At 63.8% G+C, this 57,671-nt stretch carries 45 protein-coding genes and 1 pseudogene (1 of these 46 running past the window's edge); 34 read left to right on the plus strand and 12 right to left on the minus strand.

Annotation, left to right across the window (positions count from 1 at the left end):
- Together H7A19_17910 and H7A19_17915 are read right to left on the minus strand one after the other, a co-directional pair.
- Positions 1–717 (minus strand): RNA polymerase sigma factor RpoD (locus H7A19_17910; protein MCP5476708.1); only part of this gene is annotated, 717 nt, incomplete at its 3' end.
- Between the two features lie 355 nt (positions 718–1,072).
- Positions 1,073–1,513 carry a D-tyrosyl-tRNA(Tyr) deacylase gene (locus tag H7A19_17915; GenBank protein ID MCP5476709.1) on the minus strand — a complete coding sequence of 147 codons (441 nt, stop codon included), beginning with the start codon at positions 1,511–1,513 and terminating at the stop codon, positions 1,073–1,075.
- A gap of 316 nt (positions 1,514–1,829) precedes the next feature.
- Here H7A19_17915 and H7A19_17920 point away from each other — a divergent pair, with 316 nt between their 5' ends.
- Positions 1,830–2,696 (plus strand): lipid A biosynthesis acyltransferase, encoded by an 867-nt coding sequence (locus tag H7A19_17920; GenBank protein MCP5476710.1) that lies wholly within the window; start codon positions 1,830–1,832, stop codon positions 2,694–2,696.
- Positions 2,697–2,986: 290 nt separating this feature from the next.
- A complete protein-coding gene (locus tag H7A19_17925) occupies positions 2,987–4,783 on the plus strand; it encodes a cation:proton antiporter (protein MCP5476711.1) in 1,797 nt (598 codons plus the stop codon).
- Positions 4,784–5,206: 423 nt separating this feature from the next.
- Here H7A19_17925 and H7A19_17930 read toward each other — a convergent pair whose 3' ends face one another.
- Positions 5,207–5,821 carry a 2OG-Fe(II) oxygenase gene (locus H7A19_17930; protein ID MCP5476712.1) on the minus strand — a complete coding sequence of 205 codons (615 nt, stop codon included), beginning with the start codon at positions 5,819–5,821 and terminating at the stop codon, positions 5,207–5,209.
- 127 nt (positions 5,822–5,948) lie between these two features.
- Between H7A19_17930 and H7A19_17935 the strand changes: the two genes are divergently transcribed.
- From H7A19_17935 to H7A19_17945, 3 genes are all read left to right on the plus strand, one after another.
- A complete protein-coding gene (locus H7A19_17935) occupies positions 5,949–6,485 on the plus strand; it encodes a TRAP transporter small permease subunit (GenBank protein ID MCP5476713.1) in 537 nt (178 codons plus the stop codon).
- A 2-nt stretch (positions 6,486–6,487) separates the two neighbouring features.
- Positions 6,488–7,855, plus strand: coding sequence for a TRAP transporter large permease subunit (locus H7A19_17940; protein MCP5476714.1), 1,368 nt, complete (start codon positions 6,488–6,490; stop codon positions 7,853–7,855).
- Positions 7,856–8,153: 298 nt separating this feature from the next.
- Complete coding sequence (locus H7A19_17945) at positions 8,154–8,909, plus strand: class I SAM-dependent methyltransferase (GenBank protein MCP5476715.1); 756 nt, start codon at positions 8,154–8,156, stop codon at positions 8,907–8,909.
- Between the two features lie 290 nt (positions 8,910–9,199).
- Here the strand turns inward: H7A19_17945 and H7A19_17950 are convergent, their stop codons facing one another.
- Positions 9,200–9,841, minus strand: coding sequence for a dienelactone hydrolase family protein (locus tag H7A19_17950; protein ID MCP5476716.1), 642 nt, complete (start codon positions 9,839–9,841; stop codon positions 9,200–9,202).
- A gap of 300 nt (positions 9,842–10,141) precedes the next feature.
- On the opposite strand from H7A19_17950, the gene dapF reads away from it, so the two are divergent.
- Genes dapF through H7A19_17965 form a run of 3 tightly spaced genes read left to right on the plus strand, consistent with a single transcriptional unit; the run spans position 10,142 to position 12,561 of the window.
- Positions 10,142–10,948 (plus strand): diaminopimelate epimerase, encoded by an 807-nt coding sequence (gene dapF, locus H7A19_17955; GenBank protein ID MCP5476717.1) that lies wholly within the window; start codon positions 10,142–10,144, stop codon positions 10,946–10,948.
- A gap of 14 nt (positions 10,949–10,962) precedes the next feature.
- A complete protein-coding gene (locus H7A19_17960; GenBank protein ID MCP5476718.1) occupies positions 10,963–11,619 on the plus strand; it encodes a DUF484 family protein in 657 nt (218 codons plus the stop codon).
- A 48-nt stretch (positions 11,620–11,667) separates the two neighbouring features.
- On the plus strand, positions 11,668–12,561 hold the full coding sequence (locus H7A19_17965) for a tyrosine recombinase XerC (protein ID MCP5476719.1): 894 nt from the start codon (positions 11,668–11,670) through the stop codon (positions 12,559–12,561).
- A gap of 257 nt (positions 12,562–12,818) precedes the next feature.
- On the opposite strand, the gene speE is transcribed toward H7A19_17965, so the two are convergent.
- Complete coding sequence (gene speE, locus H7A19_17970; GenBank protein ID MCP5476720.1) at positions 12,819–13,679, minus strand: polyamine aminopropyltransferase; 861 nt, start codon at positions 13,677–13,679, stop codon at positions 12,819–12,821.
- A gap of 291 nt (positions 13,680–13,970) precedes the next feature.
- Between speE and H7A19_17975 the strand changes: the two genes are divergently transcribed.
- Positions 13,971–17,390, plus strand: a complete 3,420-nt coding sequence (locus H7A19_17975) for a PD40 domain-containing protein (GenBank protein ID MCP5476721.1) — start codon at positions 13,971–13,973, stop codon at positions 17,388–17,390.
- A 150-nt stretch (positions 17,391–17,540) separates the two neighbouring features.
- On the plus strand, positions 17,541–17,969 hold the full coding sequence (locus H7A19_17980; GenBank protein ID MCP5476722.1) for a CZB domain-containing protein: 429 nt from the start codon (positions 17,541–17,543) through the stop codon (positions 17,967–17,969).
- Positions 17,970–18,226: 257 nt separating this feature from the next.
- Here H7A19_17980 and H7A19_17985 read toward each other — a convergent pair whose 3' ends face one another.
- The gene (locus H7A19_17985; GenBank protein ID MCP5476723.1) at positions 18,227–20,311 is read right to left on the minus strand and encodes a hypothetical protein; all 2,085 of its coding nucleotides are present in this window, start codon (positions 20,309–20,311) and stop codon (positions 18,227–18,229) included.
- A 262-nt stretch (positions 20,312–20,573) separates the two neighbouring features.
- Entirely contained in the window at positions 20,574–20,972 is a 399-nt protein-coding gene (locus H7A19_17990; protein ID MCP5476724.1) for a DotU family type IV/VI secretion system protein, read from the minus strand.
- Positions 20,973–21,329: 357 nt separating this feature from the next.
- Between H7A19_17990 and ltrA (H7A19_17995) the strand changes: the two genes are divergently transcribed.
- The 5 genes from ltrA (H7A19_17995) (at position 21,330) to H7A19_18015 (ending at position 28,838) form a co-directional block, all read left to right on the plus strand.
- Positions 21,330–22,655, plus strand: a complete 1,326-nt coding sequence (ltrA, locus tag H7A19_17995; protein MCP5476725.1) for a group II intron reverse transcriptase/maturase — start codon at positions 21,330–21,332, stop codon at positions 22,653–22,655.
- A 554-nt stretch (positions 22,656–23,209) separates the two neighbouring features.
- Positions 23,210–24,535 (plus strand): group II intron reverse transcriptase/maturase, encoded by a 1,326-nt coding sequence (gene ltrA / locus H7A19_18000; protein ID MCP5476726.1) that lies wholly within the window; start codon positions 23,210–23,212, stop codon positions 24,533–24,535.
- A gap of 508 nt (positions 24,536–25,043) precedes the next feature.
- Positions 25,044–26,060 (plus strand): 3-oxoacyl-ACP synthase III, encoded by a 1,017-nt coding sequence (locus H7A19_18005; GenBank protein ID MCP5476727.1) that lies wholly within the window; start codon positions 25,044–25,046, stop codon positions 26,058–26,060.
- Between the two features lie 401 nt (positions 26,061–26,461).
- Complete coding sequence (locus H7A19_18010; protein ID MCP5476728.1) at positions 26,462–27,643, plus strand: TMEM43 family protein; 1,182 nt, start codon at positions 26,462–26,464, stop codon at positions 27,641–27,643.
- Positions 27,644–28,022: 379 nt separating this feature from the next.
- Complete coding sequence (locus H7A19_18015) at positions 28,023–28,838, plus strand: alpha/beta fold hydrolase (GenBank protein ID MCP5476729.1); 816 nt, start codon at positions 28,023–28,025, stop codon at positions 28,836–28,838.
- Positions 28,839–28,928: 90 nt separating this feature from the next.
- On the opposite strand, the gene mnmG is transcribed toward H7A19_18015, so the two are convergent.
- Positions 28,929–30,821 (minus strand): tRNA uridine-5-carboxymethylaminomethyl(34) synthesis enzyme MnmG, encoded by a 1,893-nt coding sequence (gene mnmG / locus H7A19_18020; GenBank protein MCP5476730.1) that lies wholly within the window; start codon positions 30,819–30,821, stop codon positions 28,929–28,931.
- A 421-nt stretch (positions 30,822–31,242) separates the two neighbouring features.
- The gene (locus H7A19_18025; GenBank protein ID MCP5476731.1) at positions 31,243–31,917 is read right to left on the minus strand and encodes a hypothetical protein; all 675 of its coding nucleotides are present in this window, start codon (positions 31,915–31,917) and stop codon (positions 31,243–31,245) included.
- Between the two features lie 205 nt (positions 31,918–32,122).
- On the opposite strand from H7A19_18025, the gene H7A19_18030 reads away from it, so the two are divergent.
- From H7A19_18030 to H7A19_18065, 8 genes are all read left to right on the plus strand, one after another.
- Positions 32,123–32,899, plus strand: coding sequence for a ParA family protein (locus tag H7A19_18030; protein MCP5476732.1), 777 nt, complete (start codon positions 32,123–32,125; stop codon positions 32,897–32,899).
- A gap of 56 nt (positions 32,900–32,955) precedes the next feature.
- Positions 32,956–33,693 (plus strand): PspA/IM30 family protein, encoded by a 738-nt coding sequence (locus H7A19_18035; protein ID MCP5476733.1) that lies wholly within the window; start codon positions 32,956–32,958, stop codon positions 33,691–33,693.
- A gap of 64 nt (positions 33,694–33,757) precedes the next feature.
- Positions 33,758–35,503, plus strand: coding sequence for an OmpA family protein (locus tag H7A19_18040; protein ID MCP5476734.1), 1,746 nt, complete (start codon positions 33,758–33,760; stop codon positions 35,501–35,503).
- Positions 35,504–35,729: 226 nt separating this feature from the next.
- Positions 35,730–36,476 carry an electron transfer flavoprotein subunit beta/FixA family protein gene (locus H7A19_18045; GenBank protein ID MCP5476735.1) on the plus strand — a complete coding sequence of 249 codons (747 nt, stop codon included), beginning with the start codon at positions 35,730–35,732 and terminating at the stop codon, positions 36,474–36,476.
- Positions 36,477–36,704: 228 nt separating this feature from the next.
- The gene (locus H7A19_18050) at positions 36,705–37,646 is read left to right on the plus strand and encodes an electron transfer flavoprotein subunit alpha/FixB family protein (protein ID MCP5476736.1); all 942 of its coding nucleotides are present in this window, start codon (positions 36,705–36,707) and stop codon (positions 37,644–37,646) included.
- Between the two features lie 216 nt (positions 37,647–37,862).
- Positions 37,863–38,636 (plus strand): DUF2189 domain-containing protein, encoded by a 774-nt coding sequence (locus H7A19_18055; GenBank protein ID MCP5476737.1) that lies wholly within the window; start codon positions 37,863–37,865, stop codon positions 38,634–38,636.
- A gap of 367 nt (positions 38,637–39,003) precedes the next feature.
- Positions 39,004–40,728 (plus strand): proline--tRNA ligase, encoded by a 1,725-nt coding sequence (locus H7A19_18060; GenBank protein MCP5476738.1) that lies wholly within the window; start codon positions 39,004–39,006, stop codon positions 40,726–40,728.
- A 150-nt stretch (positions 40,729–40,878) separates the two neighbouring features.
- Positions 40,879–42,231: a peptide MFS transporter gene (locus H7A19_18065; GenBank protein ID MCP5476739.1), complete on the plus strand. Its 1,353-nt coding sequence runs from the start codon at positions 40,879–40,881 to the stop codon at positions 42,229–42,231.
- 321 nt (positions 42,232–42,552) lie between these two features.
- Here H7A19_18065 and H7A19_18070 read toward each other — a convergent pair whose 3' ends face one another.
- Positions 42,553–43,077, minus strand: coding sequence for a winged helix-turn-helix transcriptional regulator (locus H7A19_18070; GenBank protein ID MCP5476740.1), 525 nt, complete (start codon positions 43,075–43,077; stop codon positions 42,553–42,555).
- A 200-nt stretch (positions 43,078–43,277) separates the two neighbouring features.
- Between H7A19_18070 and hppD the strand changes: the two genes are divergently transcribed.
- The 3 genes from hppD (at position 43,278) to H7A19_18085 (ending at position 46,164) form a co-directional block, all read left to right on the plus strand.
- Positions 43,278–44,354 carry a 4-hydroxyphenylpyruvate dioxygenase gene (gene hppD / locus H7A19_18075; protein MCP5476741.1) on the plus strand — a complete coding sequence of 359 codons (1,077 nt, stop codon included), beginning with the start codon at positions 43,278–43,280 and terminating at the stop codon, positions 44,352–44,354.
- 230 nt (positions 44,355–44,584) lie between these two features.
- On the plus strand, positions 44,585–45,616 hold the full coding sequence (locus tag H7A19_18080; protein MCP5476742.1) for a homogentisate 1,2-dioxygenase: 1,032 nt from the start codon (positions 44,585–44,587) through the stop codon (positions 45,614–45,616).
- A 131-nt stretch (positions 45,617–45,747) separates the two neighbouring features.
- Positions 45,748–46,164, plus strand: coding sequence for a hypothetical protein (locus tag H7A19_18085; protein MCP5476743.1), 417 nt, complete (start codon positions 45,748–45,750; stop codon positions 46,162–46,164).
- Between the two features lie 227 nt (positions 46,165–46,391).
- Here the strand turns inward: H7A19_18085 and H7A19_18090 are convergent.
- A pseudogene (locus tag H7A19_18090) lies at positions 46,392–47,752 on the minus strand (IS1380 family transposase).
- Positions 47,753–48,812: 1,060 nt separating this feature from the next.
- Here H7A19_18090 and H7A19_18095 point away from each other — a divergent pair.
- From H7A19_18095 to H7A19_18110, 4 genes are all read left to right on the plus strand, one after another.
- Positions 48,813–49,007 carry a hypothetical protein gene (locus tag H7A19_18095; GenBank protein ID MCP5476744.1) on the plus strand — a complete coding sequence of 65 codons (195 nt, stop codon included), beginning with the start codon at positions 48,813–48,815 and terminating at the stop codon, positions 49,005–49,007.
- A gap of 166 nt (positions 49,008–49,173) precedes the next feature.
- Positions 49,174–49,389, plus strand: coding sequence for a hypothetical protein (locus tag H7A19_18100; protein MCP5476745.1), 216 nt, complete (start codon positions 49,174–49,176; stop codon positions 49,387–49,389).
- 13 nt (positions 49,390–49,402) lie between these two features.
- Complete coding sequence (locus H7A19_18105) at positions 49,403–49,666, plus strand: hypothetical protein (protein ID MCP5476746.1); 264 nt, start codon at positions 49,403–49,405, stop codon at positions 49,664–49,666.
- Positions 49,667–49,873: 207 nt separating this feature from the next.
- The gene (locus tag H7A19_18110) at positions 49,874–52,207 is read left to right on the plus strand and encodes a hypothetical protein (protein ID MCP5476747.1); all 2,334 of its coding nucleotides are present in this window, start codon (positions 49,874–49,876) and stop codon (positions 52,205–52,207) included.
- A gap of 68 nt (positions 52,208–52,275) precedes the next feature.
- Here H7A19_18110 and H7A19_18115 read toward each other — a convergent pair whose 3' ends face one another.
- Positions 52,276–53,793, minus strand: coding sequence for a hypothetical protein (locus H7A19_18115; GenBank protein ID MCP5476748.1), 1,518 nt, complete (start codon positions 53,791–53,793; stop codon positions 52,276–52,278).
- A gap of 551 nt (positions 53,794–54,344) precedes the next feature.
- Between H7A19_18115 and mraZ the strand changes: the two genes are divergently transcribed.
- The 4 genes in view from mraZ to H7A19_18135 are tightly spaced (at most 12 nt apart) and all read left to right on the plus strand, a layout consistent with a single transcriptional unit that may run on beyond the window.
- Positions 54,345–54,791: a division/cell wall cluster transcriptional repressor MraZ gene (gene mraZ / locus H7A19_18120; protein ID MCP5476749.1), complete on the plus strand. Its 447-nt coding sequence runs from the start codon at positions 54,345–54,347 to the stop codon at positions 54,789–54,791.
- A 12-nt stretch (positions 54,792–54,803) separates the two neighbouring features.
- Positions 54,804–55,748, plus strand: a complete 945-nt coding sequence (gene rsmH / locus H7A19_18125) for a 16S rRNA (cytosine(1402)-N(4))-methyltransferase RsmH (GenBank protein MCP5476750.1) — start codon at positions 54,804–54,806, stop codon at positions 55,746–55,748.
- The gene (gene ftsL, locus H7A19_18130; protein MCP5476751.1) at positions 55,745–56,014 is read left to right on the plus strand and encodes a cell division protein FtsL; all 270 of its coding nucleotides are present in this window, start codon (positions 55,745–55,747) and stop codon (positions 56,012–56,014) included. Before rsmH ends, ftsL begins: the two co-directional genes overlap by 4 nt.
- Positions 56,011–57,671, plus strand: the 5' portion of a protein-coding gene (locus H7A19_18135) for a penicillin-binding protein 2 (protein ID MCP5476752.1). Its footprint extends 88 nt past the window's final position; only the first 1,661 of its 1,749 coding nucleotides appear in the window; it begins with the start codon at positions 56,011–56,013; its stop codon lies off the right edge, out of view. Before ftsL ends, H7A19_18135 begins: the two co-directional genes overlap by 4 nt.

Below are 57,671 nucleotides of genomic sequence, written 5' to 3' on the forward strand. Positions count from 1 at the left end.
CTTGGCGTACAGCTCGCGCAGCAGGTTCATGCGCCGCGCCACTTCCTCCGGATCAGGGCCGGTATCGACCGTGGTGGTCTCCTCGTCCTCGGTGGCGGTGACGTCGGCATCGTCGTCGTCATCGGCGTCCTCGGCGTCGTCGAGCACTTCTTCAGCGGCTTCTTCGAGGTTGGCCTGTTCCAGATCGGCAAAGCCGATGACGATTTCGGCCAGGCGCTTGCCGCCTTCCAGATGCACATCGTAGTCGTCGAGCAGGATCTGCACCGACCACGGGAAACTGGCAAGCGCATGCTGGACCTGAACCAGGCCTTCTTCGATGCGCTTGGCGATGGCGATTTCGCCCTCGCGGGTGAGCAGCTCCACGGTACCCATCTCGCGCATGTACATGCGCACGGGGTCGGTGGTGCGGCCGACATCGCCATCCAGCGCCGACAGCGCGGCCACGGCTTCTTCGGTGGTGTCTTCTTCCGGCGCAGGCGCCGGGGTTTCAGGCACGATCGTACTTTCGGTATCCGGTGCAACTTCATGCACCTCGATACCCATGTCGTTGATCATGCTGATGATGTCTTCGATCTGCTCGGGATCGACGATGTCGTCCGGCAGAATGTCGTTGACTTCAGCGTAGGTCAGATAGCCCTGTTCCTTGCCTTTGACGATCAGCAATTTCAGTTCGGACTTCTGATCCTGGGGCGGAGCAAGCTGATCAGGATTTTCCATGCGCAATGGGCCCGGAGGAATGAGGGTGGGAAGAGGAACCCGGCAGTCTAACAGAAGACCGTAATGGCGCCTAGCAAGTTTCACCTTCAGGTGCAATAGAGTTGAGGCGTTCAGCGGAGCCTTAGAAAGGTGGGGCGTGCCGCGATGCCCAACGATCTCGCAAGCAAGGTGAAACGCAAAACGTGAAACGTCAATCAGGGGCGGGGTGGCCTGCAACCAACGTGCCCGGTCGTGAGCAAGGTGAAACGTCAGACGGAAAACGTCAATTCAAGGCCGGCTAACGCTCTGCCCATGTCCCGTGTCCCGCTTCCGCCGCTCCTCTCCCTCCACGCGCTTTCGGCACATCAAGGGACGCTCAGCGCGCCGTTAACCAGAAAGTGACCGGGCCATCGTTGACCAGGTGCACTTGCATATGGGCACCAAAGCGCCCGGTTGCAAGCGTGGACACCCGTGATCGAGCGGAATCGACCAGATAATCGAACCAGCGCCGACCATCTTCCGGGCTGGCAGCCGGCGTAAAGCTGGCGCGCATGCCCTTCTGGGTATCGGCCGCCAGCGTGAACTGCGATACCAGCAACAACTGGCCATCGATATCGCTGAGCGAGCGGTTCATCCGGCCTTCGGCGTCTTCGAAGATGCGGTAACCGAGGATGCGTTCGAGCAGGCGATCAGCCTGCGCCTGGCCATCGGCCTTCTCCACCGCCACCAGCGCCAGAATGCCGCGACCGATGGCACCGACGGTTTCGCCGGCGACCTCGACATGGGCAGAGGAGACACGTTGGATCAGGGAGATCATGGGCTGCGTGCGACGACGGGTTGCGGGAGCCGCGCATGTTAGGCGGGAAGGCAGGGGCGTGAAAGGTGAACGGTGAAAGAGCGGCCAATCTTGAGGCACGCATCGGAGTCCTGTGGGAGCGGACTTTGTCCGCGATCGGGTTGGCCGTTCGATCGAGCTGGCCCGATCGCGGCTGAAACCGCTCCCACAGGGGCTGTCGACACTCCTTGGTGTTTCCTCGGCGTTCTTCGTGTCCGGCGTCTGACCAGACCCTGCCTTTGGACAGGATCGTCGCTATGCTGATCGGATGACCGACCGATTGCCCCCCCGGACGCCGATGGCCGCCCGACTGACTTTCGCGCTGATGTGGCTGCTGGGGCGCCTGCCATTGGCTGCCCTGCATGGGCTGGGTGCGGGGCTGGGTCGCGTGTGGCTGGCCATCGGTGCCCGCGAGGCGCGGGTGGCTGCGACCAACCTGGCACTGTGTTTTCCCGAGCAGCGGGACGACCAGCGCCACCGTCTGTGCGCTCGGTGCATGGGTGAAACCGGCAAGACCGCCGCCGAACTGTGCTGGCTCTGGACCCGTGACGCGACGGCGGTCAATGCCCGCATTCGCGTAGTGGAAGGCGAATCACTGTTTCTGGACGCGCTGGCATCCCGGCGGGGCGTGTTGATCGCGGCGCCGCATCTGGGTGCCTGGGAGGCGCTGAATCTCTATCTCAGCCGGACCGCACCGGTGGCCATCCTCTATCGTCCGCCGCGACAGGCCTGGGTGGAGACACTGATCAATCGCTGCCGCGGACGCTTTGGTGCCGAGCCGGTGCGTGCCGAAGCGGCCGGCGTGCGCATCTTGTTGAAACGGCTGAAGGACGGTGGCGTGGTCGGCATTCTTCCCGACCAACAACCCAAAGTGGGCGAGGGCGAGTTCGCGCCGTTTTTCGGCCAAAGCGCACTGACCATGAGCCTGTTCACCAAGCTGGCCACGCGCACCGGGGCCAAGGTGTTGTTTGCCTGGGCCGAGCGCTTGCCGGCCGGCGCCGGATTTGCGGTCCGGTTTCTTGATCGCGGCCCGGTAGCGGACGCGGCGGCCATGAACACGATCATTGAGGAACTGGCGCGTGGCGCACCGGCGCAGTACCAATGGACCTACAAACGTTTCGGGATTCAACCCGACGGTGGCGAATCACCCTATCGTCAGCGCTGAAGCATCGGCATCGCCGAGTTGTACTCGGCGCCTTTCAGCCACCCCGCCAGATGCTGCAAGAGCGCCGAGTGCAACTCGGCGATCCAGATAGCGCGCGGCAGGGCCAAGCCACGTCGTTGTTCAGGAGCGCCTTTTGCGTTCCTGGCGGACACATGCATCTCTATCAGTCACGTGAAGAATCCTCGTTGAAATCGCCCCGGTTGAAGTGTGGGCGTACCGTCACCACAACGGATCCACCGATGTCATCAGCGGGCCACTAGACTTGGCTCATTCATCAGGCTGGGCTGCCCATGCACGACGACCACACTTTCCTGCTCTATGCGGTGATCTTTCTCGCCGCGACGGTGTTCATGGTGCCCTTGAGCAAGCGGGCGCGCCTGGGTGCGGTGCTGGGCTATCTGATTGCCGGCGTGATCATCGGCCCGCAGGCATTGGGGCTGGTCGCGGATCCGGAACTGGTGCTGACCTTCTCCGAGATCGGTGTAGTCATGCTGCTGTTCCTGCTCGGTCTGGAGCTGTCGCCACAGCGGCTGTGGATCATGCGCCGGCTGCTGTTCGGCCTGGGCGCCTCGCAGATGGGGTTGGTCACGGCCTTGCTGGCAGGTGCCGGATTGATGATGGGGCTGCCGCTGGCGGCTGCGGTCATCGCCGGCTTCGGACTGGCGCTATCGTCCACCGCCTTCGGCGTGCAGATCCTGTCCGAGCGCTCGGAGCTCACGGCCGACCATGGCCGCGCCTCCTTCGGCGTGTTCCTGTTCCAGGATCTGGTGGCGGTGCCGGTGCTGGCGCTGATTCCGCTGCTGGCGGCGGGAGAAGTGGTGCAAGCCAGCCGACCGGCCTGGCAATCCATCGGTATCGTCATCGGCAGCATCCTGGCGGTGGTCGTCGCCGGCCGCTATCTGCTGCGTCCGGTATTCCGGGTGGTGGCGGCGACCAAACTGGTCGAGGTGTTCACGGCGACCTCGCTGCTGGTGGTGCTCGGCACCGCGCTGCTGATGCAGAAGGCGGGTCTTTCGATGGGACTCGGTGCCTTCCTCGCCGGCGTGCTGCTGGCCGATTCCGAGTACCGGCACGAGCTGGAATCGCATATCGAACCCTTCAAGGGCCTGCTGCTGGGCCTGTTCTTCATGGGCGTGGGCATGAATCTGGATCTGGCCCTGCTCGCCGCCAAGCCGCTGCTGGTGATGGGTCTGGTGCTGGGCGTGCTGTCGCTGCAGGTCAGCGTCATGTGGGCGGTGGGTCGCGCTTTTCGCTACAGCAACCGCGCCAGTCTGCTGCTGGCGGCGCTGCTGGCATCGGGCGGCGAGTTTGCCTTCGTGGTCTTCGCCACCGCCGAGAAATCGCGACTGCTGAATCCTGAGCTCGCAGGTCTGCTGAATCTGGTGGTGGCGCTGGCGATGGCATTGACGCCGATGTTGGTCCTGGGACTGGCGGCGATGACTGATCGTCACGCCCGCAAGGCCGAGCCGGAACGTCCTTTCGACGAGATGCCCGATGAAAAGGTCGAGGTGGTGATCGCCGGATTCGGTCGCTTCGGGCAGATTCCAGGCCGCGTGCTGGCGGCGCAGAAGATTCCGTACACGGTGATCGAGCCGTCCTCGGAACAGGTCGATTTCAGCCGCCGCTTTGGTTCCAAGCTCTATTACGGCGACCCGGCGCGCCCGGAGATTCTCCGGGCCGCGCGCGTCGGCGAGGCCAAGGTGTTCATCCTCGCACTGGACGATCCGGAACACTCGGTGCGCGTGGCCCGGGTCGTACGTCGGCTGTATCCCCAGGTGCGAATCCTGGCGCGCGCCCGCAACCGCCAGCACGCCTTCAAGCTGATGGATCTGGGCATTGAATCAATTGTCCGCGAGACCCTGCATTCCAGCCTGGCGGTCACCCGGCAACTGCTGGAAGAACTCGGGCTGGACGCCACCACCGCCGCCGATCGCGTCGAGCGCTTCGTGGCTTTCGACGAGCAGCTGATGCAGGAGCAGCATCTGGTCTACGACGACGAATCGGCGATCATTCAGGGCGCCGAACAGTCGCGCAAGGACCTGGAAGCCCTGTTCGAGGCCGGCAGCAGCAGCTACCGGGAGCGCTGAGCAGACGCGCGGCAGCGCCGACCTGTGGGAGCGGATTCATCCGCGACAGGTCTGACTGGAACCCCGGGGAAAAGAAGGACGCGAAGGGCGCGAAGGAAAAGCAGAAAGGTCGCGAAGGAGATCCACCTGGGGGATGGTCTGATATACCTGTGGCAGCAACCGACAAGAGGATGGAGCAGACTGGGCTGGCCTGAGGTTGATGGCCAAGCGGACCTTCCAACAACACTGCTTTTCTTGCTCGCTCTTCTTTCTGCTTTTCCTTTGCGTCCTTCGCGTCCTGCTCTTTCGGGGGAACTCAGCCGGGCCGATCGCGGATGAATCCGCTCCCACAGCAGGGCGTGCTCCCACAGTAGAGCGGGCTCCCACAGCAGGGCGGGCTCTCACAGCTGAGCGGGCTCCTACGGGGCTGGGCAATCTGCTGGCTCAGCGCTCGCGCCGGTACATGATGTCGGTGCGCAGCACGTATTGGTTGCCACGCAGGACTGGCGCGCCTTCGTGGGCGCGGTCGTGCATGAACACCAGGGCCATGCCGGTTTGCGGTCTGATGGTCAGGGGCTCGGCATTCAGCGGGTAAAAGCGCGTCTCGCCACCGTCGAAGTCTTCGTTCAGGTAGACCATCAGCGTCATCCAGCTCATCTCGTCGGCTGAGCGGCGATAGCTGCCGTCGCGGTGAATGGCAAACTGCTGGCCCTGCCGGTAGCGATAGAAGCGAAAGCGTTCGTTCAGGCCAACTGCCCGCCAACGCCCGAAGCTCTGCAGTTGCAGGTTGCGGCAGCGAGTCCACCACAGTCTGGCCAGTTCGGGATCGTCGCGGATCAGGCGCTCGTTGTTGCGCACTTCCGCTACCCGCTGCGGCCCGGAAGGCGTGTGGATCGGAGCGGGTCGGAAGCCGCTGGCCTCGCTCAAGGCGATCCACGAGGCGCACTCGCTGGGGCTCAGGAACTGGCGGGCGACAAAGATGTCCGGGCGATTGCGTACGTCCTGCCGGATCGGCGCTGCCACGTCCACGGTGATCTCCTGCTTGATGACGATGACCACTACAACGCCGGGTGCCCGGAGCGCGTGCCAGGGCGAATGCAGAAGTTGCCAATCGCGTCACACCTGGCCGCCGACTTGCTGCGCTCCGGCTATCCTTCGGCTCCTGCAACCACGGAAGACGCCCTACATGGCACTGGCTGACCGATTGCTCGATCTCGCCCGCGCGCTGGACGCCCCGGTGCGCTGGCTGGGAGGCCTGCTGGCCCTGTTGGTATTGCTGCTGGTACTCGCCGGCTTCGCCGTGGTGCTGCTGCGCTATGGCTGGGACTGGTCGCAGCCGTGGTTGCGCGAGACCGTGCTGGCCTTGAACGCAGCGATCTTCCTGCTGGGCGCAGCCTATGCCCTGCAGCGCGACGAGCACGTGCGCGTGGATGTGCTCTCCCGGCACTGGTCGCCGCGCACACGCGCCTGGGTGGAGTTGCTGGGCATGCTCGGCGTGGTCCTGCCCTTTGCGATCTTTATCGGGGTGTACAGCCTCGACTACGTCTTGCACAGCTGGCGCATCGGCGAAAGCTCCAGTGAGCCCGGCGGTCTGCCGGCACTGTGGTTGCAGAAATCGCTGATCCTGGGGATGGCGATCACCCTCGGGCTGCAGGCGCTGGCCCGGGCTGCGCGCTTCGGCGCCCGGATCGCCGCTGCTGACGACGCGGAGCACAGCGCATGACCTTGGCTGCCGGTCTGGCCATTGCCCTGTTCGTGTGCCTGGCGCTGAGCCTGTTGCTGGGCTTGCCGGTCGCATTCACCCTGGCCGGGGTGTCCTTGATCTTCGCTGGCATCGGCATCCTCACGGGCAGTTTCGATGCCAGTTTCCTCGAAGCATTTCCGAACCGCGTGTTCGGCATCATGGGCAACGAGACCCTGCTGGCGGTGCCCTTGTTCGTGTTCATGGGCGTGATGCTGGAACGCTCGAAGATCGCCGAACGCCTGCTGACGGCGATGGCCGGCTTGTTCGGTTCGCTGCGCGGCGGCCTGGCCATTTCGGTGCTGCTGGTCGGCGCCGTACTGGCCGCCAGCACCGGCATCGTCGGCGCCACCGTGGTGACGATGGGCCTGATCGCGCTGCCGACCATGCTGCGCGCCGGCTATGACCCGCGCATTGCTGCCGGCACGATCTGTTCGTCTGGCACGCTGGGTCAGATCATTCCGCCCTCGATCATTCTGGTGCTGCTTGGCGATGTGCTCGGCAATGCCTACCAGAAGGCCCAGCTCGGCATGGGTGTGTATGCGCCCAAGACCGTGTCGGTGGGCGATCTCTTCGCCGGGGCGATGCTGCCCGGACTGGTGATGGTCGGCGGCTATCTGGTTTACCTGATCGCGGTCGCCTGGCTGCAACCGCAACGGGCACCGGCGCTGCCGCCGCAGATGCGCCAGAAGCCCGGATGGCGCACGTTGCTCGGCGCGCTGCTGCCGCCGCTGCTGCTGATCGTGGCCGTGCTCGGGTCGATCATCGGCGGTCTGGCCACGCCCACTGAAGCGGCGGCGATCGGCGCCGTCGGCGCGCTGCTGCTGGCGGCGAGCGCGCGCGAGCTGAGTCTTGCGGCATTGCGAGAGACCGCCGAGCGCACCGCGCTGATCACCAGCATGGTCTACATGATCCTGATCGCCGCGGCGCTGTTCTCGCTGGTCTTCCGCGGTTTCGGCGGCGACGATCTGGTGCACGAGATGCTCACCGGCATGCCGGGCGGCGTACTCGGCGCCCTGATCATCGTCAATCTCACGGTCTTCCTGCTGGGCTTCCTGATCGACTTCATCGAGATCATCTTCATCGTGGTGCCGCTGGTGGCACCGCCCTTGCTGGCGCTGGGCGTGGATCCGGTCTGGCTGGGCGTGGTGCTGGCCATCAACCTGCAAACCTCCTTCCTGACCCCGCCCTTCGGTTTTGCCCTGTTCTACCTGCGCGGCGCGGCACCCAGGGAGTTGGACACGGGTGCGATCTATCGCGGTGTGCTGCCCTTCATCGCCATCCAGTTGTTGATGCTGCTGGTGCTGGCGCTCTTTCCCGGATTGGCGACCTGGCTGCCGGCGCAGATGTAGCTTGGCAGGAGGGGCACGGGAAACGGGGCAAGGGGCACGGGAAAAGCGAGGGTGGCCGGTGCTCTTGTAGGTCCAGACTTGTCTGGACCTACAAGAGCCGAGTCCCGAGTCCCGACAACCGACAACCGAGAACCGACAACCGACAACCGACAACCCCGTGCCCTCGTGCCCTCGTGCCCAGCGTGGCATGCTTCGCCCGACCCAGGGAACCAATACGCACCCCAGCCATCCAATCGCCGCACGGCTGCATCGCGCTCTTCCCTTTTCCTTTTTCCCTTTCCCCTTTTCCCGCCCCCAAATGACTGAACAAGAACTGCTGGCCAAGACCTGGTTTTACCGCTTCCCCTTGCCTTCGGGCGCGGTCACGTCGAGTTATCACGAGGGCTCACTCGATGAGGTGCACACCACCCGCGTGGACATGATGGGGCGGGCGCTGCGGGAGCATTTCGGCGATCAGCCGATTGCCAGTGCGGTCGATCTGGCCTGCCACCAAGGCTGGTTCTCGTGGCAACTGACCGAGCATGGGGTTGGGCGCGTCACTGGCATCGAGCCGCGCGATGAACATGTGGCCGACGCGCGTGCGGTGACCGCAGCGATGGGGCTGTCTGAGCGCATCACCATCGAGCAGTGCGATGTGCACGACACCACGCCGGAGCGCTTCGGTACGCATCCGCTGGTGCTGTGTTTCGGGCTGATCTACCACCTGGAAAACCCGATCGGCGCGCTGCGTCGGGCTCGCGCGCTGACCGCGCCCGGCGGGCTATGCCTGGTCGAAACCCAGGTGGTGCCGGGCATGCGCGGCTTTGTCGACTGGGGCAATTACCGCTTCGTGCGCCCGCTCAAGGGCAGCTTCGGCATCATCGATGAAATGGAGGAAACCCACGCCGCCGAGGCCTCGACCACCGGCATCTGCCTGGCGCCCGATACTGATGGCCTGCTATGGATCCTGCGCAATATCGGCTTCAGGGATGTCGCCCTGGTACCGCCACCGGCGAATGGCTACGAGCAGCACCTGTACGGCAAGCGCGTCATGGTCCGGGCGATCGCGGCGTAGGGCGGATCCTTCGCCGCTCTTGTAGGTCCAGACTTGTCTGGACGCTTCTGATGTCTGTGGGAGTGGGCTCTGCCCGCGATACGCTCTTCGCATCAACGATGCCGATCGCGGGCAGAGCCCGCTCCCACAGCGCTGCCAATCTGGCGGAATACGCGTCTGTTCTCGTGGGTCCAGACTTGTCTGGACGCACTTCGCGAATCGGCCAATGGCGGCATCCGCCGATGCTGGCCGGCGGAATCCGCCTTCGAATGCTATCGCTCTTGCCGGCAGGGTCGCGGGCGGGTTCCGCCCTACGTCAGCTTCGGCTCCATCCAGGCGCGCAGATCGCGGATCTCCTCGGCACACACCGAATGCGGCATCGGGTAGCTGTGCCAATCCACCGGGCAGCCGGCGGCCTTGAGCCAGTCGCGGCTCATCGCGCCCAGGGATTCAGGCACCACCGGATCATGCTTGCCGTGGCCCATGAAGATCGGCACCGACAAACTCGGCTTGGCGGCTTCGGCCGGGAAGGTCTCGTGCAGCGGCAGATAGGTCGACAGCGCGATCATGGCCAGCAAGGGCTCGTTGCGACGCAATCCCGCCGCCAGGGTGATCGCGCCGCCCTGCGAGAATCCGGCCAGGATGATGCGTTCGGCCGGGATGCCGCGGGCATTCTCGCGGGCGATCAGCTGCTCAATGGCGGCGATCGAGGCGCGAATGCCAGGGCCATCCTGTTTATGGGCAATGTCCACACCGCCGATGTCATACCAGCCGCGCATGCGCATGCCGCCGTTGACGGTGATCGGCCGCACCGGGGCGTGCGGAAAGATGAAGCGCAGCGGTGGCCATTGGCGCCCGACCAGCTCCGGCACGATCGGCTCGAAGTCGTGGCCATCCGCTCCCAGGCCGTGCAGCCAGATCACGGCATGACGCGGCAGCGAGCCGGTTTCCATCTCCAGGGTTTCCAGCAGATCCGACACAGGCAGTTCCAGCAGCAGGGAAAGCGGCGATTCTGCCGCATCTGCGGCGATGGCATCACCCCGGGAACGCCTGCACCGCGTACTCGCACCTATACTGCCCACCATCCCGAACCGGATGGCCCGCATGCACTCATCGCTTTCTCGTCTGCTGATTCTCGGTTTGCTGCTGCTCGGCCTCGCCGCCTGCGGCAGCAAGGGTCCGCTGGTGCCCGCTGATCAGGCCCCGGCCAAGACGGAGCCGCCGGCCCAGTGAGCCGCCTTCGCTTTACCAAGATGCACGGCGCCGGCAATGATTTCGTGATTCTGGACCGCCTGGCCGGCGCGCCCTTCCCCGACGCGGCGCTGGCGCGGCGGCTCGCGGACCGTCACGCCGGTGTGGGCTGCGACCAGATCATGGTGATCGAGCCTGCGCTCGATGCTGGGCATGCCTTTCGCTACCGCATCCTCAACGCCGATGGCTCGGCCGCCGGCCAGTGCGGCAATGGCGCTCGCTGCGTCGCCGCCTACCTGCGTCAGCATCACGGTCTGGCCGAGGGCGCCCTGCTGGACAGCCCGGGCGGCTCGGTGGCCGTGCACTTTCTCGCTGGCGGAGAAATCGAACTGGCGCTCGGTGTGCCGCGCCTGAATCCGGAAGAGGTTCCCTTCGTTGCCGAGCAGCCGTCGACTCGCCATGAACTGGAGGTGCTGGGTCGGCGTGTCAGCATTGCCGCCCTGTCGATGGGGAATCCGCATGCGGTGCTGCAGGTCAGCGAGGTGGCCTCGGCGCCGGTGGCTGAACTCGGCGCGGCCATCGAGCGCCATCCGCGCTTTCCGGATCGCGCCAACGTCGGTTTTGTGGAGATCGTCGATCGCAAACACGTGCGCCTGCGGGTCTGGGAACGGGGCGTCGGCGAGACCCTGGCCTGCGGCTCGGGTGCCTGCGCCGCGGTGGTCGCCTTGCGTCTGACCGGGGCCGTGGATGAGCAGGTGGCGGTCGATCTGCCCGGCGGACGATTGCAGGTGCGCTGGTCAGGCCCCGGCACACCGGTGTATCTCAGTGGTCCGGCCATTACCGTTTTCGAGGGAGAATTTTGCCTGTGAGCGACTATCTGGATATGAACCCGGATCATGTGGCCGGATTTCTGCGCCGCCACGCCAACTTTCTCGCCGACTACCCGGATCTGGCCCTGGCGCTGGTGATGCCGCGTGCCGCCGGTGCCGCCACGTCTCTGACCAACTATCAATTGGAAGTGCTGCGCGAGAAGAACCGTTCACTCAGCCACCGTCTGCGCGATCTGGTCACGGTGGCGGAAGAGAATCAGGCGCTGGTCGGCCGAGTGCATCAACTGGCATTGCGCCTGCTGCGGGCGGGCAGTTTCCGCGACACCGTGCTGGCGGTGGCGGCCAGCCTGCGCGAGGATTTCCATACCGATCTGGTGCGGGTGTGCCTGACCGGGCTGCCGCGACTGCAGATCGACGAACCCTGGCTGATCGAAACCGATCCGAATGCAACGGCCCTCACGCCCTTTGCTGATCTGCGTGCGCAAGGCGAGCCAGTCTGCGGTCGATTGCGGGCGGAGAAGCTGGAATTCCTGTTTGGCGAGCTGTCCGACGAGGTGGCATCAGCGGTGGTCCTGCCCTTTGGCGCGGCAGGGTTTCTGGGTATCGGCAGCGCCGACGCCAATCGCTTTCACCCTGGCATGGGCACGGTGTTTCTGCGTCAGATCGCGGAACTCATCGAAACCGCGCTGGTGGCGGCGGCGGCGCGTTAGCGCCACCATCTGCCAGTGACCGACAGCGCCTCCTCGCCTGAGCCGAGTCTGCCGACCCACTGGTCGCAGACCATCGACGATTTTCTGGCGCATCTGGCGGTCGAGCGCCGGCTGTCGCCGCGGACCATCGGCACCTATCGCCAGCAGCTCAGCGACGTGGCGCGGGCATTGGTGCAGGCCGAGGCCAGTGACTGGCCGAGTGTGCGCAAGGATCAGATCCGCGGGGTAATCACGCTGGCCCACCGCCGCGGACTGGCGCCGCGCAGTCTGGCGCTGATGCTGGCCGCGGTGCGCAGCCTGTATCGCTGGTTGCGAGAGACTCGGCATCCGGATCTGATCAATCCGGCGCAGAGCATCAAGCCGCCCAAGCTGGGCAAGCGCCTGCCGGCAGTGCTTGATGCCGATGCGGTCACCCGTCTGGTCGAAATCCCGGAAGATGAGCAGCTGTCGACCCGCGATCGTGCCCTGCTGGAGCTGTTCTACTCCAGCGGATTGCGCTTGTCGGAAGTCGCCGGCTTGCGCTGGGGCGAACTGGATCTGGATGACGGCAGCGTGCGCGTGCTGGGAAAAGGCGCCAAGACCCGCATTGTGCCGGTGGGCTCAAAAGCACTCGAAGCGCTGCGCGCCCTGGCCTCCGAGCACGGATCTGCGGCCGCGCAGCCGGTCTTCGGCAATGGCCGCGGCGGCGCCCTCAGTCCGCGCGGCATCCAGGCCCGGGTGAAGCATTGGGCCCAGAAGCAGGGCATCTGGCAGCGCGTGCACCCGCATCTGCTTCGGCATTCCTTCGCCAGCCATCTGCTCGAATCCAGCGGCGATCTGCGCGCCGTGCAGGAACTGCTGGGCCACGCCGACATTGGTACCACCCAGGTCTATACCCACCTCAACTTCCAGCACCTCGCCGAGGTCTACGACCGCGCCCATCCGCGGGCGAAGCGGCGCTGAGAGCGGGTTGTCGGTTGCTGGTTGCGGGTGCCAGCCAGAGCCGGTTCTGGTGGTTCGTGTCGGTGCCGGCAAGAGCCGACTGCAGCCTGTGGTGGGTCCTGACTTGTCTGGACGCTTCTGACTGTGGGAGCGGACTCTGTCCGCGACGGTCCAGCCAATACCCCGCGGCCCCGGATCGCGGCTGAAGCCGCTCCCACAGAAGGCGAGAACCGACCGCCAACACCCGCTCTTTCTGACAACCAGCAACCAGCAACCACTCACGCTTCCGGAAACGCGCTCTTCATGAATTCCGGCATCGCCAGCGCGCCGCGGTGGATATCGACGTTGTAGTAGCGGGTCTCGAACTTCTTGGTGGCCGCTCCGCGCTCGCGGAAGCTGTTCAGGTCGATGCCCTTGCGCGCCATGGTGCAGCTCCACCAGCCCGAGGGATAGCAGGGCTGCGGGAAGCACAGCGTGCGCAGGAAGCCGAAGCCGGCGCCCTTCATCTGGGTGCGCATCGCGGTGATCAGCGGCAGATGCACCAGCGGTGACTCGCTTTGCTGCACCAGAATGCCACCCGGGCGCAGGGCCTTCAGGCAGGACTGGTAGAAGGCGCGATTGAACAGGCCTTCGGCCGGGCCGACCGGATCGGTGGAATCGACGATGATCACGTCCAGCGTGTCAGCCTCGTGTTCGGCCATGTACTTGATGCCGTCGCCGAACATCAGCTTGGCGCGCGGATCGCCATTGGATTCGCACAGTTCCGGGAAATACTGCTCGGCGAGCCGGGTCACGCGCTCGTCGATATCGCACTGGACGGCCTCTTCGACCTCCTCGTGCTTGAGCACTTCGCGCAGCGTGCCGCAGTCGCCGCCACCGATGATGACCACGCGCTTGGCCCGCGGATGGGTGAACAGCGCCGGGTGCGACATCATCTCGTGATAGAGGAAGTTATCGCGGGTGGTCAGCATCACACAGCCGTCGATCACCATCAGGTTGCCCCAATCGGTGGTTTCGTAGATGTCGATGGTCTGAAAGGGCGTCTTCTCGGAGTGAAGCAAGCGCTTGATCTTGAAAGAGATGGCGGAATTCGAGCCGGCGTGGGCCTCGGAGTACCAGTTGTCATCCAGAATGTGCATCGGCGGCGCTGCCTCGACGGGCTGTGGTCATGTCAGACCGGCGATTCTAGCCGGGATTCGTGCCGGGCTGGTTGTCGGGCTTCGATTGCGCTGTCGGTGGGGCGATACGGGGCATGGGGCAGGGGGCACGGGGCAGGGGAAGAGCGGGGGCTCGCGGCTGCTTTTGTGGGTCCAGACAAGTCTGGACCCACAAGAGCCGGCGTCATTGCTTCCCCCGGATTTGATCCGGGCGAAGCAATCCAGACGCACGGTCGCAAGCTTCTGGATTGCTTCGTCACTCCGTTCCTCGCAATGACGCCAGCCTTTCCCCTTTCCCCTGCCCCCCAGCCCCCTGTCCCCGGGTCCCCCGCGCCCCCCGCGCCGCGTGCCCCCGGACTTTCGTCACACGCGCGCGGCGCGGCTTGCGCCTATCCTCCAAGCCCCGCGCGTACACCGGAGACCCCCTTGAACTCTCGCATCGTCCTGGGCCTGGCCCTTGTCGCGGCGCTTGCACCGCTCTCGGCCTCGGCCGAATCGCGCCTGCTGCGCTATCCCGATGTGTCTGCCAGCCAGATTGCCTTTGTGCATGCCGGAGACATCTATACCGTGTCGCGCAGTGGCGGTGCGGCCACTCGCCTGACTTCACATCCGGGCCTGGATCTGTTTCCCAAGTTCTCGCCGGATGGCCGCTGGATCGCCTATTCAGCCGAGTATTCGGGCACGCGCCAGGTCTGGGTGATAGCGGCCGACGGCTCGGCCCCGCCGCGGCAGCTGACCTTCTATTCCGACATCGGGCCGCAGCCGCCGCGAGGTGGATTCGACTACCGCGTACTCGACTGGACCCCGGATGGCCAGAACATCGTCGTTCGCATGAACCGGCTGGCTTTCGATGATCGCGCCGGTCGGCCCTATCTGGTGCCCTTTGCGGGGGGCATGGAACAGCCGATGCCGGTGCCGGAAACCGGCGGCGGCATGCTCTCGCCGGATGGCAACAGCTATGTCTACACGCCGATAGACCGCGAGTTCCGTACCTGGAAGCGCACCCGCGGCGGCCGCGCTCAGGATGTCTGGGTATACGACCTCAAGAACAATGATTCACGCCGCCTGACCGATCATCGCGCCACCGACAATCAACCCACCTGGGTGGGCGACAGCGTCTATTTCACCTCCGATCGCGAGTACACGCTGAACCTGTGGAAGGTGTCGCCGCAGGGAGGCGAAGCCACCAAGGTGACCGATTTCCGGGATTTCGACGTGCTCTGGCCGAGCGCGGGCAGCGATGCCATCGTCTTCGAGCAGGCTGGTGGCCTGTGGCTGTACACGCCGGCCGACAATCAGACTCGCCAGGTCTCGGTGACCATCAGCGGCGACTCGCCGGCGATGCTGCCGGCGATCAAGAATGTCGCCGGACAGATCGACAGCGTCGATCTCTCCCCCAAGGGCGAGCGCGCGCTGATTGCCGCCCGCGGCGAGCTCTACACCGTGCCGGCCAAGGACGGTGAGATCCGCAATATCAGCTACACACCCGCGGCGCGCGAAATCAGCGCCAGTTTCTCGCCCGATGGCCAGCAGGTGGCCTATCTGTCGGATGCCAGCGGCGAGTACGAGATCTATGTGCGGCCCTCGGATGGCAGCGGTGCGGCCCGGCGCGTGACCCAGGACGGCAGCATCTGGCGCTTCCCGCCGGTGTGGTCGCCGGATGGCAAGCGCATGGCCTACGGCGACAAGCTCAATCGGCTGCGGGTGGTCGACATGGCCAGCGGCCGCACGGTGGATGCCGATACCGCCACCATCGGCAATGAGATCACCGACTACGTGTGGTCACCCGACAGCCGCCATCTGGTCTACGTGAAGACCGATGCCACCGGTCTGCAGCGGCTCTGGCACTACGCCGTCGATGGCCGTGCCACGCAGCTGACCCAGGGCCAGTTCGACGCCGCCAATCCGGCCTTCGATCCCAAGGGGCGCTATCTGTATTTCCTGTCCAACCGCGATCACAACCTGAGTTTCTCCAGCTACGAATTCAACTATCTCTACACCAACGCCACCCGCATCTACGCCGCCACGCTGGCGGCGGATGGCCCGGCGCTGGGGCTGCCCAAGAGCGATGAGATTGCCAAGTCAGACGCTGGCGCGTCGCCCAAGGAGGAAAAGCCGGAAAAGAAGGCCGACAAGCCGCTGCGCTTTGACCTGGCAGGCTTTGATGACCGGGTCACGGCGCTGGAAGTGCCGGCTGGCAGTTACGCTGGCCTCGGCGCCAACGGCCGCGGCGTGTTTTTCGTGGCGGTGGACAACCCTCAGGGTGGTCCCGGTGAGCTGCGCTTCTATGATCTTGATGCGGCGAAGGTCTCGACCATCCTCAAGGGCATCGTCGGCTACACCCTGTCAGCCGACGGCGAGAAAGTGTTGTTCCGGGCGCCACCGAACAAGATCGGCATCGCCGAGGCCAAGCCCGATCAGGACAGCAGCAAGACGCTGGATCTCAGCCACCTCGAACAGCGCATCGATCCGCGGGTGGAATGGGCGCAGATCCTGCGCGATGCCTGGCGCATCTGGCGCGACTGGTTCTATGACCCGGGCATGCACGGTAATGACTGGGAAGCGGTTTACCAGAAGTACGCGGCTCTGCTCCCGGGCGTCACCCACCGCAACGATCTCGACTTCCTGATCAACGAGATGGCTGGCGAACTCAATGCCGGACACATCTACGTGGATCGGGGTGATGAACCGCAGGTGGAGCGCAAGGCCGGCGGTTTCCTGGGCGCCGAGATCGCGGCCGACGCCTCTGGTTATTTCCGCATCACCAAGATCTATCGCGGTCAGAACTGGTCCGAGGGCTTCCGCTCGCCGCTGACCCAGCCGGGCGTCCAGGTCAATGAGGGCGAGTACATCGTTGCGGTCGACGGGCGCCCCAGCAACTCGGTGCAGAACTTCTACCAGCTGCTGGAGAACAAGGCCGGACGACTGGTGGAACTGACGGTCAATGACAAGGCTGACAGCGCTGGCGCCCGCAAGGTGCTGATCAAGGCCCAGAGCAGCGAGGAGGGCTTGCGCTATCTGGATTGGGTGGCGGCCCGCCGCGCCCTGGTTGACAAGCTCTCGGGCGGGCGCATCGGCTACATCCATCTGCCGAACACCTTGTTCGAAGGCAATCGCGAGCTGTTCAAGCAGTTCCCCAGCCAGATCGACAAGGACGCGCTGATCATCGATGACCGCTACAACGGCGGCGGATTCATCCCCGATCGCATGATCGAAATACTGGCGCGCAAGCCGTTGAATTACTGGAAGCGTCGCGGTCTGGAGCCGCAGGCGCAGCCGCTGCTCTCCCATCGCGGTCCCAAGGCCATGCTGATCAACGGCCAGTCCTCGTCCGGTGGTGATGCGCTGCCCTTCTACTTCCGTGAGCTCAAGCTCGGCACCCTGATCGGCACACGCACCTGGGGCGGCCTGATCGGCGTCTCCGGCAATCCCGGACTGGTCGATGGCGGCACCATCACCGCCGCCACCTTCAGGTTCATGGACAAGAACGGCAACTGGGCGGTCGAGAACGAAGGCGTCAGCCCCGACATCGAGGTCATCGACGCACCGCATCTGCTCTCGCAGGGGCGCGATCCCAGCATCGAGAAGGCGGTGGAAGTGCTGCTGGCCGAGCTTGAGAAGAACCCGTTGCCCGAGATCAAGGCGCCGCCGGCGCCGAGTGATTTCGGCCAGCCCGGGCAGCCGCTGGAATGATTCGCGCTGGTGCCGCCGCAGGGACAAGTATCGGCCTGCGGCGGCGGGCCCGGCGCCACCGCGGAAAGACAATGAATTACCAGATGCGCGGCAGCGGCCGAACTCCAACTGTTCTAAGCTGGTGGTCGGTCGTACAACACAGGGCGGGCAATGGGATTCTTTGATTTCTTCAAGTCCGGTAACAAGCAGGAGCAAGATCGCGCTCGCGATGCCTTGGTCGGCCTGGATATCGACACGGCCATTGCTGCGCATGAGAACTGGAAGGTACGACTGCGCACTTTTCTCGACGGAAATTCGACGGAAGATCTGCGGGCCGATGTGATTTGCCGTGATGACCGGTGTGATCTCGGGAAATGGATACACGGTCCTGGTGGTGAGAAGTTGCGGCATTACGCGGCCTTCGGCGAACTAAAGGCAACCCACCGTCTGTTTCACATGCAGGCGTCGTCCGTGATCATGCAAGCCAAGTCAGGTAGTCGTGATGCGGCAGAAAAGTTGCTGCAAGAGGACTACAGCAGGACCTCGGCTTCCATTATTCGGGGTCTGAATGATCTCAAGCTGCTGTCGACGCCCCGCTAACTGCAAGGGATGGCGCCCGGGAGATTGTCACGTAGGCCGGATCCGCGCGCCAGCTATTCCCGGTCTTTGCCGTAGCCAGCAAGCGCGCGGCGTCCGGCAGGCTCGGCCGCGGCCGCCGGCGCGAACAAGCCTTGCGCAAGATGCGATCCGCGGCGCGCCGGAGCCGCGCTACGCCAGGAACACAGTGTTCGCCATGAGCCTACAGGCAGGTCCAAACCCACTAAAGCTCTCGAGGCTCGGCCCTGGCGCCCTCGGCTTCAGGGACATCCCGCCCCCAGCGGCGTGGTCAGCCGGGTCAGATTGATCCGGCCTTGGCCGTAGCCCGGCTGGATCGATTGGTAATCGATAGCCAGGCTGGTGCAGCCGCTGCCCGACAAACGCGCCGTGCCCCAGGGCTCCAGACGCACCGCAGCAGGGTCGAAAGCGCTACCGTAGAAAGTACCAACGGGTCGGCTCAGGTTGGCGAAGACCAGGTCGCCGCCGTCGCTGCTGCCCTCGCCGATGATCCAGGCTGGCTCGCCATCGGGGCGGAAGCTGAACCAGACCAGGAAGGCGCGGCCGTCATCCTGCACCTGCAGGAACAGTCCTCGACCAGGCTTGTCTGGCTCGAACCAGGCCCCGCTCCAGCGCGCGAAGGGCGACACGCCGAGCGCCGGCAACTGGCCGGGGCAAACGGCGGCGCCGACGCGGGTCAGCCGTTGCAGGGGGCGTCGGGAATCAGCGAAAGGCGCGGGCGCCTGCACCCGTTGCTCGCCGACCCCGCAGGCGGTGAGCGCGGCATCGAAGCGGCCTAGCGGCAGTGCCTGCAGCGTGCCCGGGTCAAAGTCGGCGCCAAAGCGGCCACCCTTGCGCCCTTCCATCGCATCGACCACCAGATTGTTGTCGATGACCCGCCCCAGCCCGGTAAACCAGGCCTGATCAGCGCTGCTGCCTGGGGAGGGGAAGGTGAAAGCCGTCACCGTGACCCGAACGGCGTCCAGCGCCTCGATCAGATAGCCCTCGCCTGATCGCGCCGGGTCATACCAGAGACCGCTGACGCTGGCATCGATGGGCGCCGCCGGATCATTGCGTGGTCGCAGCGTGGCGCTGAGCGGCCCCGGTTGGTAATTCGGATCAAAGCGGCAGGCGCCAAGCTGGGCGTTGGCACTGCGCTCGCGATTGCAGCTGGCCTGGATCGCCAGCGCATCCGGTTGCGGGCCGCCGTCGATCCAGTCGGTCAGCGCCTCGAATCCGCCCAGTACCTCGGCATCGCTGTAGTCGCAATGGCTGGGATTGGATTCGACCACGAAGGCACGGCTCCACTGGTTGGCGGGCAGCTTGCCTTCCAGTGCATGGGCGTGTGCCGCCACCACCAGGCCATCGCCCGAGGTGTGGGTGGTCAGCACCTTGGCGGTACCAACCTGACCCAAGGGCTGAAAGAAGCGCTTCAGGTCCAGGCTGGCAAAGACATCGGCATCGAGCCGGCGGATATCGCGGTCGATGATCGGATCGGGATAGACCACCCGGCGCGTGGAGATCGCCGCGCGTTCGCCGATCTTGGCCGGGTCACGGTAGAGATCGCCGAGGCCGTAGGTGGCGTAGAACATGTTCTCGAGGAAAAACTCCGGATCCACCCCGGTGGCGCGCTTGATCCGGTCGAAGCGCTCGTTCATGCCGTTGGTCACCAGCCAGTTCGGCAAACCGTAACCAGTGCACTTGGCGATACGCAGCGCCAGCTCACCGCCGCCGCTGAGGGTGTTGTAGTCGTCCAGATCGCTGGCCTTGAGGATGTACGGGAAGGCGTCGTCGCCGCGAGGCAATTCGCCGGCGGTGACGTTGTTGCAGGCGGCGTCGTAGGTCAGGCGCAGATCCAGCGCCTGCTCCCAGACTCGGCTGCCCGCCAAAGGGGCGCAGATCGCATACACGCCCGCCACTGGCACGCCGAGATCGCCCTGCTCGGCCTGCTGCATGGCCACCAGCCCACCGAGCGAACCGCCGCTGGCAATGATCGAGCCGGGCCGGCCAAAGCGAGCCGTGAAGGCTTCGACCAGCTCCCGGTGATCGCGGCGCGTCTGGAACAAGGCCCAGCCGCGCTGGCTGTAGCTGGACGCAGCGATGGCATAGCCCTTGGCCAGAATGCGCTGGCGCAAGGGCAGGGGCCCCAGGCTGGGCTCGGTGTCGATGGGCTCGATGTCATAGCCGTGATTGATCAACACCAGTCGACCGCCCGGCAGCCAGCCATCCGGAATCTGGGCGATGAAGTAGGCCCCGCTGGCCGTCTGTCCGCGCTGTTCGACCACCGCCTGAGCAGCGCCGGCGCAGAGCAGAAGGGTACAGAGCAACAAGCGAACAGTCGTATTCACGCCAGTACCTGCAGAAAAGACCGATCGAGCATAACCCCGGCATCGTGAAGCCAGCCCGGATGCCCTGCGCAGGGTTTGCGGTGCGATCGGCAGCGCGACGACCCATCATTGAGGGAGATCGCGGCCAGAAGCTGGACGCAGAGAACGCGAAGGAAAAGCAGAGAGAGCGCGAAGAAGAGCATCCATCTCTTGCAGATGCCGTGAGGAGGGGTGTGCAGCGCTACCTGGATAGCTTCGTCGCTGCGCTCCTAGCCCGCATTTCTCACACCTGTTGCGGAAGATCGCGCAGGGCTTTGCGACTAGCGCAAGGCGCGACGACGAGGAATGGTGATTCCATTGCGAGGAGGAGCAACGCAGCGATAGTCGCAAAGAACCAGCGAGGTCCGCAAAGCGGGCAGATGCAGCCAAACACTCTGTGACTGGCGCGTGTCTCGGAATCGCCTTGTACCACTAGAAGATTGGGGGCATCTGCTCGCGCAGGTGTGAGAAATGCGGGCGTGCGCTCTGCAAGCTGCACGCGATCCGAGTTGGCATGAAGCCGACCCACGAAGCCAATGGCATGGCAGTGGTAACCGAGTCTTGCGTGCGCGACCGGTAACGGCGGGTACGAAGCGTAGACAGGAATACACAGAGGTATGAGGTTGAACCCCGAAAATTTCATCGTCGAAGGTGCCGAGGGCTACGCCCGAGTTCCGCAGGCCACACGATCTGGCGAAATGCCTGACCCAGATCGACCTTCCGGGGGCATGGGCTCGTATCGAGGTGTACAGGATTGGTGTGGAACAGAGGAGATCCCGGTGTCACCACAGGGAAGTGGGCACCCGGCACAAGGCAAGAACCGAGTGCAGGGGGGTCAATGGCATGGGGAAGTCGGATGTCGTCGTAGTAGTGATGAAGCCTGCGAAGTCGCAGTTTGGCGAGTGGGTGGAGCGAAGGGCGGCACCGAGCAGGGATCCTGCGGGAGGGAACGATGGGCCGCACGCTGAGGTGGGAACCCATCTGCCCAAGACTTCGGCGGGTGCAGGAGAGGGCGCGAGCCCATCCGGAGGAACAGTTCACGTCGCTGGCCCACTTGCTCGATGAGGGCTCGTTGTTGCGTGCTTACCGCGGTTTGCGGGCGGACGCGGCAAAGGGCATCGATGGCGAGAGCAAGGCCAGCTATGGAAAAGGATTGGCGGCACGGCTGCAGCAACTGCATGAGCGACTGCGCACGGGTCAGTACCGAGCGCAGCCGGCGAAGCGCGCGACGATCAAGAAAGCGGATGGCAGCGACCGGCCGTTATCGATCTGGTGCGTGGAGGACAAGGTCGTACAAGGCGCGGTGACCGAGGTGCTGAACAGCATTTTCGAAGCCGACTTCCGAGGGCTGAGCTATGGCTTCAGGCCGCAGCGCAGTGCGCATATGGCCTTGCAGGCGGTGCAGACGGTGCTGCAGAAAGGACGCGTGAACTGGGTATTGGACCTGGATCTGAAGCAGTGTTTCGATCGCATCGAGCACGAGGCATTGCGACAGGCAATCAGGCGCAGGGTGACCGATCGCAGTCTGTTGCGACTGATCGACAAATGGCTGACGGTCGGGGTGGTGGAGCAGGATGGCAAGCGGACACGGCAAACGTGCGGCACGCCGCAAGGGGCGCCGATTTCCCCGCTACTGGCGAACATCGTGCTGCATGAGGCGATGGACGAGGTGGTGGTGGAATGGCGTCGGACAGCGGCGCGCGGCGAGGTGTACATGGTGCGCTATGCCGATGACGCAGTCCTGATGTTCGAGCATGAGGAGGATGCGGTAGCGCTGCGAGCGGTACTGGAGACGAGTCTGGCGCGCTACGGGCTGGAGATGAATGTGGCCAAGACCCGCTTGCTGGGTTTCGGCCGCACACCGCCGGGCGGGGGCAAATCCGGGAGTTTCGACTTTCTCGGGTTCACGCACATCGCCGGCCAGGATCGCCAGGGCCGCTATCTGGTGCGACGTCAAACGATGGCGAAGCGCTTCCGGCGCAGCCTGACGCTCGCCCGTGAGTGGTGCCGCGCGCACCTGCACGATCCCTTGCGCACACAGTGGGCTGAACTGAGTGCCAAATTGAAAGGCCACTACGCGTACTACGGCGTGCGCGGCAACATGGATGCGCTCAAGCGTTTCCGAGCCGCGGTGCGAGCGATCTGGATCAGTGTGCTGATGAAGCGCAGTCAGACGTCTCGTCTCCCCGTCGTAGTGGCGCTGGTCGACACTCACTTCGCGCTGCCGACTCCCCGCATCACCCACCCGGATGATTGGCTCCCGGTCTCGCCGGGTTACCTGCTTGGAAGAGCCGGATGCGGGAAATCCGCCCGTCCGGATCTGTGAGGGCGAAAGCCTGTAAAGGTTTAGCTACTCGACGTGCGCTCTGCAAGCTGCACGCGATCCGAGTTGGCATGAAGCCGACCCACGAAGCCAATGGCATGGCAGTGGTAACCGAGTCTTGCGTGCGCGACCGGTAACGGCGGGTACGAAGCGTAGACAGGAATACACAGAGGTATGAGGTTGAACCCCGAAAATTTCATCGTCGAAGGTGCCGAGGGCTACGCCCGAGTTCCGCAGGCCACACGATCTGGCGAAATGCCTGACCCAGATCGACCTTCCGGGGGCATGGGCTCGTATCGAGGTGTACAGGATTGGTGTGGAACAGAGGAGATCCCGGTGTCACCACAGGGAAGTGGGCACCCGGCACAAGGCAAGAACCGAGTGCAGGGGGGTCAATGGCATGGGGAAGTCGGATGTCGTCGTAGTAGTGATGAAGCCTGCGAAGTCGCAGTTTGGCGAGTGGGTGGAGCGAAGGGCGGCACCGAGCAGGGATCCTGCGGGAGGGAACGATGGGCCGCACGCTGAGGTGGGAACCCATCTGCCCAAGACTTCGGCGGGTGCAGGAGAGGGCGCGAGCCCATCCGGAGGAACAGTTCACGTCGCTGGCCCACTTGCTCGATGAGGGCTCGTTGTTGCGTGCTTACCGCGGCTTGCGGGCGGACGCGGCAAAGGGCATCGACGGCGAGAGCAAGGCCAGCTATGGAAAAGGATTGGCGGCACGGCTGCAGCAACTGCATGAGCGACTGCGCACGGGTCAGTACCGAGCGCAGCCGGCGAAGCGCGCGACGATCAAGAAAGCGGATGGCAGCGACCGGCCGTTATCGATCTGGTGCGTGGAGGACAAGGTCGTACAAGGCGCGGTGACCGAGGTGCTGAACAGCATTTTCGAAGCCGACTTCCGAGGGCTGAGCTATGGCTTCAGGCCGCAGCGCAGTGCGCATATGGCCTTGCAGGCGGTGCAGACGGTGCTGCAGAAAGGACGCGTGAACTGGGTATTGGACCTGGATCTGAAGCAGTGTTTCGATCGCATCGAGCACGAGGCATTGCGACAGGCAATCAGGCGCAGGGTGACCGATCGCAGTCTGTTGCGACTGATCGACAAATGGCTGACGGTCGGGGTGGTGGAGCAGGATGGCAAGCGGACACGGCAAACGTGCGGCACGCCGCAAGGGGCGCCGATTTCCCCGCTACTGGCGAACATCGTGCTGCATGAGGCGATGGACGAGGTGGTGGTGGAATGGCGTCGGACAGCGGCGCGCGGCGAGGTGTACATGGTGCGCTATGCCGATGACGCAGTCCTGATGTTCGAGCATGAGGAGGATGCGGTAGCGCTGCGAGCGGTACTGGAGACGAGTCTGGCGCGCTACGGGCTGGAGATGAATGTGGCCAAGACCCGCTTGCTGGGTTTCGGCCGCACACCGCCGGGCGGGGGCAAATCCGGGAGTTTCGACTTTCTCGGGTTCACGCACATCGCCGGCCAGGATCGCCAGGGCCGCTATCTGGTGCGACGTCAAACGATGGCGAAGCGCTTCCGGCGCAGCCTGACGCTCGCCCGTGAGTGGTGCCGCGCGCACCTGCACGATCCCTTGCGCACACAGTGGGCTGAACTGAGTGCCAAATTGAAAGGCCACTACGCGTACTACGGCGTGCGCGGCAACATGGATGCGCTCAAGCGTTTCCGAGCCGCGGTGCGAGCGATCTGGATCAGTGTGCTGATGAAGCGCAGTCAGACGTCTCGTCTCCCCGTCGTGGTGGCGCTGGTCGACACTCACTTCGCGCTGCCGACTCCCCGCATCACCCACCCGGATGATTGGCTCCCGGTCTCGCCGGGTTACCTGCTTGGAAGAGCCGGATGCGGGAAATCCGCCCGTCCGGATCTGTGAGGGCGAAAGCCTGTAAAGGCTTAGCTACTCGACTAGCAATGACGCATCAACAACCTACGATATGGACTCTCCATGAACCCATGTCGTAAGTCGTTGATTTGCTTCGTTCACCTGTAGGAGCGCCCTTGCGGCGCGACCGCTGCTTCGGACGTGCGGCTTGCCGGTCGCGACGCGAGGTCGCTCCCACAGGCGGGTTTGTGGTTCATGGCCGGTGGGCAGTTTCGGGCCGAAACAGGTGGCTCGCAATGACCAAGGTCCAATAGATCCGAACTGCTCTGGACGCACTCGCTCCGGTGTGCTGAGCGCCTCCAGACAAGTCTGGACCCACTACAGCCCTCACCCATTAGCCTTTCCCGTGCCCCGTGCCCCGTGCCCCGTGCCCCGTGCCCCGTGCCTCGTGCCTCGTGCCCCGTGCCGTGCCCCGTTGCCCCTTTTCACAGCCGCACGCTTGCACTGCAAGGGCCTCTGGCCTTAACTTCGCGCCTCTCAGTGTCAGGTTCCCTTCTGCATGCGCTTTCAGCACGTCGCCATCGCCTCCGTCGCCCATGTCGACGCTCCCAACCGTTTGTCTTCGGCAGAGATCGTCTCGCGCCTGCTGCCGTCGATCGAGCGGCTGGGCTTGCGCACCGATCTGCTCGAAGGCGTTGCCGGTATTGATGCGCGCCGGGTCTGGGATGAGGGCACCGTACCTTCGGATGCGGCCGCGCTGGCGGCCGAGAAGGTGCTGGCGGAGACCGGCATCGAACGCGACAAGGTGGGCATTCTGGTCAACACCTCGGTCTGCCGCGACTTTCTGGAGCCGTCGACGGCCAGCATCGTTGCCGGCAAGCTCGGTCTGCCGGAGCAGTGCCGCAACTTCGACGTGGGCAATGCCTGTCTGGCCTTCCTCAATGGCATGGATATCGCCGCGCACATGATCGAGCGTGGTGATATCGAATACGCCCTGATCGTCGATGGCGAATGCAGCCGCTACATCACCGAGAAAACCATCGAGCGCCTGAGTCATCCCAGCGTCACGCCGGAACAGTTCCGCGACGAGTTTGCCTCGCTGACCCTGGGCTCGGGTGGCGTCGCCATGTTGCTGGCGAACGCCGATCTCTATCCCGACGGTCACCGCTACCTCGGCAGCGTGTCGCGCTCGGCCACGCAGTTCTCCAAGCTCTGTGCCGGCAACATCGACCGCATGGTCACCGATACCAAGACCCTGTTGATCGAGGGCCTGAAACTCGCCGGCAAGACCTTCGGCGCCGCGCGCCAGATGTTCGGCTGGGCGGTGGGTGAGATCGACGAGTTCGTGATCCATCAGGTCAGTCGGGTGCACACCGAAGAGCTGGTCAAGCTGCTCGGCATCGATCCGCGCAAGGTACTGACCATCTTCCCGGAATTCGGCAACATCGGCCCGGCCTCGCTGCCCACCGCGCTGAGCAAGCTCAAGGACACCGGCCGCCTGGTCAAGGGCAAGCGCGTGGCGCTGCTGGGCATCGGCTCCGGGCTGAACTGCTCGATGGCGGAAGTGGTTTGGTAGAGCAGCAAAACGTAAAATGTAAAACGTCAATGCGGCAGTAGGGATCCTGGGGGAAGCGCCGTGCCCGCAATGGCGGCCAAAATGGTTGCGGGCAAGGAAGACATCGAAGGTCACAGCCAGCGCTATGGGCGAGGTGGCTGACGCCGCTGGTGGCCAACTGGTCCCACCTGGAAGGGTCGTCGCACAAATCGCTGCTGCGACGTTGCAGTCCTCCGCTTCCTGGTATCGGCTACGACCTTCGGACTGCGCCTGGCCGTAAGCGATTTTGACTCACAACGCGGCTCACGGAATTTGCTCAGACGGTCCCACGAGCGCCGCTTTTGCCTTGTTGACCTTTTACGTTTTACGTTTGACCCTTGCTTGCCGAAAGGCAACATCATCTGCGCAACAGAGGGGGAGTCATGCCCGTCGTAGTCCGCGAGAACATCTCCTGGTGGAGCCGGCTGAAGCAGTCCTTCGTCGGCTTTCTGCTGTCTTTTGTCATCGTCATTGCGGCTTTGCTGCTGCTGGCCTGGAACGAGCACCGCACGCTCAAGAACTACAAGGGCTTGCGGGCAGCAGGTGAGACGGTGCAAAGCGTGGCCGCAGACCCGATTGACCCCTCCGTGGACGGCAAGCTGATTCACTTCAGCGCCGAGGTGCGCAGCAATCAGGGTGTGCGCGATCCGGATTTCGGGATCGAAGCCCCGGCGCTGGTGCTGCGGCGCTCGGTCGAGATGTACCAGTGGCGGGAAAAGAAGGAGACCACCGAGCGCGACAAGCTCGGCGGTGGCAAGGAGCGGGTGACCACCTATTCCTACGAGAAAGTGTGGGACGACGACGCCATCAACTCCTCGAATTTCCAGGAGAGCGGCCACAACAATCCCGGCGCCTTGCCTTTCAGTGACGCCCGATTTGCGGTGACCGACGCCCGCATCGGCGCTCGTCGTGCCGCCGACAACATCCTGAATTCGCTGAACAGCAGCGCGCTGCAGCTGGGCGAGGCCGGGGTTTTTCCCAATGGCTTTCGCCGAGTCGATGCCGAAACCATCTATCGCGGCAGCAATCCGGGCTCGCCGCAGATCGGCGACGTCCGCGTGCGTTATCGGGCGGTACCGCCGCAGATGGCATCGGTGATTGCCCAGGCCAATGGCGATAGCCTGCTGCCGTGGACCAGTCCGGCAGGGACCGAGATCTTCCTCGTGGAAACCGGTCAGCAGTCCGCTTCGTCCATGGTGGAGCATGCCCAGAGCAGCAACAGCATGCTGGGCTGGGTCCTTCGCGCGGCAGGCTTCGGCCTGCTCTGGATTGCCTTCTCGATGATGCTGGGCCCGCTCAAGACCATTGCCGCGGTGCTGCCGCCGCTGGGACGGGCGGTCGGCATGTTCACCGGCGGTGTGGCCTTCGTGCTGGCTGCAGTGCTGGCCAGCGTGACCATCGTGCTGTCGTGGATTTTCGTGCGCCCCCTGTGGGCGGTCTCGATCGTGCTGGCCATCGTCGCCGTGATTGCGATGTGGAGTCGCAAGAGCGCCAAACCCGCGCAGGCCGCGGCAGGCATGCCGCCGCCAATGCCACCGCCGCCGCCGCCGCCGCCGCCGAGATGAATGCGCGGGGCCTCGCCATGGCGCTCGCACGAGACTTGGACATTTGATTGTTGGTCTGCCGCCGAATCGGGGGCAGGGGGCAGGGGGCAGGCATCCAAACTTCCCGCACTGTCTGACGGTGAAGTGAGGTTGGAGGCGGGCTCACAAGCACGCGGCACGGCTTGATTGTGCGGCAAGTCCGGTCCCCTGCCCCCTGCCCCCGCTCCCGCGACATCCCGCGACATCCCGTGACCCTGCCCCGGTTCCCATCAGCGCGATCTTGGTCCATGCTGCGCGACCCCAGGACTGTTGATGGCATGCCGTGTCAAACGCCCAAGCCCAGGCGCTGATTGAAGCGCTCGGATACACGCCCAAGTATTTCACCCGCGACGGCCTGTCGATGCATTACCTCGACGAAGGCAAGGGCGCTCCGGTGGTCATGGTCCACGGCAACCCGAGCTGGTGCTGGCTGTTCCGCGATCTGATCGCCGCGCTGAAGCCGAACTATCGTTGCGTGGCACCCGACCACATCGGCATGGGCCTGTCCGACCGTCCCGATGACGCTCGCTACCAGTACACCCTGGACAGCCGCGTGGCAGATTTCAGCGCTTTCATGGAGCGCATCGTTCCGACCGGCCCAGTGACGCTGGTGGTGCATGACTGGGGTGGGGCCATCGCCAGTGCCTGGGCGGTGAAGAATCCAGATCGCGTCGCGCGGATGGTGGTGCTGAACACCGCGGCTTTCCCGATGCTGGCCGGCAAGCGCCTGCCGGCTACTCTGAAGCTGGTCCGCAACACCCGCCTGGGTGCCTTCCTGGTCGAGCGTTTCAATGCCTTCGCCGTGGGTGCAGCCCGCACCAGCACCGCGCGCAAGCTCTCCGGGCGCGAGCGCGCGGCCTTCGTGGCGCCCTACGATTCACCGATTGCGCGACGCGCGGTGCTGCGTTTCGTTCAGGACATTCCGCTCAGGGAATCCGATCCCGCGTACGCAACGATCGCGGCTACCGGCAAGGGTCTGCAATTGCTGGCCGACAAGCCGATGCTGATCCTCTGGGGCCTGCGCGATTTCGTCTTCGACCGCGACTATTTCGACGAATGGTGCCGCCGTTTCCCGCGCGCCGAGGCCATCGCCTTTGCCGATGCCGGCCACTACGTGCTGGAAGACATGGCCGCGACCATCGTGCCGAAGATCGAGGCCTTTCTCGCCAAGAGCTGAGTTCTCCTGTGGGAGCGGACTTTGTCCGCGATCGCGATACTGGGGATTTCGGTGGCGGACAGGATCCGTCCTACGATGCAGTCGTCCCGATCACGATGCTCTGGCGGCGGCCGCCGTGCCGCGCTTCAGATGCACGAGCAGCAGCGAGACCGCCGCCGGGGTGACGCCGGGAATCCGACCAGCCTGCCCCAAGGTCGCCGGGCGCACACGCTCCAGTTTCTGCAGCACTTCGGCGGACAGCCCGGTGACTTCGCTGTAGTCGAAATGTTCCGGGATCAGGGCTGACTCGTATCGTCTGGAGCGCTCGATGTCCTCGCGCTGACGATTGACGTAGCCGGAATACTTCGCTTCGATCTCGACCTGTTCGGCCACGACCGGATCGTCCACAGCCGGCCCAAAGCCGCTGACCTCGGTCAAGCGCCGATAGCTCAGGTCCGGGCGCTTGAGCAGATCGATGGCATGGGTCTCGCGCGACAGCGGCTCGCCGGTGGCGGCCGCAAACTCGCGTCCCAGAGCATTGGTGGGAGCGGCCCACAGCCCGCGCAGGCGTTCGCTCTCGCGGGCCACGGCATCGCGCTTGCGCGCGTAGGCCTGCCAGCGGGTCTCGTCGACCAGTCCCAGTTCGCGCCCGATCGGCGTCAGCCGCGCATCGGCATTGTCCTCGCGCAGCTGCAAGCGGTATTCGGCGCGCGAGGTGAACATGCGGTAGGGCTCTGTCGTGCCATGGGTGATCAGGTCATCGACCAGCACGCCGAGGTAAGCCTCATCCCGACGCGGGCACCAGGGGTCAAGACCCTGCACCTGACGGGCGGCATTGAGTCCGGCCAGCAGACCCTGCGCCGCTGCCTCCTCGTAGCCGGTGGTACCGTTGATCTGGCCGGCGAAGAACAAGCCGTCCACGGCTCGGGTTTCCAGGGAGGATTTGAGTCCGCGCGGATCGAAATAGTCGTATTCGATGGCATAGCCCGGGCGCGTGATGTGGGCGCGCTCGAAGCCCTTGATCGAGCGTACCAGCGCCAGCTGCACGTCGAAGGGCAGGCTGGTGGAGATGCCGTTGGGGTAGATTTCGTGGGTGCTCAGGCCTTCGGGTTCGATGAAGATCTGATGCGAGGACTTCTCGGCGAAGCGCACCACCTTGTCTTCGATCGATGGACAGTAGCGCGGCCCCACGCCCTCGATCTTGCCACTGTACAGCGGTGAGCGATCGAGCGCGCCGCGGATCAGATCGTGGGTGCGCTCGCTGGTGTGGGTGATCCAGCAGGACACCTGCGGCGGATGATCGCTGACGCTGCCGAGGTAGGAAAACACCGGCGTCGGCTGATCACCGGGCTGTTCCTCCAGTTCGCTGTAATCGACGCTGCGGCCGTCGATGCGCGGCGGCGTGCCGGTCTTGAGCCGACCCTGGCCCAACGGCAGCTCGCGCAGACGCATCGCCAGTCCCTGCGCCGGCGGATCACCGGCACGCCCACCCTTGTAGTTGGCATCGCCGATATGGATCAGTCCGGCCAGAAAGGTGCCGGCGGTCAGCACCACGGAGCGGGCCTCGAACACCAGGCCCATCTGCGTGCGCACGCCGCTGACGCGGCCAGCGCTGAGCAGCAGATCTTCCACGCCTTGCTGAAACAGGGTCAGATTCGGCTGGTTCTCGACAGCGTGACGGATAGCGGCCCGGTACAAGGCGCGGTCGGCCTGGCAGCGGGTGGCGCGCACCGCCGGGCCCTTGCTGGAGTTCAGCGTGCGCCATTGGATGCCAGCACGATCTGCCGCCCAGCCCATGACCCCGCCCAGCGCATCGATCTCACGCACCAGATGGCCCTTGCCGATACCGCCGATGGCCGGGTTGCAGCTCATCTGGCCGATGGTCTCGATCTGATGGCTCAGCAGCAGCGTGCGGGCACCGGCGCGCGCCGCAGCCAGCGCCGCTTCGGTGCCGGCGTGGCCGCCGCCAACCACAATGACGTCAAACAGGGTGTCGTAGCGCATGACCTTGTGCGACAGGCAGTGACCGAACAGGGCGGCATGGTAACCGAGAAGGGTCAATTTCCCGAAGATGGCCGTCGGCGCAGACAGCCGCCATGCAGCCGATACCGGCCCGCCACTGTGCGCGCAGGCGCTGGTTGCCGGCCCGGAAACAACAAACGAGCCTGTTGGCCCGTTTGTTGCAACAAACTCCGCGTGTCAGGGGGAGTCCCGGCCACCAGTAGCACTTGCTCTGGTGGCCGTTTTTTTTGGGAGGTCCCGGCGCCCGCTGCTCAACTGGAACAGGGGGAATCCGGATGAAACAATCGAACGCCGGAACCGCTGAATCAAACCGCAGCCAAAAGTATAGCGCTGACGGAGGTGCGAATCGTGATAGCAGTCAAGCTTTGTGACCCGGTTCACACTTGACTAACGAGACCCCGCCTCAGTTTTCCTCACGCTCACGGCTACTGACTGCGCGCATGTTGACGGCCGGCGCGCTACGGGTAGGCGCTGATCCGGAACCCATCGAACGACCCCCCAGGCCGGAGCGTGAATAGCCGCTGTTGCCGGTGTTGCGGCTGCTGCCAACCGAGCCCAGTCCTTCGCGGCGCGGTCCCATCAGATCGGGGGCGTAGCTGCGTGCTTGCGAGCGGAACACTCGCCCGCCGCCGCCGGTATCGCGCTGTCTCGCAGGTGCCAGATCGTCGTAGCGCGGGTAGCCGCCCGAATCCAGCGCCGATGCCCGCTCAGCCGCCAGCGCCCGGGCCCGCGCCCCGGCGGTCTGCTGGTCCGGCGTGCGCGGCAAGTACCAGTGATCGTGCCAATAGGGGCTGTAGCCATGGCCATAGCCATAGCCGTAGCCGCCATACCAACCGGCGCCAGGGAAATAGGAATACGGACTACAGGGCGACGCCCATGATCCATACCAGGGGTAGATGGGCCGCTGCCAGCCCCAGCAACTTGAGATCGACCCGTAGAACACCACCGAGGACCGCGCCGGCGAGCGTGCCGTCCAATAGCCATCGTCATGGTAGCGATAGCCGTTGCTGGCACAGGCACTCAAGGTCAACAGCGCCAGTAGTAGAAAGATGCGCCGCATGGTCGTCCCCTTGCTCATCAGACATCCAGCCTATCGTCGCTGCGGTGAAATCCGACTGAACCGAGCCAGTCCCGCTGGCATGGGAGACAGCCGATTCGGGCTGCCGCCTGGTGCAAGCCAGTCCCTCAGTGTACGCCTGCCGCCCGGCGCCGACAGGCTTGGCGGACTCCAGGGTCGATTACGGTTCTATACTCGGGCCATCGCTGGCGTCACAGGTGCGTCCATGATTCGTGTCGTGTTCAACCAGAAGGGCGGTGTAGGCAAGTCGACGATCGTCTGCAATCTGGCGGCCATAGCCGCTACTCGGGGGCAACGTACACTGGTGGTCGATCTCGATGCGCAGGCCAATTCCACGCACTATCTGCTGGGTGAGGCGGCCGAAGCGGCTGAACTCGGCATTGCCGACTTCTTCGAGGAATCCCTGTCCTACCGGCTGCGCATGCGCAATCCGGCCGAGTATGTGACCGTCACACCGTACGAGAATCTGACGGTGATGAGCGCCGATCAGCGCCTTTCGGACCTGCAGACCAAACTCGAGACCAAGCACAAGATCTACAAGCTCGGAGAAATGCTGGGCGGCCTGAAGAAGGAGTTCGACCAGATCTTCATCGACACCCCGCCGGCCCTCAATTTCTACACGCTTTCGGCACTGATTGCGGCTGACCGCTGTCTGGTACCGTTCGATTGCGACGACTTTTCCCGCCAGGCGCTGTACCGATTGCTCGAGAATGTCGACGAGATCCGCGCCGATCACAACAAGAAGCTCAAGGTCGAGGGCATCGTGGTCAATCAATTCAACGCGCGCTCGAATCTGCCGACGCGGGTGGTAGAGGAACTGATTGCCGAAAAGCTGCCGGTGCTGCCGCAGTACATCTCCAGCAGCATCAAGATCAAGGAGAGCCACGAGGCGGCCCGACCATTGATCTACCTTGAGCCCTCGCACAAGCTGGCGCAGGAATATCAGGCGCTGTATGACTTGCTGGACAAGAAGAAGCGTTGACCCGGGCATTGACGCTCACGCCATCTTTCACCATTCGCAGTACCCAGGAGCACTCCATGATCTTTCAAAAACTCTGGTCCTCGCTGCGCGCGCAGCTGAACAAGCTCGCCAACTTCTTCTGGGAGGCCGATCCGATCGCGCAGATGCGCTACGAGTACGACAAGTCGGTCGAGGAGCTCAAATCCGGTCGGGTGGGGCTTGAGCAGTATCGAGGTCTGGTCGAGCGCGTCACCCGCCAGGTCAAGGAAGGCGAGAAGCATGTGGCCCAGCTGGAAGCTCAGGCCAAGGCCTATCTGAAGGCCGGTGACCGCGCCACCGCGGCCAAGTTCGCGCTGGAGATGGAAAAGGCCAAGAAGGATCTGGAATCCAATCGCGAGCAGCTCACGATTCACGAGACCTCGTACAACAACAGCCTGATGAAGATTCAGCACGCCACCAAGAAACTTGGTGAGGTGCGGGCCAAGATCACCAAGTACGATGCCGAGATCAAGATGAGCGAGGCCGAGGCCGAAGTGGCCAAGCTCTCGGAGACCTTTGATTTCAACGTCACTACCGATTTTGGCCAGCTCGAACAGGTGGTGCAGGAACGCATCGACAAGAACCGTGGCGCCGTGCGCGTGGCCGCCGATCTGTCCAGCCGTGGCATCGCCGAGATCCAGGCCGAGCAGAACATGGAGCAGTTCATGGCCGAAGACGCCCTCAAGCGCATGGAAATGGACATGGGACTGGTGACGCCGGAAACAGCGGCCCCGGCACCGGCACAGAAGGAACTGGGTCCGGCGCAGCCGAATTGACACCGGCTCCACATCGCTGCTTCCACCTTTCACCCTCAATCTTCCACTCTTCTCCGGGGTACGCATGAACGGCCAACCCAAACCTGGTTTCTATTTCGTCGTCCTGCTGGTGATCCTGGCCCTGGTGGGCTACGGCATGTACCGCCTGAAAACGCCCGGCGCAGAAGGCGGCGAGCCGGTGACCGTCAATGCCGGCAAGGACAGCAGCTCTTCGCAGGCACCCACGCCGCCACCGACCGACGGCGGTGCCGAAGCGCCGGACTCCGAAGGCATCACCACCGTCAAGGAATACGCCTACGTGCCCAGCCAGCGGCTGCCGGACGTCAAGGGCGTGTCCAACTACAAGCCGATGAGCGATCGCACGGTGCGCTTTGCCATCAATGTCTGGGCCGGCTGGGCGCCGATTGTGTACGCCAATGGTGGCTTCAAGCCGGGCAAGACCTGGACCACGCCGGGTGGCCAGCCCTTCAAGGTCGAGCTGGTGCTGATCGATGATCCGGTGGCCATGCGCGATGCCTATGCCGCTGGCGATGTGCAGATCGGTTGGGCCACGGTGGACATGCTGCCGCTGCTGCTGGAAAGCCTGCAGAAGGACAGCCGGGTCATGCCGCGCATCTACCAGCAGATCGACTGGTCGAACGGTGGCGACGGTATTGTCGTGCGCAGCAACATCAAGACCGCATCGGATCTGCGTGGCAAGACGGTGGTGCTGGCGCAGAACAGCCCTTCGCACTTCTTCGCGCTGAACACGCTGATCAACTCCGGCGTCGAGCCGGCCGAGGTCGATTTCCGTTTCACCAACACCGCCTTCGAGGCCGCTGCCGCCTTCAACGCCGACAAGAACGTGGCCGGCGTGGTCTCCTGGGCGCCGGATATCTACAACCTGTCCGACGTCAAGGGCAACAAGCTGCTGGTGTCGACGGCCACTGCCAACAAGCTGATCGCCGACGTCTGGTTCGCCCGCGCCGATTTCGCCAAGGACAACCCGGACATCATGGAAGGCCTGGTGCGCGGCATCTTTGATGCGATGGTGGCTCTGGACGATCAGGAGGCCAAGCAGAAGGTCGCCACCTGGATGGCCGAAGGCTATGCGCTGCCCGCGTCCGAGGCCCTGGCCATGCTGCCGGATGCGCATTGGACCAACTACGCCGAAAACCGCGAGTTCTTCCTCAACCGCAACAATCCGACCAACTTCGAGCGCACCTTCAACACCGCCTACGTGATGTACCGCAAGATCGGGGCGGTGGCCTCGCGCGTGAATTTCGACCAGATCGTTGACTTCAGCGTGCTGCAGAAACTGGCGGGCGAGCCCAAGTACGCCAACCAGCGCTCCAACTACGGCATCAATTTTGCGCCGATGAGCGCCAGCGCCATCCAGTCGGAAAGCCCGGAAATCCTGACCAAGACCGTGGTCATCCATTTCTATCCAAACTCCTGGGATCTGTTCAAGAAGATCACCAAGGACAAGGGTGGCAAGACCGTGGAAGAGCAGTACGACCCGAACGTCGATTTCGTGCTCGAAGAGATCGGCAAGCTGGCTGGCTCCTACGGCGCCGCGCGCATCGTCATCGAAGGCCACACCGATGGCTCGATGCGTGGTCAGGTGCCCGATTCGGCCGTGCGCGAGCTCTCGACCAATCGCGCCAACGCGGTCAAGTCGGAATTGCTGCGCAAGTTCCCGACCATGGATCCGAACCAGTTCTCGGCGCAGGGCATGGGCTGGTCACGCGTCGCCGATGCCAGCGACCCTGACAACCACGCCAAGAACCGCCGCGTCGAGGTCAAGGTGTATCCGCTGGAGGCGCAGTAGAGTCGATGCGGTCGGGCGCCGCTCAAGAATCGAGCGTCGCCCGACGTCTCTGGTAGGAGCGACCTTGCGTCGCGACCGGGCGCACAGACTTGTCGCCACCGCGGTCGCGCCGCAAGGGCGCTCCTGCAACAATGCCGCGGCCGCAGTGCCGCCGATTTGATTGGTTGTTCAGATGCCGTTGGCTACCATCGGCAGGTTATCTCCGGATAGAGGCGATGTGACGCTCATGAAGATTCTGGTCGGTTTGAAGCGAGTGGTGGACTACACGGTCCGCGTGCAGGTGAAGCCGGATGGCTCGGGCGTGGCCATCGATGGCGTCAAGATGAGCGTCAATCCCTTCGACGAGATTGCGCTCGAAGAAGCCCTGCGCCTGCGCGAGGCCGGCAAGGCGGATGAAGTGGTGGTCATGTCCATCGGCCAGCAGAGCTCGATGCAGCAGATCGACACGGGCCTGGCCATGGGCGCCAACCGCGGCATCCTGATCAAGAGCGAGGGTCCGGTGCAGTCGCTGACCGCGGCGCGCGCCTTTGCCAAGATCGTCGAGAAGGAGCAGCCGGGCCTGGTGATCCTGGGCAAGCAGGCCATCGACGACGATTCCAATCAGACGGCGCAGATGCTCGCCGCGCTGCTCGATCGGCCGCAAGCCACCTTTGCCAGCAAGGTCGAAGTCGAAGGCAATGTCGCCAAGGTGACGCGCGAAGTCGACGTCGGTCTGGAAACCCTGGAAGTCGACCTGCCGGCCGTGATCAGCGTCGATCTGCGCCTGAACACGCCACGCTTCATCAAGCTGCCCGACATCATGAAGGCCAAGAGCAAGCCGCGCGAAACCCTGGAGCTCTCAAGCCTGGGCATCGAGTCCGGCGACCACCTGCAGGTGACCCACTACGCCCCGCCCGCCAAGCGTCAGAAAGGCGTGATGGTCAAGGATGTGCCGGAGCTGATCGCGGCGCTGAAAGGGAAGGGATTGCTGTAGAGGCGGCAAAACGTCAAACGTGAAACGTCAATTGGGTGAGGCGCGATCCGGATTGTTTCGTTCTCCCCAACAGACAGACAAAATTGGAGCAGTGGAGCTAGGAACCGACAACTTCAGGCGAGTGCAGGCAGATTGCCGGCTTCAATTGACGTTTTACGTTTCACGTTTCACCCGGAATAGACCGGAGCCTGGCCAAAGCGGCCAACTCCCAACACCCTGAGGTATCCCATGTCCCGCATCCTCATCATCGCCGAACACCTGAACGGTCAGCTCAACCAGAGCACGGCCAAGTGCGTCAGCTGCGCTTCCGGCATCGCCGGTGCCGAGATCGAAGTCGTCGTACTGGCGGCCGATCCGGCGCCGATTGCGGCGCAGGCTGCCACCATCGCTGGTGTCAGCCGCGTGCGTACCATTGCCAATGCCGCCAACGAGCAGGCGCTGGCGGCGGTGTATGCGCCGCAGATTCTGGCCATCGCCGGCGACTACACCCATGTTTTCGGTCCCTCGACCACCTTCGGCAAGGATCTGATGCCGCGGATTGCCGCCAAGCTGGGCGTGAGCCAGCTCAGCGACATCATGGAAGTGGTTGACGCCCACACCTACAAGCGTCCGATCTACGCCGGCAACGCCATCATCACGGTCAAGGCGCCCGCAGCTCAGACCGTGGTCGCCACGGTGCGCACGGCTTCCTATCCGGCAGCGGCGATGAGCGCTGGTCCGGCACCGATTGAAGCCGCCAGTGTTGATGCCGCGCTGCCCACGCACACGCGTTTCGTTGGCCTGCAGCAGGGTGGTGGCGATCGCCCCGATCTGCAGACCGCGCGTATCGTGGTCTCCGGCGGCCGCGCGCTCGGCAGTGCCGAACAGTTCAAGCTGATCTACGACTTTGCCGACAAGCTCAAGGCCGGCGTCGGTGCGTCGCGCGCCGCGGTAGATTCGGGCTATGCGCCCAATGACATGCAGGTTGGCCAGACCGGCAAGATCATCGCTCCCGAGCTGTACGTGGCGGTCGGTATTTCCGGTGCCATCCAGCATCTCACCGGCATCAAGGACGCCGGCACCATCGTCGCCATCAACAAGGATGCGGAAGCGCCGATCTTTGAAGTGGCCGACATCGGCCTCGTCGGCGATCTTTTCAAGGTGCTGCCGGAGATGATGGCCGCGCTCTGAGCCAGCTTTTGTAGCCCAGGTAAGCGCAGCGCACCTGGGAACGGCACGCGAACAACCCCGGGTGCGCCTGCGGCTTGCCCGGGCTACATTGCGCGACATGCGGCACCGATTTCCTGCGTCGCGAGCGATGCAGTCTGACCCACATCAAATCTCGCGATGGCGTGACCCGTCAGCATGGCCCACCGGCCGGAGGTCGTTGCGTCCACGGGAGCGCCCATGCAGCCAGATCCGAAGCCCGCGCGCGAGGATGAACGGCCCTTTGTGGTGCCTTGTGCCGATCTGACGCCAGCGGCGCCACTGCGCTGGTTGCGTCTGGGCTGGCAGGATTTCAAACGCGAACCCGGCCTCAGCCTGATCTTCGGTGGCGTCATCGTGCTGGTCAGCGTCGGCGTGTCGGCGCTGGCCTGGTGGCTCGGCCGCTTCGCCCTGCTGGCAACCTTGCTGTCGGGATTCGTGTTCATCGCTCCCTTGCTGGCGGTGGGGCTGTACTGCGTCAGTCGTGAACTCGGGGCCGGTCGCCAACCGGCGCTGCGGCATTCGTTCACGCTGGCCCGTCGGGTCATGGGGCAAGCCGGAGTGTTCGCGCTGGCCCAGCTGGTGATTCTGTTGCTGTGGTCGCGCGCGGGCATGATGATCAATGTGTTTTTCCCGGCCGAGGCGGGCGATGCGGCCTCGCTGATCGAGTTCCTGGCGATCGGCTCGGCAGTCGGGTCGATCTTTGCTGCTGTCACCTTCGCCACCGCCGCCTTTTCGCTGCCGATGATTGCCGACCGCGATGTCGACATGATCACCGCCTGCATCTCCAGCGTGAACGCGGTGCTGCGCAACAAGTTCACCATGTGCTGCTGGGCCGGCTTGATCGTGCTGCTGACGGCGCTCGGCTTCGCCACCGCCTTCCTTGGCCTCGCCATCATCATGCCCTGGCTGGCCTATGCCGCCTGGCACGCCTACCGCGAAACCCTGGATGCCTCAGCCTGGCCGGAGATGTAGTGGTCACATTGAAGTAACCGGGATCAGGCAGGTATTGATCGCTGGGCGAGGTGGTCTTTTTTGTCCGCAAAGGGCGCAAAGGACGCGAAGTAGTGCATTTTCATCAGGGGTTGCCGACTGCCTGGAGCCTGATCTGCACGTTTGACTTTTGCCTTCCTTTGCGTTCTTCGCGTTCTTTGCGGAAAAATGCTCTCAGCCTTCCGACATCTTGCCAAGAGCGTCCAGACAAGTCTGGACCTACAAGAGCCCGAACCCCGTAGCTTTTCCCCGTACCCCGTACCCCGTACCCCGTGCCCCGTGCCCCGTGCCCCGTGCCCCGTGCCCCGCCGCGCGCTACAATCGCGGGCTTTGCCCTCAGGCCTCCGCCATGCGCATTTCCCGATTCCACCTTGCCACGGTCAAGGAAACTCCCGCTGATGCCGACATCGTCAGCCAGCAGCTGATGTTGCGTGCCGGCATGATCCGCAAGATCGCCGCCGGCATCTACACCTGGTCGCCGCTGGGCCTGCGCGCCATGCGCAAGGTCGAGGCCATCGTCCGCGAGGAAATGAATCGCGCTGGTGCCCTGGAGCTGCTGATGCCCTCGATCCAGCCGCGCGAGCTGTGGGAGGAAACCGAGCGCTGGCAGAAGTTCGGCGGCCAGCTGCTGAAGATCAAGGACCGAAAGGACTCCGAGTTCTGCTACGGCCCCACCCACGAGGAAGTGATCACCGATTTCGCCCGCAATGAACTGCGTTCGTACAAGCAGCTGCCGATCAATTTCTACCAGATCCAGACCAAGTTCCGCGACGAGATCCGGCCGCGTTTCGGCGTGATGCGGGCCCGCGAGTTCCTGATGAAGGACGCCTATTCCTTCCATCTGGACAGCGAGTGCATGCAACGCGAATACCAGAACATGTACGACGCCTACACCCGAATCTTCACTCGCCTGGGCCTGAAGTTCCGCGCCGTGGCTGCCGACACCGGCGCCATCGGTGGCTCGGGCTCGCACGAGTTCCATGTACTCGCCGACTCCGGCGAAGACGCCATCGCCTTCACCAGCGAGGGCAACTACGCCGCCAATGTCGAGCTGGCCGAGGCTGCGGCGCCGGCAGCGCCGCGTGCCGCGCCCGCCGAATCGATGACCAAGGTGTCCACGCCCACGCAGAAGACCTGCGAGGAAGTGGCCGAACTGCTCGGTCTGCCGCTGGCGCGCACGGTCAAGTCGGTCGCGGTGGTTGGCGAGCAGGGCTTCGTGCTGGTGCTGGTGCGCGGCGACCACTCGGTCAACGAGATCAAGCTGCAGAAGCTGGCCGGCCTGTCCGAGCATCGCCTTGCCACCGAGGCCGAGATCGTCGACCACCTGGGTTCGGTGCCCGGTTTCATCGGACCGGTGGCGCCGGCCAAGGCCATCACCGTGATCGCCGATCGCAGTGTGGCAGCGCTGGCCGATATGGTGGTCGGTGCCAACGAGACCGGCTTCCACCTGAGCGGCGTCAACTGGGGCCGCGACCTGCCCGAGCCCGATCTGGTGGCCGATGTGCGCAACGTGGTCGAAGGCGAGCCGGCACCAAACGGTGCTGGGACCTGGTCGATTGCGCGCGGAATCGAAGTTGGCCACGTCTTCCAGCTCGGACAGAAGTACGCCGAAGCCATGGGTGCGCAGGTGCTCGACGAGACCGGCAAGGCCCGCACCATGTTCATGGGCTGCTACGGCATCGGCGTCAGCCGCATCGTCGCCGCCGCCATCGAACAGAATCACGACGCCAGCGGCATCATCTGGCCGGAAGCCATCGCGCCCTTCCATGTGGCGGTGCTGCCGCTGGGCATGGATCGCAGCGAGCGCGTGCGCGAGGCCGCCGAGAAGCTCTATGACGAACTGCGCACTGCTGGTCTCGATGTGTTGCTCGACGACCGCAAGGGCGTGCGTCCTGGCGCCATGTTCGCCGACCAGGAACTCATCGGCATTCCCCACCGGGTGGTCATCGGCGAGCGCGGCCTGGATGCGGGGCAATACGAATATCGCTCACGCCGTGCCGAAGCCAACGAGATGAAGCCGGTCGAGGGATTTGTCGAGTGGCTGGTGAGCGCCATTCGCAGTCCGGGTGCCTGAGTACCCCAGTGTTTTCGACCCCGAGCCGCAAGTGCCTGAGGGCGCCGCTGTGCTGCGCCGCAGCACAGCCGGGGTTTGACTCAATCGTCACGAACGCGTAGACCTGCGCGACCGAAACGCCAGCCATCCGCACCAGACAAGGAGCAGCGTATGTCATACAACATTCCCCAGGGCGAGTTCCTGGGCCACCCGAAGGGGCTGTTCCTGCTCTTTGGAACCGAGATGTGGGAACGCTTCAGCTATTACGGCATGCGCGCGCTGCTGGTGCTGTCGCTGGTGGCTCTGGTCGAGTCGGACAATCCCGGATTCGGATGGACACAGGCCGAGGCACTGCGTCTCTATGGTCTGTTCACCGGATTTGTGTACTTCACGCCCCTGATTGGCGGTTGGCTGGCCGACAACTACCTCGGTCAGCGCAAGTCCATCATCATTGGCGGCATCCTGATGGCCGCGGGCCAGTTTCTGCTGGCTTCCTCGATTCCCGGAAATTTGACCCTCTTCTATGTCGGTCTGATCCTCCTGGTGCTCGGAAATGGGTTCTTCAAGCCGAACATTTCCACGATGGTCGCTGAGCTCTACCCAGACGGCGACGCCCGCCGCGACGGCGCCTTCACGATCTTCTATATGGGCATCAATGTGGGCGCCTTTCTTGCGCCGCTGGTGTGCTCCACGCTGGGTGAAAACGCAGCCTACGGATGGAAGGCAGGCTACTTCGCCGCGGGCGTTGGCATGGTGCTGAGCGTCATCATTCAGTTGATTTTCGCGCGCAAGTACCTCGGCGACATTGGTGTTGTCCCTGCCGCAACGCGATCCAAGGCGATGGCAGGTGGCGCCCACAAGCCGCTCACCAAGGACGAAGTCGATCGATTGCGTGTGATCTTCATGTTGTTCGTGTTCGTCGTGCTCTTCTGGGCTGCGTTCGAACAGGCAGGTGGCTTGATGAATCTCTACGCCGCCGAAAAAACCGACCGCATGCTGGGTGGATTCGAAGTACCTGCTGGTTGGTTCCAGTCCTTGAATCCGCTATTCATCGTCATTCTGGCGCCGATCTTCTCCGTACTGTGGGCGCGCATGGGAGCAGCGGGGAAGAATCCGCCTACACCGAACAAGATGGTTTACGGTTTGATCCTGACTGGCATCGGCTTTCTGGCGATGATCGGCGCGGCATTCCAGCAGGGTTCCGACCCCAGCGGCAAGGCGAGCATGATCTGGTTGGTCGTTGCCTATTTCTTCCACACGATGGGCGAGCTCTGCATTTCCCCGGTCGGCCTGTCGATGGTGACCAAGCTGGCACCCTTGCGTTTGGCCTCCCTGATGATGGGTGTGTGGTTCCTGATCAATTTCGTCGCCAACTACGCAGCCGGCATCATCGGGTCGTTCGCTGAGTCCTTGGGGGAGATGTCGATCTTTGCCAGTCTGGCCGGAACGCTGTTTGGTTTCGCCATCGTGTTGTGGTTCCTGGCGCCAATGCTGGTGCGCTGGATGCACGGCGCCGAGCGCTGATTTCGGGCGCAGCATCGTTTGATCCGATCGGCCGGGCCTGGTGCCCGGCCGATTGCGTTTTCGGGATCAATAACGTGCGGTAGGGGTGCATGGTAGGAGCGCCCTTGCGGCGCGATCGTTGTTGCGTGGGTGCCGCTGGCTGGTCGCGGCGCGAGGGCGCTCCTGCGGGCAAGCTCGGGGTTCATGACCCGCAGGCAGGTCCTATGCCGATGATGCGGCGCCGCCTGGGCCGTGCTGGGAGATCGAGAGCGGCCGCGCAGGCGAGCTCTCACGTAGACCCTTCGGATCAACGTGAGCTACTTTCAGCGGGTGGCGCTGAATTCAGGGCTTGGCGCGCACCTTGCGGGGATTCATGCCGAGGTCTTCACCGGTCAGCAGCATGGCCACCCCGGCGGTGGTCAGCTTGTCCAGAATGCGTTCCAGGGCGGTGCGTTCGCTGTTGCTCAGCACCGATTGCAGGCGTGCCTCGCAGGCCAGCGCCAGTGGCGCAACTTCGTTGTAGACGGATCTGCCGTCGGTGCTGAGGTTCAGCACCGAGCGCCGCCGATCCTTGCGATCCACGCTGCGATCGAGTCGGCCGTCGCGGATCAGTTCCGCCACCGCGCGGCTCACGGCCACCTTGTCCATCTTGGTGCGCTCGGCCACTTCCACGGCTGACAGATCGGGGAAACGCCCAACCACCGCCAGCACCCGCCACTGGGTCACGCTGAGCTGATAGCGCTCGCCGTACATCTCGGCAATCGCATGGCTGACGGTGTTCGACAACACCGACAATCGATAGGGCAGAAAGCGTTCAAGGTCGAGGATCGGGGCGGGGGCGGTGCGCCTGGTTCGTTCGGGTTTCATGGCGTATTCCAAGTGAAACGCAAAACGTCAAACGTCAAGAAGAGCATGCACTCTGGCGCGCCGTCGCTCTCGATCCAATCGACGTTTGACGTTTTACTTTTCACCGCTCCACCCCTATCTCGAAAGTTTCAATTGAAACTATAATGTGCGCACCCGCGCTGGCAACTTGCAGCGCAGCACAATCGCCTTGAGGACCACCCATGAACGCAGAGCTTCAGTCCGCCGAAACGCCGACCGGTATGCCCAATCCGCTCGGCATCCACGGTTTCGAATTCGTCGAATTTGCGGCGCCCGATGCGGCCGGCCTGCATGCGCTGTTCCGCAGCATGGGCTTCACCGCGGTCGCGAAACACGCGCGCAAGGCAATCACACTGTATCGCCAGGGCGGCGTCAACTTCCTGGTCAACGAAGAGCCTGATTCCTTTGCCGCCGACTTCGCCGCACAGCATGGTCCCTGCGCCTGCGGCTTTGCCATACGCGTGCGCGACGGTGAGGAAGTCTGTGCCGAAGTGACCACCCGCGGCGCCGAAGTGATCAGCCACAAGGCCGACACCCGGGCGGTAGACGCGCCGGTGATCAAGGGCATCGGTGACTGCATGCTGTATCTGGTGACCGACGGTACCGATCCCTACGCCGCCGACTTTGTGTATTTCGACGGCGTCGATCGCGAGCCGATCGGTTTCGGCCTGACCTTCATCGATCACCTGACCCACAATCTGTATTTCGGCAACATGGAAAAGTGGTCGAACTACTACGAGCGCCTGTTCGGTTTCCGCGAGATCCGCTACTTCGACATCAAGGGCGCCAAGACCGGTCTGGTGTCCAAGGCCATGACCGCGCCCGATGGCATCGTGCGGATACCGCTGAACGAGTCGAACGATCCCAAGTCCCAAATCAACGAATACCTCGATCAGTACCACGGCGAGGGCATCCAGCATATCGCCTGTTTCACCGACGACATCTACGGCACGGTCGAGGCCATGCGTGCGGCCGGCGTGAGCTTTCTACATACGCCTGACACCTATTTTGATGTCATCGACGAGCGCGTCCCCGGACATGGGGAAGACGTGGCCCGGATGACCAGGAACCGCATCCTGATCGACGCCGATCCGGAGACCAAGACCAAGAAGTTGCTGCAGATCTTCACCGAGACCAACATCGGCCCGATCTTTTTCGAGATCATTCAGCGCAAGGGCAATGAAGGTTTCGGCGAGGGCAATTTCAAGGCTCTGTTCGAGTCCATCGAACGCGACCAGATGCGCCGCGGCGTGCTTTAGGAGCGGGGGGCAGGGGGCAGGGGGCAGGGGAAACGGGGCAGGGGAAGGGCTCGTTTCTCCATGCCTTGGTCTCCAGTCTGTAGCCTCTTTCCCGTGCCCCGTGCCCCGTGCCCCGTGCCCCTTCTCAGGAGTCTGTCGTGTCAAAAAAATGGATCAGCGTTTCCAAGGTCGAAGGCAAGGCCTCGCGCCAGGCGCATTGCGATCTGCCGGAGGGCACCTATGAGCGGGAGATGGGCAAGGAGGGTTTCTTTGGCCCGGCCAGCCATATGTATCACCCGAATCCGCCGACCGGATGGAGTCATTTCGATGGCCCCCTGAAACCACGCGCCTTCGACACCAACAAGTTTCCCGGGCACGGCAACACGCCTTGGCGGGCGCATGAGTTGATGCACAACGCCCATACGCGCCTGCGCAGCTGGCGCTGTGAAGCCTCGATGGATCATCTGGTGCGCAACGCCGATGGCGACGAGCTGCTGTTCGTGCACAACGGTTCGGGCCATCTGTTCTGCGACTACGGCCACATGGCCATCGAGGCCGGCGATTACATCGTGCTGCCGCGCTCGACCTCCTGGCGGCTGGAAGTGACCGAAGCCCTGGATCTGCTGCTGATCGAGGCCACCAATTCCAGCTACATGCTGCCGGACAAGGGCCTGGTGGGCCCGCACGCGATCTTCGATCCGGCCATGCTCGATGCGCCGTCCATCGATGAGCTGTTCAAGCGCCAGGTGCAGGGTGAGTGGAAGGTGCTGGTCAAGCGCCGCAACGCCATCACCACGATCACCTTCCCTTTCAACCCGCTCGATGCCGTCGGCTGGCACGGCGACCTGTTTCCGGTGCGCATCAACGTCAAGGACATCCGTCCCTTGATGAGTCATCGCTACCACCTGCCGCCGAGCGCCCACACCACCTTCGTGGCCAACCGCTTCGTGGTCTGCACCTTCGTGCCGCGGCCCTTCGAGACCGATCCCGGCGCACTGAAGATTCCCTTCTTCCACAACAACGACGACTACGAAGAAGTGATCTTCTACCACCGCGGTGAGTTCTTCAGCCGCGACAATATCCACCCCGGGATGATCACGCTGCACCCCTGCGGCTTTACCCACGGCCCGCACCCCAAGGCCCTCACCCGTGCCTTCAAGCAGACCAAGGAAGCCACTGACGAATACGCCGTGATGATCGACACCCGCGATGACCTGACCGTCACCGAGGCGGCAGAGTCGGTGGAATGGCGGGGGTATGTGGATTCGTGGAAGGGCGGGTGAAGCTGGTTGTCGGTTGTCGGTGAGGCAGTCGCCGGGCTCTACTGACCGACAGGCTGCCAGGCCGGCCTGATCTTGCCTTGACAAAGGACTGTCAGCGAGTATCGGCCGGGCGCGCCCGGCTGGAACTCTGGATGACCAAGTATTCTGGATTCTGTCTGCTGCTCGGCGTGTGTTTGCCGATGGCCGCCATCGCCGGGCCGACGTCTGTTGCGGAGGCCGACAGGGACGAATGGTGGATCTGGGCCAATCCGCCGGCTGTGAATCTGGCTGCTGAGCAAGCCGTGTCGCGCAAGGAAGGTGATCCGCCCCTGGAAGTCCGCTTCCGGTACACGATTGACTCCAAGGGTGGGGTCGCCGATTGCGAAGTCGCCTATCGTTCGGAAGCGGTCTACGATGAGGCAACTCTGTGCGCCTTGATTGCCTTGCACCAGTATCGACCCGCACCGGGCAACAGCAGCCGCGTCGAGATTCGAACTGCGCAGACCCTACTGATCGGAGTGCCGCCGGAGCAGGCGCGCACGCTGGTCGGCGACCAGCGTCATCCCTAGCCCGCATTTCTCACACCCCCTCGCTTCAACGGTTGCGGGACGTTGTTTCTTGCGGTGGTTGAAGATCGTTCGTCCGCACCGGCGGCAGAACGGCGCTTGGTGTTCGATTTCCGCTCATTTTGGCGCGGGATGCCGTGGCTTTTCTTGCTGATTTGTTTGACTTTATTGCCCGCCGCCGACGGCCGTAGCCCCGGAAGGGGCCGTTGACGCAGGATCGCTGGTTTCAATCAGCCGCTGTCGGCAAGACGAGCGTAGCTGGCGCTCCACAAGTCCTGGTACGGGAAACTCGACGCCATCGCGATACGAACCCGACGAACGCCCGAACGACCCAGGCGCCGATCTTCAGCAACTTCAAACGCAGCGTGCCGCAGGTTGCCTGAGCCAATTCAGTGCCGGCGAGTGCTTTTGCCGCAGCGCGTCCATCAGGACATAGGCAAACGACGACAACCACAGACGCAACTGGTTGCCGAGCATGGTGGCCGTCGACGTGCGATCCGCGAACAGGTCCCCTTGGCATTCCTTGATGCGGTTCTCCATCTCCCCGCGAGCGCAATACAGATCTTCGTACAGCGCTCGCGCTGACCACGTCTCGGATGTCAGCGAGGTCACCACAAAGCGCGGATTGCTTAGACCCGGTAACTGCTCTGCCTTGCCCACCACGCGGCGCTCACGACTCCAACTCTTGCGCGTCGAATAACGAAATCCGTGAACTCCGCTCCGCCTTCGCTGCGCGCCTGGCGCGCAGCCCGCCAAAGCCGGCTCGAGCACCTCGATCAAACGCGCGTTCTTGGCCAGTCAAACACGTAGTCAACGGCGTTGCTCTCGCACCACGCCATCAGCTCTCGCGTGCAAAACCGCTGTCCGCCCGAAGCGTGATCCGCACCTTGGGCCAGCGCGCGGATCTGTCCCACCACCCGATCCATCTCTTCAACCGCGCCCGCGCTGCCGTCGATGTTCGACCGGCGCAGCTTCGCTGCCAGCAGATGCTTGCCGCAAACACGTACAACGGCAGGTAGCAGTAACCATCGTAATAACCATGAAAGAACCGCCCTCCTGATCCCCATGGAGCGGGTCGTCGGTCGCATCAAATCCAGAACGATCGACCCGGCGGCGTCTCGTGCGCCTCAAAAACAAATCCACAAACAACGACTCGATCTGCTCCGGATGATGCGCAATCTTTCGATAACGCTCACCGGCGTCGCCTTCGGCGCATGCTCCAACCGATTCAGCGTTGACTTGCCCGCCAACGGCGCACAGTCCTGCGCTGCGCTTTGAGCTTGCCCGCCAGCACCGCCAACACCGGATCGTGCCGCAACTGATCGTGATCGTTCAGATCCTCGTAGCCCAGTGCGATCCCAACCACACGCTGCATCACCAGCGTCCGCACCGAATGCTCGATCAACTCGGGATCTCGACCATCTTGAAAGCACCCGGCCAGCCGATCCATGAGCTTGATCGAATCATCGACGCGACCCAGAAGCAGTGCGCCCGCATCCGACGTGATCTCGCCGCCATCAAATCCGGCAACCACCTGACGACCATCCACTTGCTCAAAAATCGTGCTCGTCGCGCTACACTGTGTCGGCATCGGGGTTCTCCGCAAATCTCAGCTAAGTTGTTCTCGCAACTCAACTTTATCTGATTTGAGAACCCCGGTGCACTACTTAGTGTGAGAAATGCGGGCGTGCGCTCTGCAAGCTGCACGCGATCCGAGTTGGCATGAAGCCGACCCACGAAGCCAATGGCATGGCAGTGGTAACCGAGTCTTGCGTGCGCGACCGGTAACGGCGGGTACGAAGCGTAGACAGGAATACACAGAGGTATGAGGTTGAACCCCGAAAATTTCATCGTCGAAGGTGCCGAGGGCTACGCCCGAGTTCCGCAGGCCACACGATCTGGCGAAATGCCTGACCCAGATCGACCTTCCGGGGGCATGGGCTCGTATCGAGGTGTACAGGATTGGTGTGGAACAGAGGAGATCCCGGTGTCACCACAGGGAAGTGGGCACCCGGCACAAGGCAAGAACCGAGTGCAGGGGGGTCAATGGCATGGGGAAGTCGGATGTCGTCGTAGTAGTGATGAAGCCTGCGAAGTCGCAGTTTGGCGAGTGGGTGGAGCGAAGGGCGGCACCGAGCAGGGATCCTGCGGGAGGAACGATGGGCCGCACGCTGAGGTGGGAACCCATCTGCCCAAGACTTCGGCGGGTGCAGGAGGCGCGAGCCCATCCGAGGAGCAGTTCACGTCGCTGGCCCACTTGCTCGATGAGGGCTCGTTGTTGCGTGCTTACCGCGGCTTGCGGGCGGACGCGGCAAAGGGCATCGACGGCGAGCAAGGCCAGCTATGGAAAAGGATTGGCGGCACGGCTGCAGCAACTCATGAGCGACTGCGCACGGGTCAGTACCGAGCGCAGCCGGCGACGCGCGACGATCAGAAAGCGGATGGCAGCGACCGGCCGTTATCGATCTGGTGCGTGGAGGACAAGGTCGTACAAGGCGCGGTGACCGGTGCTGAACAGCATTTTCGAAGCCGACTTCCGAGGGCTGAGCTATGGCTTCAGGCCGCAGCGCAGTGCGCATATGGCCTTGCAGGCGGTGCAGACGGTGCTGCAGAAGGACGCGTGAACTGGGTATTGACCTGGATCTGAAGCAGTGTTCGATCGCATCGAGCACGAGGCATTGCGACAGGCAATCAGGCGCAGGGTGACCGATCGCAGTCTGTTGCGACTGATCGACAAATGGCTGACGGTCGGGGTGGTGGAGCAGGATGGCAAGCGGACACGGCAAACGTGCGGCACGCCGCAAGGGCGCCGATTTCCCGCTACTGGCGAACATCGTGCTGCATGAGGCGATGGACGAGGTGGTGGTGGAATGGCGTCGGACAGGCGCGCGGCGAGGTGTACATGGTGCGCTATGCCGATGACGCAGTCCTGATGTTCGGCATGAGGAGGATGCGGTAGCGCTGCGAGCGGTACTGGAGACGAGTCTGGCGCGCTACGGGCTGGAGATGAATGTGGCCAAGACCCGCTTGCTGGGTTTCGGCCGCACCGCCAGGCAGGGGCAAATCCGGGAGTTTCGACTTCTCGGGTTCACGCACATCGCCGGCCAGGATCGCCAGGGCCGCTATCTGGTGCGACGTCAAACGATGGCGGCGCCTCCGGCGCAGCCTGACGCTCGCCGTGAGTGGTGCCGCGCGCACCTGCACGATCCCTTGCGCACAGTGGGCTGAACTGAGTGCCAAATTGAAAGGCCACTACGCGTACTACGGCGTGCGCGGCAACATGGATGCGCTCAAGCGTTTCCGCGCCGCGGTGCGAGCGATCTGGATCAGTGTGCTGATGAAGCGCAGTCAGACGTCTCGTCTCCCCGTCGTGGTGGCGCTGGTCGACACTCACTTCGCGCTGCCGACTCCCCGCATCACCCACCCGGATGATTGGCTCCCGGTCTCGCCGGGTTACCTGCTTGGAAGAGCCGGATGCGGGAAATCCGCCCGTCCGGATCTGTGAGGGCGAAAGCCTGTAAAGGTTTAGCTACTCGACTAGCAGCCTGTCGGACGTGAAAGGGATCGGCTGCAAATCCGCCTGTGCGGTCCATATTTCGCCGCTTTCTTGGGCAATAGAGGAGCTATTGCCCTGCGAAATCGTCAACATCAGGCCTCGCACCGTCGAATTTTCGCTTCGGTCTTTCAAGTCCGACAGACTGCTGGAGCGACCGTGAGCCCGCTGAAGCGCCGACTCGGCGGGCTCGCGCGCTGGCCGCTGCTGTTGTTGTTGATGCTGGCCGTCGCCTATGCGTGGGCTGCGCTGAGCGTGCGCGCGGCGGTTCAACCACGAGCGCCAGCGGGTTTTCATGCCGCACTCGACTGGCTATCGGTTTCAAATGGTGAAACCGATGCCAACGTTGGCTTGCGCTTCTTTTCGATGGCGCAGGTGCAGAGCTTGGAGTCGGCATTTCCGAAGTTCGCGTTCATTGCCGCCAGTCCGCCTGCCGACGAGACCGTGCTGCTTGGGGGGCGCGAGGCACAAGCAAGCCTGCAATTCGTCAAACCCGACGCGTTCGCGGTTGCGGGTGTGCACCTGAGCGCGGCAGCGCCGGGCGCCAGGGAACAGCGCATCTGCGTGGCTTCGCGTGCCTGGCTGGAGCGCCAGGGGCTGGAATCGGGTGCGCAGTCGTTGCGCGTCAGTGACATCGATTTCGAGCTGCGAGGCGCTGCGGATCAGCGGCTGCGCATGTTGGGAGGACCGGTGGCGGTCGATCTCTGGTGCAGCTGGGATGCCACCGGTGAGCTGCTGCTCGGTGGTTCTTCCGGTGGTCAAGACCAGATTCCCGTGTATTGGTTGTTCGTCGGCCTTGCCAATGCTCAACAGCGAGCGGAATGGCTGGCGCGTACGCGCGAAATCCAACTGCCGCGTGCCTTTGGTTTCGGCGAGGGCCCGCATCGTTTGCTCAGCCTGGACGGCTGGGTCCCGCATCCGGCGCTCCAGGAAACGGCACTGCTGCGGCTATCGCTGTTTCAGGGCATGGCTGCGACCTATCTGGGGCTGGGCCTGGTTCTGGTCTGTTTCGCCGCCCGCCAGCATGTACGGCGGCGTGCTGGCGAAATCGCGATGCGCTATGTGCTCGGTGCGCGCCCGAGCGATTTGCTGCGAGCCAGTGCCTGGGCGCATTTGCGGAGTCTGCTGCTGGCACTTCCGCCAGGCGGCTTGATCGCACAGGCCCTTTTCGCGCTGCTGTGGCGGGATCCGGATCTCGCCCAGGCGCGCTTCAGCGGAGTTGCGGTGGGCACGGAAGGCCTTGGAGCTGCGCTGCTGCTGGCGCTGGTCCTGTGTGCGCTGGCCTTTGCCACCGAGGCAGTGCTCACCCTCAGACTGGCGCGTGCGCCGCGCTTTGACGTCAGTGCCAAGTCAGCGCTGGTGGGGCTGCGCCAGGGGCGCGGCGCCACTGCCTTGTTGACTGCTTTTGCCTGCCTGGCGGCCTGGGTGTCGATCACGCAAGCGCAGCGTACTCAGGCTCCAATACCCGAAAGTTTCGGTCTGGCGCGCTCGATCACACTTCTTGAGCCACAGTTTGATCCCCATACTTCGATCAATCTGCAGATGCTGCCCAGATCGCGTCTGGCGGAGCTGGAGTTGGATCTTGCGTCCATTGCCCCCTACGCATTCATCGAGTCCTATCCTGCGCGAAACGGGGTGATCCTGCCCGGCCAACTGCTGCTTGAAGATGGTCGCGAGTGTGGTATCAGCCCCGAGGTGCTGCGGGGTACCAGCCAGCTGTCGACAGTGCTCGGGTTGCGCTTTGAGCTGGGCCAGCCACCTGTGGAGGCAAGCGAGATCGCACTGTCGGTGTCACGCGCCCGGCGATGTTTCGGCTCGACCCAGGCAGCCATCGGGGCTACGCTGGACGTCGATGGGGCACTGCTGCGAGTCGCCGGTGTGTACGCTGACATCGACTGGAACCTGGGGCGCGGTTCGCGCAGCGACTTTGTTGCCGGTTGGTCGGAACAAGCCTTCACCTGGTACGCGGTCGCGCCCGACGCCGCCACGGCTGCGCGGCTGCAGCCAGCCTTGCAAACCGCCGTGCAGGCCTGGTTGCCGGCGCTGAAGGACCTCCACCTGGCCGGGCTGGATGACTTACTCCTGGCCAGTCGCCGCGACGAATTGGCGCTTGCGCGGCTGCTGACCATACTCGCGCTGGCCTTGACCCTGGGCGCGGGTCTGTCGGCCGCAGGGCTTTATTCGACCATCGCGGCCAGTCAGCGTGGTGCGCTGGCGCTGCATCTGGCGCTGGGCGCGGCGCCGGTGTCATTGACCCGCCGTGCCATCCTGCCGCTGATTCTGGCGATGATTCCGACCGGCATCGCCGTCGTACTGCTGGCCCTGGCGGGCAGCCGCGTGTCGCCAGCGCTGTCGGCCCTGATCGGCAGCGATCTGCGCAATGCGCTCGCTGCCGTCGTCCTGACGGCGTGCGGCCTCCTCGCCATCGCTCTTCGGCAGGTGGCCACCGCACTACGCGCTCCAGACGTGGTTCGCGAGCTCAGTGGCGCCTGAAGACGACCATCGGTCAGCGGGTGATTCGCGTGCACTCCATGCGCCTGGCTCCCATCAGGTTGCCCGGTCTAGATTCTGCGCACCGATGAAATGCGGTGGCGCTGCACTTCAATCTGGGCATAGCCGCCGCCCATGCGGATCTTCATGTGGAGCTTCTTGGCTTCGATCGACTCGATCACGCCGAGCAGCTTGCGGTGGCCTTCCAGGCTGACTTCGACGCGCAGGCCGACGACCTGATCGAGCTGGTCGAGGCCAATGGTCTGGTTGCGACCGGGCGCAGCCACCGGTGACGGGTTGCCGGCATTTGGGGTGGCGGCGGTGGCGACCGACGCGGGCGTGGCCGCGCTCGCCGGTGCCTGGGGTGCCGGACGCTGGCCGCTTTCGATCTGAATTACCTCCCAGGTTGACGCCCTGACGTCTGGAAAGCTGCGCTCGGGGATCTCGGACACTGCGTAGCTCGTGACCTGGTCACCCACGGTCAGGGTGGCGGCCATGGCCGAGAGAATCGCGTCAAAGCTCTGCTCCTCATAGTCCTCGAAGGCTCGACCGGGCGCAAAATTGCTCTCCCAGACCAGCGGCAGTCCTTCGCTGGCATAGCCCTTGTAGGTACTCATCAGAGACGGGTCGGCCTTGAGTCCGTTGGCGGCCAGGATCCGCTCCACCGAGGCCAGATGCCGATCGATGAAGCTGGCCACATCGATCTTGGCCTGTTCGGCACACCATTGGTTTCGGTGCTTGACGAAGCCATGGTCATTCACCGTCCAGCGTATCCGGGTGGTGCGCCAGTCCTCCCACAGCAGATCCAGCCAGTGCTTGGCAGGACCGGGCAATTCGTACTCGGACTCGATGGTCAGATCCGACAGCTGGCTGTTGCCGAAGTGGATCTTGCGCGACAGGCGCTGATCTCCGGTGACCTCGTAGCGTATCTGGATGTCGCCGCGACCAGGATCCAGCTGCAATCGGCCTGAAAGGTCGTCGCGTGACCAGAATGCGTCTTCGGGACAGCCCTCGGCTTCGAACAGAGCGCCAGTGTAGGAGCCCACCCAGTCCAACGCAGGAATCAGGCTGCCGACGGTGTAGTCACCCCAATCGACGTTGCGCAGATGCAGGGTCAGTGTGGGCGTTTCCGGGTAGTACCAGTCGTCGGAGCCGCCTGAGGCCATATCGAGCAACTTGCTCGCCTTGCTCGGCTTGCTCTTGGGCAGCAATTGCTGCGCGACCCACCAGAATCCGGGCGTTTCCAGATCGATCTCGCGTACCTTGATGCCCTGGCTGTTGTCGCCAAAGTCCAGGGCGGTGTCGTACACGCGCAGGTGTCCGTTGAGGCTGTAACCCACGTTGCGCACGCTGGTGCTGGCGATCGAATCCAGCGGTGAGAGCATGTAGTAGGCGGTGTTGCGGATGGTGCTGCGCAGGCTCAGATCCATCAGCACCAGAAACACGGCAACAAAGATCAGCGACCAATACCAGGGCAACTTCTTGCCGAAAATGCGCGGCGCCAGCAGATCTGTCCAGGTCCATCCATTCTTGGTTGCCTGGGTGCGGGAGCTCTGGGACTTGCGCGTTCGTGCAGTGATCTTTGCCATGAGCGGTCCTGATGGTGGAGCGAACCTGAGGTCAGCCACGGTGATGGCGCCCGCAAGGCGGGGGAGCTCGCTCCCCAATGTCTCGTGAGCGCGAGTGCCCGCGACACATGACGCGCGATGACCGCACAGCGCGATGGCACACGGCGGGCAACCGAACGCCGCGTGAGCCAGAGGGCAGGAGCCTCCAACAAGGTAATCATATGCAAACTGGCGGCTTCATATCCATACGTCCGTGTGCATCCCTGCCGCCAGATCACGGCGCCCGACCGACGGTCCTCGCATGGCAGTGCCCGGTGCGAATGCGGCTTGCCCGCCGCGTGCCCGGATTCGCCACTGCCGTTCGTCGCCTGAGCTTGTAACGAGATTCTTGATCTTTTTGGCGCAAATCGCGACTTGGTGCGTCAATTCAAGAACTTACGAGAGTTATCTCGAAATGACCTAAGGTTCGTTAAGTCCTTGTCCCGCAAAGCTTTTTCCTTGACCCCACGTAATACCGGTCGTAGAGTGGTGATACATGGTGAATTGTGGGTTTTTGTGGGGAGAGCGGGTCTGTGTTTTACGGGGAATCGACGGTTGCGATCGACGACAAGGGACGGCTTGCCATCCCGACGGCGTACCGTGAGCAATTGTCGGCCCTCTGTGCCTGCCGGCTGGTGATCACCTACAACCCCTTTGAGCGCGAGTGTCTGTGGTTGTTTCCCCTGCCGGAATGGGAGCGCACCCGCGATCAGGTGATGCAGCTGTCCAGCTTCAATGCCGCTCATCGCGACCTGCAGCGCAAGCTGGTGGGCGCGGCGGCGCAGGTGGAACTGGACGGCAACGGCCGCATCCTGCTGCCGCAGACGGCGCGGCAGGTGGCGGCATTGCAGAAACACGGAATTCTGCTGGGAATCGGCGCCAAGTTCGAGTTGTGGAGCGAGACCGCGCAGCGCGCGCGTCTGGAGCTTCCCATCGACGAAAAGGATATCAGCGACGATATGCGGCAACTGCGCTTCTAGGGGAGACCTCGGATGACGCAGAAAGCCACAGGAACGGCGGCCCAGACGAGCGCCGACCATCGTCCGGTGATGCTGGAGGCCGCGTTGCGGGCTTTGAACGTGAAACCGGCTGGCCGCTATCTGGACGCCACCTTTGGTCGCGGTGGGCACAGTCGGGCGCTGTTGGCGCGGCTAGGTCAGGAGGGACGGCTGGTGGGATTCGATCGTGATCCGGAAGCGGTGGCAGCGGGCCTGGAACTGGCCGCAGCCGACGCCCGTTTCACCATTCAGCGCGGCAATTTCGCCGATATCGATGCCCAGCTGGGAGAAGCCAGCCTGGACGGCATCCTGTTCGATTTCGGCGTGTCCTCGCCGCAGCTGGATCAGGCCGAACGTGGCTTCAGCTTCATGCGTGACGGCCCGCTGGACATGCGCATGGATCCGGACAGCGGCGAATCGGCAGCGCAGTGGCTGGCCCGGGTGTCCGAGGCCGAGCTGGCTGATGTGTTGAAGACCTATGGTGAGGAAAAACACGCGCGGCGACTGGCGCGGGCCATCGTCATCCGTCGCCAGACCGAGCCATTCACGCGTACCGTGGAACTGGCCGAATTCATCGCCAGCGTGCTGCCACGCAGCCACGAGGGCATCCACCCGGCTACCCGGGCATTCCAGGCGATCCGAATCGCTGTCAACTCTGAACTACGGGCTATTGAGCGCGGCATGGAAGCTGCGCATTTTTTGCTCGGGGCCGAGGGGCGATTGGTGGCGATCAGCTTTCATTCGCTGGAAGACCGGTTGGTCAAGCAGTTCATCGCGCAGCACTCGCGGCCGCCGCAGGGTTCGCGGCGACTGCCGCCCACCGAGGCGGCGCCGAGCACCTTGCGCGATCTGGGCAAGCAGCGCGCCGATGACGCCGAGCTGTCGATCAATCAGCGCGCCCGCAGTGCCGTGATGCGCGTGGCCGAGCGTCTGCGATGAAGGCCTCGCGCATTCTGTTCGGACTGATGCTGGCTGCCGTGATCGGCAGCGCGATCGCGCTGGTCTACGCCCGCCACGAGAACCGCACGCTGTTCTTTGCGCTGGAGCGGCTCAATGCCGAGCGCGACGAACTGAACATCGAATGGGGTCAGTTGCAGCTGGAACAATCGACCTGGGCTGATGCCAATCGCATCGAACAGGTGGCCACGCGCGATCTGGGCATGACTTTCCCGGCGCCGCAGGACATCGTGGTGATTGCACCATGAAGCCACGTACCCGTCAGCCCAATTACCGTCTGCGTCTGCAGGTAATCGCCATGATGCTGGTGCTGGCGACCACCGGTCTGATCGGCAAGGCGTTGGCGGTGCAGGTACTGGGCAAGGATTTCTACCAGCGTCAGGGTGATGCCCGGCATTTGCGCAACGTCACCATTCCGGCCTACCGCGGCATGATCACCGACCGCAACGGCGAGCCGCTGGCGGTGTCGACGCCGGTGGCGTCGCTGTGGGCCGAGCCGCGCGAAGTGCTGGACGAAGGGCGCCAGCGCATCCCGGAACTGGCCGAAGCGCTGGGTATTGGCGAAGAGCCGCTGATGCAGCGTCTGGTGCAGCGCCAGGACAAGGAATTCGTCTATCTGAAGCGCCACATCAGCCCGGATGAAGCGGCCGAGGTCAATGATCTCGGCATTCCCGGCGTCCATGTCCAGCGCGAGTTCCGCCGTTACTACCCGGCCGGTGAGGCGCTGGCGCACGTGATCGGCTTCACCGATATCGACGATCACGGTCAGGAAGGTCTGGAGCTGGCTTTCGAGGACTGGCTGACCGGCAAGGCCGGGTCCAAGCGGGTGCTGCAGGACCGCCGGGGTCACCGCGTCGAGGATGTCGATCTGATCCAGGCCGCGCAGCCGGGCAAGGATCTCGCGCTGAGCATCGATCGCCGCATCCAGTACCTGGCTTACCGTGAGCTCAAGGCCGCCATCGCCGAGCACGGCGCCTCCAGCGGTTCGGTGGTGGTGCTCGACGTGCCGACCGGCGAAGTGCTGGCGATGGTCAACCAGCCCAGCTACAACCCCAATCAGCGCGATCGCCAGCGCGGTGGCACGGTGCGCAACCGCGCGGTCACCGACGTCTTCGAGCCGGGCTCGACGATCAAGGCCTTCACCGTTGCGGCGGCGCTGGAAAGCGGCAAGTTCAATGCCCACACCATCGTCGATACCTCGCCAGGTCGGATCGACATCGGCACCTACACCGTGCGCGATGTGCGCAACTTCGGCGCCATCGATGTCACCACGATCATCACCAAATCCAGCAACGTCGGTGCCATCAAGATGGCGCGCGAGCTCGACAGCGAGGCCTTCTACGATGTCCTGCGGCGCTTTGGCTTCGGTGCCATCACCGGGTCGGGCTTTCCTGGTGAATCGCCCGGCGTGCTGCCCGACTACCGGCGCTGGCGCGAGGTCGAAAAGGCCGCGCTGTCCTACGGCTACGGACTGTCGGTAACGCCGCTGCAGCTGGCATCGGCCTATGCTGCGCTGGCCAACGGCGGGCGCATGCGGGCGCCGACCTTCGTCAAGGGTGGCGCCAATCCGGAAGCGTCGGTGATCGACCCGGCGCTGGCCAATACCGTGCTCGACATGCTGGAAACGGTGACCACACCCGCGGGTACCGCGCGCCTGGCTGCGGTCCCCTACTATCGCGTGGGCGGCAAATCCGGAACCTCGCGCAAGGCCGGCGTCGGCGGCTATCAGGACAAGCGCTACATTTCGCTGTTTGCCGGTGTTGCCCCGATTTCCGCGCCACGACTGGTCTGCGTGGTGGTGATCAATGATCCCTCCGGCGCCGCCTATTACGGCGGTCTGGTATCGGCGCCGGTCTTTGGCCGGGTGGTGGGTGGCGCGCTGCGGCTGATGGACATTCCGCCGGA

It is taken from the genome of Rhodanobacteraceae bacterium (assembly GCA_024234055.1).
Classification (GTDB): Bacteria; Pseudomonadota; Gammaproteobacteria; order Xanthomonadales; family SZUA-5; genus JADKFD01.

Bases quoted from the DNA above. Each gene is read 5' to 3' on its own strand.
- H7A19_17915 (MCP5476709.1), bottom strand. From the start codon at position 1,513: ATGATCTCCCTGATCCAACGTGTCTCCTCTGCCCATGTCGAGGTCGCC.
- H7A19_17920 (MCP5476710.1), top strand. From the start codon at position 1,830: ATGGCCGCCCGACTGACTTTCGCGCTGATGTGGCTGCTGGGGCGCCTG.
- H7A19_17925 (MCP5476711.1), top strand. From the start codon at position 2,987: ATGCACGACGACCACACTTTCCTGCTCTATGCGGTGATCTTTCTCGCC.
- H7A19_17935 (MCP5476713.1), top strand. From the start codon at position 5,949: ATGGCACTGGCTGACCGATTGCTCGATCTCGCCCGCGCGCTGGACGCC.
- H7A19_17945 (MCP5476715.1), top strand. From the start codon at position 8,154: ATGACTGAACAAGAACTGCTGGCCAAGACCTGGTTTTACCGCTTCCCC.
- H7A19_17950 (MCP5476716.1), bottom strand. From the start codon at position 9,841: ATGGAAACCGGCTCGCTGCCGCGTCATGCCGTGATCTGGCTGCACGGC.
- dapF (MCP5476717.1), top strand. From the start codon at position 10,142: ATGCACGGCGCCGGCAATGATTTCGTGATTCTGGACCGCCTGGCCGGC.
- H7A19_17960 (MCP5476718.1), top strand. From the start codon at position 10,963: ATGAACCCGGATCATGTGGCCGGATTTCTGCGCCGCCACGCCAACTTT.
- speE (MCP5476720.1), bottom strand. From the start codon at position 13,679: ATGCACATTCTGGATGACAACTGGTACTCCGAGGCCCACGCCGGCTCG.
- H7A19_17975 (MCP5476721.1), top strand. From the start codon at position 13,971: ATGACGCCAGCCTTTCCCCTTTCCCCTGCCCCCCAGCCCCCTGTCCCC.
- H7A19_17980 (MCP5476722.1), top strand. From the start codon at position 17,541: ATGGGATTCTTTGATTTCTTCAAGTCCGGTAACAAGCAGGAGCAAGAT.
- H7A19_17990 (MCP5476724.1), bottom strand. From the start codon at position 20,972: ATGAAATTTTCGGGGTTCAACCTCATACCTCTGTGTATTCCTGTCTAC.
- H7A19_18005 (MCP5476727.1), top strand. From the start codon at position 25,044: ATGCGCTTTCAGCACGTCGCCATCGCCTCCGTCGCCCATGTCGACGCT.
- H7A19_18010 (MCP5476728.1), top strand. From the start codon at position 26,462: ATGCCCGTCGTAGTCCGCGAGAACATCTCCTGGTGGAGCCGGCTGAAG.
- H7A19_18015 (MCP5476729.1), top strand. From the start codon at position 28,023: ATGCATTACCTCGACGAAGGCAAGGGCGCTCCGGTGGTCATGGTCCAC.
- mnmG (MCP5476730.1), bottom strand. From the start codon at position 30,821: ATGCGCTACGACACCCTGTTTGACGTCATTGTGGTTGGCGGCGGCCAC.
- H7A19_18025 (MCP5476731.1), bottom strand. From the start codon at position 31,917: ATGAGCAAGGGGACGACCATGCGGCGCATCTTTCTACTACTGGCGCTG.
- H7A19_18030 (MCP5476732.1), top strand. From the start codon at position 32,123: ATGATTCGTGTCGTGTTCAACCAGAAGGGCGGTGTAGGCAAGTCGACG.
- H7A19_18035 (MCP5476733.1), top strand. From the start codon at position 32,956: ATGATCTTTCAAAAACTCTGGTCCTCGCTGCGCGCGCAGCTGAACAAG.
- H7A19_18040 (MCP5476734.1), top strand. From the start codon at position 33,758: ATGAACGGCCAACCCAAACCTGGTTTCTATTTCGTCGTCCTGCTGGTG.
- H7A19_18045 (MCP5476735.1), top strand. From the start codon at position 35,730: ATGAAGATTCTGGTCGGTTTGAAGCGAGTGGTGGACTACACGGTCCGC.
- H7A19_18050 (MCP5476736.1), top strand. From the start codon at position 36,705: ATGTCCCGCATCCTCATCATCGCCGAACACCTGAACGGTCAGCTCAAC.
- H7A19_18055 (MCP5476737.1), top strand. From the start codon at position 37,863: ATGCAGCCAGATCCGAAGCCCGCGCGCGAGGATGAACGGCCCTTTGTG.
- H7A19_18060 (MCP5476738.1), top strand. From the start codon at position 39,004: ATGCGCATTTCCCGATTCCACCTTGCCACGGTCAAGGAAACTCCCGCT.
- H7A19_18065 (MCP5476739.1), top strand. From the start codon at position 40,879: ATGTCATACAACATTCCCCAGGGCGAGTTCCTGGGCCACCCGAAGGGG.
- H7A19_18070 (MCP5476740.1), bottom strand. From the start codon at position 43,077: ATGAAACCCGAACGAACCAGGCGCACCGCCCCCGCCCCGATCCTCGAC.
- hppD (MCP5476741.1), top strand. From the start codon at position 43,278: ATGAACGCAGAGCTTCAGTCCGCCGAAACGCCGACCGGTATGCCCAAT.
- H7A19_18080 (MCP5476742.1), top strand. From the start codon at position 44,585: ATGGGCAAGGAGGGTTTCTTTGGCCCGGCCAGCCATATGTATCACCCG.
- H7A19_18085 (MCP5476743.1), top strand. From the start codon at position 45,748: ATGACCAAGTATTCTGGATTCTGTCTGCTGCTCGGCGTGTGTTTGCCG.
- H7A19_18115 (MCP5476748.1), bottom strand. From the start codon at position 53,793: ATGGCAAAGATCACTGCACGAACGCGCAAGTCCCAGAGCTCCCGCACC.
- rsmH (MCP5476750.1), top strand. From the start codon at position 54,804: ATGACGCAGAAAGCCACAGGAACGGCGGCCCAGACGAGCGCCGACCAT.
- ftsL (MCP5476751.1), top strand. From the start codon at position 55,745: ATGAAGGCCTCGCGCATTCTGTTCGGACTGATGCTGGCTGCCGTGATC.